Consider the following 51803-nt stretch of genomic DNA (forward strand, 5'->3'; position numbering starts at 1 on the left):
TAACGGTCCTAAGGTAGCGAAATTCCTTGTCGGGTAAGTTCCGACCTGCACGAATCGTGTAACGAGTTGTCCGCTGTCTCAACGAGGGGCTCAGTGAAATTGTAATAGCAGTGAAGATGCTGCTTACCCGCAGAAGGACGGAAAGACCCTATGCACCTTAACTGTAAGCTGTCACTGGTCGTTTGGTTTTCATGCTTAGCGTAAGTGGGAGGCTTTGAAGCGATACTTTCGGGTATCGCAGAGCCAACGATGAAACACCACCCTTGGGTATTGAACGATCTAACCGCAGTCCATGAATCTGGATGTGGGACCATGTCAGCCGGTCAGTTTTACTGGGGCGGTATCCTCCCAAAGAGTAACGGAGGAGCGCGAAGGTTGGCTCAGCGTGGTTGGCAATCACGTGTTGAGTGCATTGGCATAAGCCAGCCTAACTGTGAGACTTACAGGTCGAACAGATGCGAAAGCAGGCCAAAGTGATCCGGCGGTTTAATGTGGAATTGCCGTCGCTTAACGGACAAAAGGTACGCTAGGGATAACAGGCTGATTTCATCCAAGAGTTCATATCGACGATGAAGTTTGGCACCTCGATGTCGGCTCGTCGCATCCTGGGGCTGGAGAAGGTCCCAAGGGTCCGGCTGTTCGCCGGTTAAAGCGGCACGCGAGCTGGGTTCAGAACGTCGCGAGACAGTTCGGTCCTCTATCCTCTGTGGGCGCAGGAAAGTTGAGGGGTTTAATTCCTAGTACGAGAGGACCGGAATTAACGCACCTCTGGTGTTCCAGTTGTTCTGTCAAGAGCATCGCTGGGCAGCTATGTGCGGAAGGGATAAGCGCTGAAAGCATCTAAGTGCCAAGCCCATCCCAAGATAAGCTTTCCCTGAAGGATCGTGGAAGACTACCACGTTGATAGGCCGCGGGTGCAAGCGCAGTAATGTGTTCAGCTCAGTGGTACTAATCATCCGTTTGTCTTGCATTGCTCCATCTCAAATTAAAGCCTGGTTCCAAAGGCTCGATTCGAATTTTGTTTCTCCCTGTATGCAGTTGTCAGAGAACGTATCTCTGAAAAGTGTCGTCAGACCACGTTTCACCCATCATCGGATGACAGTGAGCCGCAGTCTGGTGACCATGGCACAGTGGTACCACCCGTTCCCATTCCGAACACGGAAGTGAAACGCTGTTGCGCCGATGATAGTATGGCGATAGGCCATGTGAAAGTAGGGCGTTGCCAGATTAAACAAAACCCCGCTTCTCAATGTGAGAAGCGGGGTTTTTTCTTGCTCCGAGATCACACATGTCGGTGTTTAGCCCATGTCGGAATCTCCTCTTCGGACAGAGCTGGTGAATACACACGCAGGAGAGTTCTCACCGAAACGAAACGTCACCGTGCGGGAAGGAACAGAGCCTGCTTCAGCAGGGCTCGCGAAGACTTCCCCACCAACCAACAAGTTCCATCAAAAGAAAAACCCGCCCCGACGATGAGCGCAGGGGCGGGCTTGAACGGACAGGTTGCTGGAAACAAGATCAGTTGCTGGCGACAGCATCGGAGCCACGCTCGCCAGTGCGGATGCGGATGGCGTCGAGCACGGCGCTCACGAAGACTTTGCCGTCGCCGATCTTGCCGGTGTTCGCGGCCTTGACGATGGCGTCCACCACAGTGTCAGCGCGGGCATCGTCCACGACGACTTCAATTTTGACCTTGGGGAGGAAATCGACGGTGTATTCACTGCCGCGGTAGATCTCAGTGTGGCCCTTCTGACGGCCGAAACCTTTGACTTCCACGACGGTCATCCCTTCGACTCCGACTTCGGAGAGGGCTTCCTTCACATCTTCAAGCTTGAACGGTTTGATGATCGCTTCGACTTTTTTCATGGTTAACGCAATTAGTAGTGTGGTTCACGAATTGCAACGATCAGAACCGTGGGATCTGAAATTCCCGGCCCAACCTTTTGCAAATCACTGCTTAAGCCGGAAGCGTGCCAACTCTCCAGGCCATTTTTTCACCCTGAGGCTGTCAAACCCTTGCGCCTTGGAGTGCAGCGTTGCAAAGGCCGGTGCCCGGCGTAGAACCTCCATCCATGTCCCGTTCCAACGTCCTCCTGGCATGCGTCTTCTCCTTCCTCGCCAGCGCCAACGCGCAAGACGGCACCGCCGTGGAACTGAAGCTGTACTGGCAACCCGGCCAGATCTACACCCAGGAATCGGACACTGACACGACCAATTTCCTCACCGCCCTGGGCAAGACCACCGACCAGAAACTCCGCCTGCACCAGACCACGCGCATCGCGGTGCAACAGTCAGCCCCAGGACAAACGGAGGCGAAGGTGACCATCGAGCACCTGCTGGGGGAGATGCATTACGAGGGGCAGAGCCATCTTTTCGATTCGAACAACCCGGAGGCCTCCCACCCGCTGCTGCGGCAGAGCTTTGGCAACAGCGCCGGGAAGAGCTTCACCCTGGTCTATGATGAGAAGGGGAACTTCATCGACGCCAAGGACACTGGCTCGATGGTCACCGGCGGTGTGGAGCCGGATCTGTCATCCATTGCCACCGCACGTCAGCTTGCGACACTCTACCGTCGTTCATTGGAGATGGGACTGCCCAAGATCCCGGTCCATCCCGGCGACAAGTGGATCTCCGATGAGGTGATCCCCTTTGCGCAGGCCGGCACGGTGCAGGTGAAGCTGAACGCGAAGTTTGACGGCGTCGTGGATCGCGAGGGCCACCAGCAGGCGCAGATCGCCTTTGAAGGCACAATGAAGTCGATGCGCGACAAGGACAGCACCGGCCGGGAGCTGCGGACGGAGCGCCCGGTCACCTTTGGCGACGATTCGAAGGTCAACGGCCACGTTTTCTTTGATCTGGACCGCCGGACCATCTCGCTCGCGGTCTTTTCCGCCACCATCCAGCTCAAGGTGGAAGGCAAGCCGATGCCCGTGCGCCAGCAGGTCACGACGAAGCTCGTTTCCATCAAGCCGGCCGTGCCGGTGAACTGATTCAGGCGGCCAGCAGGAAGTCGCGCCCTTCCTCCCAGCCCCGCACCTGGAGATGCGCGGCGATCGCCTCGCGCGCGCCGCGTGTGCCGACGCCGGCCACGATGAAGCTCCGCTCCCGCTCCGGCAGGTCATCCGCCAGGCGCACCACGCGTCCGTCGCGATGCTGGCCGCGCTTTGCCTCGTCCACATCGATGAAGCCGGTGATCAGCCCGGAAAGGCTGTCAAACCGCCGCCGGGTCACTCTTCCCGCGCCCCACAGCCAGATTTCGCGGCCGGCGGCATGCTGCTGCAGCCAGCGGCGCAGATGGAGGCCCTTCATCGCATAGAACGCATCCACCGAGTAGCGCCCGTCCGTGCGTGACAGCCGCTGCGGCGGATCATTCCACGTGAGCAATTCCGCGTCCACCTTCCCAAACCGAACACCCGCCTCCAGCCAGCGCAGCCACAGCTCGTAATCCTCTGGAAAGTCACCGTGGTGATAGCCGCCGTGCTGCGCGATCAACTCGCGACGAAACGTCACGCTCGGATGCGCGACGGGGGCTTCCACAAACCGGCGCAGGCTCATCGCCCCGTGATCCATGAGCGTGTTCACCCAGTCCACATGCGCCGCATAACCCGCCTCCGTGCCGCCAAACCGCACGCGGCAGGAAACGAGGCCGTGATCCCGCTTCTCCATCAGAAAGGCCCGCTGCAACTCCAGCCGGCGCGCGTCCATCACATCATCCGCGTCCATGCGGGCGACGAACTCACCGCGACACGCCTCACAACCGCGGTCGAGCGCCGTCGCGATGCCCAGCGCCGGCTGCCTCAGCAAGACGATTCGCGCATCCTGCGCCGCCAGCCGCTGCAACAGCGCCTCCGTGGCTGGTTGCGAGCCGTCATCGACGATCACCAGTTCCCAGCCCGCAAAGCTTTGCCCGCGCACGCTTTCCACCGCCGCAGCAACCGTCGCCGGCGCGTCGCGCACGGGCATGAGGACGGAAACGGAAGGCTGCATGCCGCACCTCTAAAAGGAAGCGCTTCCGGCGAAACCTCTTTTCGGACCGCTTTCGTCATCCAGACGCCACACCCAGCGCACGCGCCACCTCCGCGTTCGCAGGCCGCGTGAAGACCTCCTCCGCGCTTCCTGCTTGCTGCACTTTGCCGCCGTGCATCACCACGAGTTGATCGCCGAGCAGGCGGGCCTCGGCACGATCATGTGTGACGAGCATCACGGGAATGTCGAGCTCGCGAAGCTGCTGGCAGAGACCGGTGCGCAAGTCCTCGCGCAGGGCGGTGTCGAGCGCCGACAGCGGTTCGTCGAGCAACAGCAGACGTGGACGGCACACAACCGCACGTGCCAGCGCCACGCGCTGCTGCTGGCCGCCGGAAAGCTGTCGCGGGAACTGCTGCGCGACACCGCTGAGATCGTAACGCGTGATCACCGCCTCCACCCGCGCCTGGCGCTCGGCCTTGTCCAGCTTCGTGAGGCCGTACGCGATGTTCGCGGTCACATCGAGGTGCGGAAACAACGCGTAGTCTTGAAACACAAAGCCGATGCCGCGTTGCTGCGGTGTGAGACACACGCCGGCTTCCGCATCGAACCATGTTTCGCCGCCAAAATGGATCACGCCCCGCTCTGGGCGCTCCAATCCTGCCAGACACCGCAGCACCGTGGTCTTTCCGCAGCCCGAGGGGCCGAAGAGCACCGTCACGCTGTGCGCGCCGCCCGGCAGCCGCACGCCGCCATGAATGACCGCGCCGCCTTCGTAGTGCTTGATGAAATCGGCGGTCAGCGTCCTGGCCATGGGTGGAGAATTCGACGTTGAAGGGCGTAGGTGAGCGAAAGCACGGCAAAGGAGAAAAGCAGCATCGCCAGCGCGGTTTGATTCGCGGCGGAGTAGTTCAGCGCCTGCACCTCATCGTAGATGGAGACCGAGATCGTGCGTGTCACACCGGGCAGATTGCCGCCGACCATCAGCACCACGCCGAATTCGCCCATCGTGTGCGCAAAGCTCAGCACCACGCCCGCCAGGACGCCCGGCCAGGCCAGCGGCAGCACCACGCGACGGAACGTTCCAAAGCGTCCGACACCCAGGCACCACGACGCCTCCACCATTCGGCGATCCACCGTCGCAAACGCGCTCAGGAACGGCTGCACGGCAAATGGCAGGCTGTAGAGCACCGAGGCGACGAGCAACCCTTGGAACGAAAACGGCAGCCGCGCTCCGAACACGCTCTCATAAAAACGTCCCACCGGACTGTGCGGGCCGATCGCCATCAGCACGTAGAAGCCGAGCACTGTCGGCGGCAGCACCAGCGGCAGCGCCACGACGGCCTCCAGCAAAAAACGCCAGCGCCAGCGCGTGTTCACCAGCCACCACGCCAGCGGCAGGCCGAGCGCGATGAGAATGCAGGTCGTGCAGGCCGAAAGCCGCAGACTCAGGGTGATGGCCTGCCAGTCCATGTCACTTGGCGGGAAGCTTGAATCCGTGACGCTGCAAAACCTTGCCGCCGGCCTCGCCGAGAACGAAATCTCGGAACACTTGTGCCGCCGCGGCACTCGGCGTGCGCCTCACGATGACCATGCCCTGCTCAATGGCGGGAAACGCATCCGCAGGCACCTCCCACCAGCGGCCTTTGCCCTTCATCCTGTCTGAAACCGCATGCGAAAGCGCCAGAAAGCCGATGTCTGCGGCTCCGCTCTCCACGAACTGGGCAGTCTGCGAGATGTTTTCCCCCAGCACCAGCTTTGGCTCCGCCGGCTCGTAAACTTTGAGCGATTTCATCGCCGCCACTGCCGCCGTGCCATACGGAGCCAGCTTCGGATTCGCGATGGCGATCTTCTTCACCGCAGGATCGCTGAGCGCGGCGATGCCGAGCTTCTCCACGTCCAGCGGCGACGACTTCGGCACCCACAAAACGAGCCCGCCGACCGCATACGGCGACACCCGGTCATCCAGGGCGAGTCCCTCCTTCGCCAGTTTGTCCGGGTAATCCATGTCCGCGGCGAGGAACACATCGAAGGGCGCCTCATTCTGGATTTGCGCGAAGAAATGGCCCGACGAGCCATACGTCGCCTTCACCGTCACCTCCGGATGCGCGGCACTGAATTCCTTCAGCACGTCCTCCATCGCAAACTGCACGCTGGAGGCCACCGAGATCGTCAGCGTGGAGGATCCGGCCTCTCCCGTGGGATTAGACCCCGGTTTGCAGGCGGCGAGCACGCAGGCACACGTGAAGATGGAAAGGATGAGTCGTCGTTTCATCAGGATGGAGGCGGAATGATCAAATGGAGAGCATCTCGCCGGTGTGGCTCGCGTCGTAACCCGGCAGTTCATCGATCAGCCGCCGATGCGCACGGCTGCGCAGCAGGCGGATCAGCGCCTGGACGCGTGGATCACGCTCCATCGCCGCGGGAAAGCACAGATCGAGCGACTCATCGCGCACTGGCAGGAATCGCAGTCCGGCATCCTCGGCGCACAGCCGCACGCACACGCCCGCCTCCGCCCAGCCACCACGCACGGCCTCCACCACGGCCTGATGGCTCAGCATCACGCGCTTTGAATCACGCGGCTTGTCGAGAAGATCGTCCAGACATTCCCGCGCCGCCGATCCCTGCTCCCGCATCGCCCATTGGCGCACGTTCTTCGCGCAGGCCGACACGCTGCGTGTCGGAGCATCGCTCGGCAGCACAATGCCCTCCTGCCAGTCGGCGCTGCGCAGCAGGCGATAACCACCGCCAAGCTTCTCGCGTGCCGTCTCCGCATTGCGGTCCGGCTTCTCAACCGTCGACCGATGCAGCGCCGCCACATGCACCACGCCGCGTTTCAAAAGCTCCAGGGCCGTTCCACCCCCTCGCGAAAACGTCAGCAGCCGGAAACCTGACGCGGCGGCGTATTCAGCCGCCAGCAGTCCCGCCGCCGGGTCACAACCCGCCAGCACCAGCGTCTGCGCGGCATCCCAGTCGCCACGTTCATGCAGGACCTTGTCCCGGCAGATGCCGTCGTGTGCCCAGGCGCTTCCCGGCAGCGTCTCCACCGGATACAGCCACTTTTTCCCGCCCACTTCCGCCTCCCAGTAGCGATTGGCATCAAAACGCGGCTCCCAGGCCCAGGCGGAATCCTCTCCACGCTTCGATACGCCCGAGCTGAACAACTCCTCCACGCTGCACTCCAGCGCCTTCGCCACTGCCAGCGCCGCCGTGACCGACGGCGTGAGTCTTCCTGCCTCGATCGCGCTCACCGAGCTGCGCGGAATGCCCGACTGTGTCGCCAGCTCGTCCTGTGACCATTCTCTTGCTTTACGCCGCAGGGCAACCGGGTGGGGGCTGGATTTCAGGTCCGACATGATGCTGTCAGTAATGGTCCCGATGTTGCCGGTGTCAATTCACGTGATGGGCAGCCGCCAATCAACTGCGTGAGGAGTCCCGATGCCGGGTGCGCTATTTTACTTGATTGCTATGATCCTGTCCGTCTAAACCAGCATCCTGTCACTCCCGCGACTCGCCATGACTCACGCTCCCCGCCCTCTCCTTCCGTTGTTGTTCCTGCCCTTCTTCTCCCTCGCCGCCGCCGATCCGCAGCCTTTTGAGCTGGGTGAGGTCGTCATCACGGCCGACACCATCAGCGGCGCGGAGGCGATGACCACCCGCGTCACCGCCTCGGACATCCGCAAGTTTGAGCGGACCGACCTTTCCGAGGCGCTGCGGCTGAGCCCCGGCGTGTTTGGCAACAACAACGGCCCGCGCAACGAGTCCGGCGTGTATGTGCGCGGCTTTGACCTGCGCCAGACGCCTGTCTTCATCGACGGCATCCCGGTTTATGTGCCCTACGATGGTTATGTGGACCTGCGCCGCTTCTCGTCGGCGGACGTGGCGGAGATCAGCATCTCCAAAGGCTTCAGCTCCGCCACCTACGGCCCGAACACTCTCGGCGGGGCGATCAACATCGTCTCCCGCAAGCCGGAGAAGCCCTTCGAAGGCGATCTGCTCGGCGGCTGGATGCAGGAGGGCGGTTACATCGGCACGGCGAATCTCGGCTTCCGCAGCGAGCACTGGTATCTCCAGCTCGGCGGCTCCTTCACGGATGTGGACAGCTACCGCATGTCGAAGGACTTCGTGCCGACCGCGACGGAAAACGGTGGCACGCGGGACAATGCCTACCGCGAGGACTGGCGGGTGAGCGCCAAGCTCGGCTACATGCCGAACAAGACGGACGAATATGCGCTCGGCTACATCTGGCAGCGCGGTGAAAAGGGCAATCCCGTCTATGCCGGCAATCTGCCCGCCGCGCAGCAGCCCCGGCGCTTCTGGCGGTGGCCGCAGTGGGACAAGCAGACGATCTACTTCATCGGTCACACGCAGCTCGGTAAAGACACCTGGATCAAGGAGCGGCTCTATTATGATCGCTTCATCAACTCTCTCTTTGCCTACAACAATGCGGCCTACAACACGCAGAACCCTCCTGCAGGCTTCCAAAGCTACTACGATGACTACACGCTCGGTGGCAGTCTCGAGTTCGGCACGAAGCTGAGCGACAAAAACACGCTCAAAGCCGCGCTGCATGGCAAGTTTGACCGCCACACCGAGCACAACCAAGGTGCTCCCTACTACACCTTCGAGGATCGCGCCTACTCGCTCGGCATCGAGGACACGCACCAGTTCACCGAGCGCTTCAGCGTCACCCTCGGAGCCAGTTATGACCGTCGCGACGTGCTGGAGGCCGTGGACACGAACAACGGCAACGGCCTCGGCGGCGACAGCTTCTCCGCCTTCAATCCGCAGCTCGGCCTCTTCTACAAACTGCCGGAGCGTGGCACCTTTCACGCCACCGTCGCGCAGAAGAGCCGCTTCCCCACCATCAAAGATCGCTACTCCTATCGTCTCGGAGCCGCCATCCCGAATCCCAACCTCGAACCCGAACGCGCCGTTCATTACGACATCGGCTACGACGGCAAAGTGGCGAAACATTTGAGCATCCATGCCAGCCTCTTCGCCGCGATGATCGAAGACACCATCCAGCGCGTGGCCAACGTGCTCCCCGGCACCTTTCAGCTTCAAAACGTCGGCAAATCGCGAAACCTCGGCACGGAGCTCGGCTTCGACTACAAACCCTGCGATGCCCTCCAACTCGGCCTGAACTACACCTATCTCGACCGCAAAAACATCAGCCAGCCGCAGGTGAAGCTCATCGACACGCCACGTCACGCACTCTTCACCTACGCGGACATCCGCCCGGTGAAATGGCTCAGCATCATCCCCAGCGCCGAATACAGCAGCGCCCGCTGGGCTTTGACCACCGGCGCGGAGGTCGGAGCCTATGCCGTGATGAATTTGAAAGCCGTCGTGCGGCTCCCCGGCGAGACCACCCTCAGCTTCGGCGTGAACAACCTCGCCGATCGCAACTACGCCGTCACCGAAGGCTACTTCGAGGCCGGCCGCACGCTCTTCGCCAACCTCCAGCTCAAGTTTTGATCCATGCGCACGCTTTTTCTTCTCCTCGCCTGCTGCCTGCAAATCCATGCCGCCGACCTCGTCGTCCAGATCGGCACTGAAAAGCCGCTCACCGTTAAAATGAGCGATTTGGAGCTGCTGCCTCATCAAACCGTCAAAGCCGCTGACCATGGCGGCAAAGAGGCCACCTGGACCGGCGTGCCGCTTTATCAGGTGCTGCAATTCGCCGGCGTCAGCTTTGGCGACAGCCTGCGCGGTCCCGCGCTCGCTCAATACGTCGTCGTAACCGCCAATGATGGCTATAAAGCCGTCTTCGCCCTGCCGGAGCTCGACCCACGCAGCACTGACGATCCCGTGTTGCTGTGCGAATCGATGAACGATGCCGCTCTCCCTGCCGATCTCGGCCCTTTGCGGATGGTGTTGCCAAAGGAGAAGCGCCATTTTCGCTGGGTGCGGAACGTGGCGAAGATCGAAGTGCGAAAGGTCGAATGAGGCGGGAGGCGAAACTGTGCTGGCAATAGGACGGGGCTGCTTCAGCCTGAGACTTCATGCACGCCCGCCCGCCTGCTTTCCCGTTTTCAATGATCACCCTCCTCATGGCGTGGACCGCCTTCCATGCCCATGCAGAAACCGCCTTCAAACCCGCCGTCACACGCAGCACGGCGGCCAACCGCATCGCGGAGAGGCCGGATTACGCGCATGCGCTCGGCGGCGAATGGCGCTGGCTGGAGGCCGGCTTTGAATCGCGCACGCGATACGAGGTGCGCACGAACGACTACACCTCCGGTTTGCTAAGCGATGATGCGCTGGTGACGCGCAACCTGCTCTACCTCGGCGTGAAGACGGCGCTCGATCCGTTGCGGATGGTGGTGGAACTCCAGGATTCGCGCCACTTCTACAGCGATCGGCCCCAGAACCCGAACCTCTCGGACACGCTGGAGCCGTTGCAGGCTTATGCGCAGTTGTACTTTGAGGACGTGGTCGGCGCCGCGCCGCTGAGCCTCAGCTTTGGCCGCATGGCCTTCGACTGGGCCGACCGCCGTCTCATCTCCCGCAACCGCAACCGCAACACCATCAGCGCCTTCGACGGCATCCGCCTGCGAGTCGCCCACGAAAACGCGCCCTGGGAGATCGATGCGATCGCCATGCGGCCGGTGACGCGCAACATTCAGCATCTCGACCAGTCCAGCGACGACCTCAGGCTCTACGGCCTTGCCGGATACTGGCGCGGCTGGTCGCCGCACGTCGTGCTGGAGCCGTTCTGGCTCTGGCTGGATCAGCGCGAGGCCGCCATCACCGCCCAACGCAGGAACCTGCACACGCTCGGTCTGCACGCCTTTGGTCAATGGGGCGGGGGGGATGCCTGGGACTACGATCTCAGCCTCGCCGGGCAGTGGGGCTCGTCCGGCGGACTCACGCACCGCGCCATCGCCGCTCATGCCGAGGCTGGTCACACCTGGAGCGCCGCGTGGAAGCCGCGTCTCGCCCTCTGGCTGAACTACGCCAGCGGTGACAGCCGCCCCACGGACAGCAGCAGCCAGCGCTTCGATCCGCTCTACGGCGCCACCTACGCCTTCTATGGCTACACCAGCTTCTTCGCCTGGCAGAACATCATCAACCCCGCCCTGCGTCTCAGCTTTCAACCAGCGAAGACGCTCAAGTGCGAGGTCATGCATCGAGGCATCTGGCTGGCTGCCAGCAACGACGCCTGGGTTCGTGCCGCACGACGCGATGCCACGGGCGGCAGCGGCAGCTACGTCGGCCAGGAGCTCGATCTGCGCCTCGTCTGGCAGCTCAACACGCATTTCGACATCGACCTCGCCTACGCGCACTTCTTCCCCGGCACCTTCGTCCAAAACACCGGTGCCTCGCCCCCCGCGAACCTGATGCAGATCGCGGGAACGCTGCGGTTCTGAGCACGGGCGTGCGAGACATCGCTGATCAAAGGCGCATAACTTCTAAATTCCTACTTGCGGAGTGTATATTGGAAGTGAATGTATTGGGCATGAGACTTACCAAACGAGGAGAATACGCCCTTCGAACCCTGATCCGGCTCGGCATTGCTGACCGGCAGGGAGAGGGTGTCATTTCGGTCTCGACGCTCGCGGATCAGGAGCGGCTGCCGTTCAAGTTTCTGGAGGCGATCCTCTTTGAGCTGCGGCAGGCGGGTTATGTGGAAAGCCTGCGCGGCAAGCACGGCGGCGCACGGCTCGCGAAGCCGGCGAAGTCGATCAAGATGGGCGATGTCGTGCGGCTGATCGACGGCAAACTCGCGCCCATCGGCTGCGCCAGTGAGACAGAGTATGAAAAGTGTACCTGCCCCGACGAGGAGCACTGCGGGCTCAGGATGCTCATGATCGATGTGCGCAATGCCATCGCGAACATCCTCGACCGCTACACGCTCGACCACGTCGTCGAGGTCACGCTGCGAAAACAGGAGCAGCAGGCCGCCGCGACACGCAAAGCCGCCAAAAAGAAGACTTCCAAAACCCTCCACGCTGATCCCGCCGACGGCTTCCTCGCCGCGCTGCTCTCACCCGCCACCTGACGCGCCATGAGCCAGACCCTTGCCCCATCTTCCATCGAGCCCTGGCTCGAAATCGTCCGCCAGAAAGTCGCCGCCATGCGCTTCGGTTCCGTGCAGATCGTCGTCCATGAAGGACGCGTCACGCAGGTCGAGAGCACGGAAAAGACGCGCTTCGCCGCGGATGAAGCTCCCGCCCCACGCCGCGCCTCGCGGCCTTGATCCCTTTCCGCCTACTGCACCCGCAGGGGCCTCCGAAAACACTCTTGCTGACGCCGACCGGACCACCGGAAGCCGACGCCCGCAAGAACCATGCACCTCAACGCCAAGCACCTCAGAAAACGATCCGTCCCATTCCTCGCCACCCTCCTCCTGATCGCCGCACCGGCCTTTGCGGAGGACTATGAAGCTCCGAAGCTCTCGCGAGGCACCTTTTATCAAAATCCGCTCAGCTACAGCACCACGCGTGATCCTGATCCGCCGAAGTATGTGCGCAATGTGAGCGAGCTCGGCATCGACTCGCTGCTGAACGTGAACTGGCTCGATGTGGGCCTCGATTACCGCTTTCGCTACGAGTATCGCGATGACGACATCCGCCGGGCGCAGGCGGGCCTTGATGAGCCGTGGCTGCACCGCACGCGAGCCTACATCGGCATCAAGGAAATCGCTGATCCCTTCCGCTTTGCCGCAGAGTTGCAGGATTCGCGTCGCTACAACTCAAACTACCCGCGCGACAACCGCGATGTAAACGAGTTCGAGTTCATCCGGCTGTATGGCGAGCTGTACTTCAAGGATCTGCTCGGTCACGATGCCATCGGCAATCCGCGGCCGCTCAGCATCCGCTACGGCATTCATAACTTCGAGTTTCTCGACCGCCGTCTGCTCGGCAACAACCAGTGGCGCAACACCGCGAACACCTTCCAGGGCATTCACGCCAGCCTGGGGCAGGAGAGCAATGACTGGCAGATCGATCTGCTCGCAGTGCAGCCGCTGTATCGCAGCCAGTATCGCTGGGATCGGCCGGTGGAGCAGCAGTGGCTCTACGGCGTGATCGGTCACTGGCGGAAATGGCCGGAAATCGTCACGCTGGAGCCTTACTACCTCGCTTTGAGCCAGAGTGCGCATGCAGGAGTCGCGGAGCGATTCGTGCACTCGCCGGGGATTCGGGCTTACGGCATCGTGGGCAGCACAGGCTTCGATTACGACACGAGTTTCACCTATCAATTCGGTCGCAATGGCTCGCGTTCGATTCGTGCGTTCGCGTATGTTGGCGAAATCGGCTACACTTGGGCCACGAACCCGTGGAAGCCGCGTTTCAGCCTCTTTTACGGCCACGCCAGCGGCGATCGCGATCCGAATGACGCCAAGGACAACCGCTTCGAGCGCCTCTTCGGCTTCGGACGGCCGTGGTCGGCGAATGACTACATCGTGTATGAGAACATCAGCACGCCGAAGGCACGCGTGGAGTTCAAGCCGCGTCACGATCTGCGCGTCGATTTCGGCTACAGTTGGTATTGGCTCGCCAGTGACAAGGACCGCTTCGCCGGTGCCAACAACGTCCGCGACGTGACGGGCCGCAGCGGCGGCTATCTCGGCAGCGAGTTCGACATCCGCGCCCGCTACGCCTGGAGCCCGAAGACCGAGATCATCGTCGGCTACGCCCACTTCACGAACGGCGGCTTCATCGAAAACAACGTCCGCCGCGGCGACACCGACTTCGCCTACTTCGAATTCAACCACCGCTTCTTCTGATCTCCCACCTCTCACATCTCACTTCTGACATCTCACCACTCCATCACTCCAACTCTCCACCATTCCATCGCATCATGAAAACCGCCTTTACCCTCCTCACCACCGCCCTCCTCGCCCTCTCCGCCTCTGCCGCCGATTTCGAGCTGCTGAACGTCTCCTACGACCCCACGCGTGAACTTTACGCCGAGTTCAACAAAGCCTTCGCGAAGCACTACAAGGCCACCGCGGGCAAAAAAGTCAGCATTGACCAATCGAACGGCGGATCGGGCAAACAGGCTCGTGCGGTCATCGACGGCCTGGAGGCCGATGTCGTCACGCTGGCGCTTGCGGGCGATATTGACGTCATCGGCAAGGAAGCCGGTCTCATCGCTCCAGATTGGCAAAAACGCCTGCCAAACAGCAGCGCACCCTACACGAGCACGATCGTGTTTGTCGTGCGGAAGGACAATCCGAAGGGCATCCAGGACTGGGACGACCTCGTGAAGCCTGGCGTGAATGTCGTCACGCCGAATCCGAAGACCTCCGGCGGTGCGCGGTGGAATTACCTCGCCGCGTGGGCTTACGCACTGAAGAAATACGGCAGCGAGGCCAAAGCGAAGGACTTCATCGCTGCGTTGTTCAAGAACGTGCCCGTGCTCGATACCGGCGCTCGTGCCGCGACGACGACTTTTGCGCAGCGCGGCATCGGCGATGTGTTCCTCTCCTGGGAAAACGAGGCCTGGCTCATCCAGCGCGAGTTTCCCGGACAGACGAAAATCGTGATCCCCTCACTGAGCATCCTCGCCGAGCCCACCGTGGCCGTGGTGGACAAGAACGCCGAGAAAAAAGGCACCGCCGAGGTCGCGAAGGCCTATCTCGAATACCTCTACACGCCCGAGGCGCAGGACATCATCGGCAAGCACTACTACCGCCCGCGTGATGCCGCCGCCGCCGCGAAATACAGCGCCCGCTTCCCCAAGCTCACGCTCGTCACCATCGACGGCGACTTCGGCGGCTGGGGCAAGGCGCAGAAGAAGCACTTCGATGAAGGCGGCATCTTTGACCAGATCTACCAGCCGTAAGTAAAACGAATCTCCAGATTCGTTCGTCGTGCCGTCGTCCCCCCTTCAACCAACGAATTTGGAAATTCGTTTTACGATGTCCCGTCCACGTCATGTCCTGTCTGGCTTCAGGCTCTCCCTCGGCTTCACCGTCACCTACTTGAGCCTCCTCGTGCTCTTTCCGCTCTCCATGCTCGCGTGGAAGGCGGCGAGCGGCGGCTGGCCGCATGTCATCGAGACTCTCACGCACGAGCGCGTGATCGCGTCGTTGAAGCTCAGCTTCGGCACCGCCTTCGTCGCCGCGCTCGTGAATGGCGTCTTCGGCCTGCTCACGGCCTGGGCGTTGGAGCGCTATGCGTTTCCCGGCCGTCGATTGCTCGATGCCATGGTCGATCTGCCGTTTGCGCTGCCCACGGCCGTCGCGGGCATCGCGCTCGTCACGCTGTATGCGCCGAATGGCTGGATCGGCTCGTTCTTGGCCCAGCACGACATCAAGGCCGCGTATGCGCCGCTCGGCATCACCATCGCGCTCACGTTTGTCGGCTTTCCGTTTGTTGTGCGCACCTTGCAGCCCGTCATCGCCGATCTCTCGATGGATGTCGAAGAAGCCGCCGCCTGCCTCGGCGCGAACCGCTGGCAAACGCTCACCCGCGTCGTCTTTCCCGCGCTGCTGCCCTCCACGCTCGCCGGCATGACGCTCGCCTTCGGTCGTGCCGTCGGCGAATACGGCAGCGTCGTCTTCATCTCCGGCAATCTCCCTTTTAAGACCGAGATCGCCCCGCTGCTCATCACCATGCGCCTCGAAGAATACGACTACGCCGGAGCCGCGACGATCGGCGTAGTCATGCTGGCCGCTTCATTCGCCATTCTTCTCATCTCAAACCTTCTCACCAACTGGAGCCGGAGCCGCATGGGCCGCTAGCGTGGCAATGACGAAACCAGAATGGCGAATGACGAATGAATTCCGAATTCCCCAAGTCTCCCACCTTCGTCATTCACGCTTCGACATTCATTCGTCATTCCTCATTCGCCATTCGTCATTTTCCCCTCTCATGGCCGCCATCGTCCTCAACTACCCCAACCGCACCGCGAGACCGCGCAAAGCCACCTCCGAATCCCCATTCTCCCGCTGGCTCATCATCGGCATCGCCGTGGCTTTCATGGCGCTGATGTTCGTGCTGCCGCTGGTTGTCATTTTTCAGGAAGCGTTCCGAAAAGGCTGGGAAGGCTATGTCGAGGCCTTTGATGATCGGGCGACGACGCATGCCATCTGGCTCACGTTGCAAGTCGCGGCCATCACGGTGCCGTTGAACACGCTTTTTGGCCTCGCGGCGGCCTGGTGCGTCTCGCGCTTTCAATTTCGCGGGAAGCGACTGCTCACCGCGCTCATCGAACTGCCGCTGTGGGTCTCGCCGGTCATCGCGGGCATGATTTATGTGCTGCTGTTTGGAGCGCAGGGCCTCTTCGGGCCGTCGCTGAAGGAGCACGGCATCAAAATCATCTTCGCGCTGCCCGGCATCGTGCTCAGCACCATCTTCGTCACCTTTACCTTCGTCGCGCGAGTGCTCGCGCCGCAGATGGAGGCCCAGGGCCAGGCCGAGGAAGAGGCCGCGATGACGCTCGGCGCGAACGGCTGGCAGATGTTCTGGCGCGTGACGCTGCCGAAAATCAAATGGGGCCTGCTCTACGGCATCATCTTGTGCAACGCCCGCAGCATGGGCGAGTTCGGCGCGGTGTCCGTCGTCAGCGGCCACATCCGCAACAAGACCAACACCGTGCCGCTGCACATCGAGGTCCTTTACAACGAATACCAGTTTGTCCCCGCCTTCGCCGTCGCGTCCGTGCTCGCACTGCTCGCGCTGGTGACCCTGATTTTGAAAACTCTGACGACCACCCCACGAGGAGCAGCATGAGCATCCACATCCACCACATCTCCAAAACCTTCGGCAGCTTCAACGCTTTGAAGAACGTCGATCTCGAAGTCAAAACCGGCGAACTCGTCGCCCTGCTCGGCCCCAGCGGCAGCGGCAAGACCACGCTGCTGCGCATCATCGCCGGGCTCGAGTTCGCCGATGAAGGCGCGGGCAGCATCGAGTTTCACGGCAGCGATGTCACCAACCGCACCGCCTACGAGCGCAAAGCCGGCTTCGTGTTTCAAAACTACGCTCTCTTCAATCACATGACCGTCGCGGAGAACATCGCCTTCGGCCTCCGCGTCATGAAACGGCCCGAGCGGCCATCACGCGAGGACATCGACCGCAGCGTCACCGAATTGCTGCGCCGCATCGCCCTCGAAGGCTACGGCGACCGCTACCCCACGCAGCTCAGCGGCGGCCAGCGTCAACGCGTCGCCCTCGCCCGTGCCCTCGCCGTCGGCCCGCAGGTCCTGCTGCTCGATGAACCCTTCGGCGCTCTCGACGCCAAAGTGCGCAAAACCCTGCGCAAATGGCTCCGCCAGTTCCACGACGAGACGCGAGTCACCACGCTCTTCGTCACCCACGACCAGGACGAAGCCTTCGAACTCGCCGACCGCGTCGTCATCCTCCACGAAGGGCACATCCAGCAAGTCGGCTCCCCCCGACAACTCCGCGAGAACCCGAAAAACGAGTTCGTCGCCGACTTCCTCGACTGCGTGATGATTTGAGGCCGAAAGACTTATTCTTCTAGGAGTCCTAAACCGATAAAATTGTTTCGGTGAGCACGAAGTGGTTTGGATCGCAGCACACTTGAATCAATTTTGGCTTATGCGGCATTTGTTTGACGGCATTGATGACTTTCTGGCGAAAGTCATCTTTGATCTGGGCTCCAAGCCGAATCTCTTCAATGGCTTCTGCCTTAAAAGGCAAAAGTCGTGGATTGGATTCTAAATCACCAACACATAGCCGATACTCCTTTTCAAAATCCCACTCGGACGCTTTGCGTAAACTCACATGATCAGCAAGCATCGCTGGGTCTGTGCTTAAGGCATCCATCAGATCGAGTGGCTCTTCTGGGTTCATGTAGTTAACTTTCATCGCGGCAATGAACGGTCCGAAAGTGGATTTATAACCGACACAAATGCCCTGATGAGAATCAGCATAATAGGACCACATTCGGATCGAATCAGGCACCGCCGAAAAACAAACAACTCCGCTGTGCCGCCTACGAGAGTCGATGAAACTAGATAATGTTGCCACGGTGTTGCCTATAGCCGTCGCATCAAACTCAGCCGCCGCTGAAGCGGGCGTTCCCGTGCCATTTTTTACGCAGAAATTTATGAATGAACGCTTCAGCTTCTCTTCATCAATTTTTACGGGTGCGATGGCGCTCGAGTTGCGTATTCCTACTTGCAAGGTAGGATAACAAAGCCAATATCACTCCACCACGAAGCGACCACCTGACAGAACAGGGGAGCTTCAATCCAGCGAGACTAGGAGGTCAGCTCTCCCCCCTGCCGATCCCAACAGGAAGGTTTTCACTCTCAGCATCTCCGACACCTACCCGGCCACGGGTGGCGCGGCTCCCCCCACGTCACTCTCATGAAAAAAGCCCTCTTCGGAGGCCTCGGCATCGTTGTCGCGGCCTTCAGCCCCCCTCTTCTTGCTCAAACCAACGGCACCTGGACCAATGCCACCTCAAACTCCGCCTGGAGCACCACTTCTAACTGGTCCGGCGGCCTCGTCGCCGATGGCGTGGATGCCATCGCAGACTTCAGCACGCTCGACATCGCCGCGAATCGCACGGTGAACCTCGGCGCGAGCCGCAGCATCGGCACACTGATCTTTGGCGATGCCACCACGGCCTCCAACAACTGGGCGCTCGCCAATGGCAGCGGCGGCCCATGGACGCTCACGCTCGCCACGAGCAGCGGAGCACCCGTGATCCAGGTCGTGAACCAAACGACCACGATCACCGCCTTGCTCGGCGACACGCAGGGCTTCACGAAAAGCGGCGCAGGTGCCCTCACGCTCAACAACGCATCGAACACGCTCAGCGGCGGCATTTCGCTCGCCGCAGGCACGCTGAACTTCACCAGCGGCTCGCTCGGCACGAATCTCGTCACCTTCACCGCGAATGCCACGCTCGGCTGGAGCGCGGGCAACACGCAGGATGTCTCCGCACAGGTGAAAGTGGAGGACGGCGTCACCGCCACGGTCGCCACCGGCGCGAACAGCGTCATTTTTGGCAACAGCATCCAAACCGGCACGAATGGCAACGCCTCGATCACCAAGACCGGCGCGGGCACACTGACTTTCACCGCCGTGCAAAGCTACACGGGCAACACCCGCATCAATGGTGGCCGAATCGTGCTCAGCAGCGCTGATCGGCTCGTAGCGACGAGCTCGCTGATTTTGGGTCAGGGCGCTGGAAGTGGCATTTTGCAGCTCGGTGATGCTTCGACGGCGTCCACGCAAACTTTGGACTCCATCACGATCACGGGCAGCGGCACCGCCAATGCCATCGTAGGCGGAAATGCGGCTAATTCGGCACTCACGATCAACAACAGCGCTGCCGTCGTTTTCGCCGGACAGCTCGGTGGAGCCGGAACGAATGAAAACAACCTCACGCTGACCAAACTCGGTGCCGCTGCCCTCACGCTGAGCAATGCCGCGAATAGCTTCACCGGCGATGTGAGCATCACCGGCGGTGCTTTGATCATCACGCGATCCACCGCACTCGGCACCGGCCAGAAAACAATCACCATCAGCGGCACGGTGAACGCGCCGACTTTGCGCCTCGATGGCAGCGGCGGCGATCTGAGCCTCGCGGCCGATCACAGCCTCATCACGAGCAATGACAACGTAAACAACCCCGCACTGCTCAACGTGGCCGGCAACAACAGCATCGCCGGAAGCATCTCGCTCACGACCGGCGGCTTTGGCACTGCAAACACACGCATCAAGGTCAACGCGGGCACTTTGAGCCTCAGCGGAGCCATTTCACCTCACGCGAGTGCTTCAGGGCCGGTCACGGTCATCTTTGATGCCGCCAGCGGCACGAGCGGCAGCACCACCGGCCAACTCAGTGACAACGGCAGCCTCGTGCTCAACGTCACGAAGGCCAGCGCAGGCGTTTGGAGCCTCTCCGGCACCAACAGCTACACCGGAACGACCACGATCAACGCTGGCTCGCTGCGCATCGACAGCCTCGCGGCACTTGGCAATGCCACGAGCGCCCTTCTCATCGGCTCGGCGACTTCCGGCACCCTCGAATACACCGGCAGCAGCGCTACCACACTCACACGTGGCATCACCGTGAATGGAGCAGGTGGTGCGACGATTTCCAACACCGGCGGTGCCACGCTCACGCTTTCCGGCACGCAGGCACGCGGCGCACGGCCGCTGACTTATACTGGCGGCAGTTTCGTCGTCAGCGGACGCATCACCGGCACCTCCACCACGAGCCCGCTCATCATCGACAGCGCCACCGTGCGTCTCACGCACAACAACAACAGCTACGTCAGCCCCACCGTCGTGCAAAACGGCGGCACGCTCATCGCGGCGAACACCACCGCGACCAGTTCCGCCACAGGCACCGGCAGTGTCACCATCGACGCCACCAGCACGCTCACCGGCACCGGTTTCATCAATGCGGGCACCGACAACTCGATCTTCATCAACGGCCAGCTCATCGTCGGCGATCCCGCCGTCTCCGCCGCCGCGAATCTCGATCTCACCACCTCCGGCACCGGCAGCACGATCCTCGGCAGCACCAGCATCCTGCGTCTCGATCTTTTCAGCGGTGCCGGCCTAGGCGACAACTCCGCCAACGCCAGCGCGGCGGATCAACTGCGTCTGCTAGGTGCCCTCGACATCCAATCCGGCGCTCTCCTCCGCCTCGGCAATCCCAACAACCTCACCACCTGGGCCGATGGCGACACCTTCAAGCTCTTCGACTGGAGCGGCCTCACCAGCGTGAGCGGCACCTTCGGCATCGACGTCACTGATTTGAACCTCCCCGGCGGAGCCAGCCTCGATGTGAGCAACCTCTTCACGCTCGGCACCGTGATCATCGTCGTGCCCGAGCCCGGCCGCGTGGCACTCCTCATGCTCGGACTCGGCTCGACGCTGCTGCGTCGCCACCGCCCTCTTTGACCCATGTTTCTCGTTTTGATCCTCATCTGCGCCTCCGCGCTCGCGATCTCCTTCCTCTGCTCGCTCACTGAAGCCGTGCTGCTGAGCCTCAATCCTCTCAGCCTGCGACTTCAGGCGAAAAAGAACGGCACTGATCACATCGCCTCGCGCTGGCTGGCGATGAAAAATCAATTCGAGAGGCCGGTGTCGTCCATTTTGGTCTTCAACACGCTCGCCGGCACCGGCTGCGCCACGCTGGCAGGCGCGGTGTTTGTGCAGGTCTTCGGCGAAGGCTGGCTGTGGCTGTTTTCGATCATCATCAGCGTTTTGGTGCTTTTTGGTGGCGAACTCGCCCCGAAGATCCTCGGCGTGCATCACGCGGAAGCCCTCGCGCCGCGCCTCATCGGCCCGCTGACTTGGATGGTGCGACTTTGCCTGCCGCTGGCCGTCATCATGGAAAAATTCTGCGCCCGCCTGAAGCGCGGCACGGCCACCACCAAAACGCAGAGCGACCACATCATGGACATCATCACGCTCGTGCAGGCCGCGAAAGCCGAGCAGCTCATCCACAACCGCGAGGAGCTCATCATGATCCACGCCGCCACGCTCAGTGCCCGCCGCGTAAAGACCGCCCTCGTGCCGCGCGAGGCCGTGCGAGTCTTCGATGCTCGTCTCAGCCTCCTCGAAAACATCACCGCGCTCGGTCCCAAGCTGCATCGCAGCTATCCCGTGAGCCCCGATGGCACGCTCGACCATCTCACCGGTTACATCCGCGTCCGCGAGCTCTTCGTCCAAAACCTCACCACGCCCGGCTCCGACTGGCGCCCCCTCATCCGCCCCGTCCTCCACATCGACGAGAAAGCCTCGCTCACCCAATTGCTGACCCTCTTCCTCGAAAAACAAGAGATCGCCGCCCTCGTCGATGACCCGCAAAATCAAATCACCGGCTGGATCACGATGGACGACGTCATGAAAGTGCTCATGGGCGCGAGGGTGTGAGCTTCATCTCAACCCGGATGACGCGCCCATTGATCGGCAGTCACAATAAGTCACATGTCATGAGTAACCTGCTCCGCTGACAAACATTCATGTCGTGGTCAATCCTTGAGCATCAACTTCGTACGCATGAGAATGCCGCCACGATGACGTGGCGGCGTTGGTCGGTATGATAAAACCAAGGGAAAATGATCACTCCCCGGCAGGATCGCCGCCGGTTTCCGCCGGCAATGATTTGCCCTTGAGCCAGACGTATTCCTTCCACGCGCCCTCGTAGAGTCGCACGTGCGGATAACCGGCCACATGCTTGAGGTAAAACATGAGCAGGCTGCCCTCACGCGAGGTGCCGCAGTAGGCGATGATGTTTTTGTCGGGCGTGATGCCGGCTTTTTCGAGGTCCGCCTTCACCTCGGCGAAGGGCTTGAACTTGTGCGTGTTGTCCTTCTCCACCAGACGGGCCCAATGGAAGCTGATCGCGCCGGGGATGTGGCCTTTGCGCAGCCACACGTCGTCCTCACCGCGGAACTCGTTGATGGGACGCGCGTCGATAAGGAGGTTGCCGGGCTTGCCGACGTGTGCCTGCACGTCGTCGATGTTCGCGGCGACGCCGGGGTTGCCTTTCTCGGGCAAATGACCGGGTGGATTGCCGAAGTAGTCCTGGATGGCCGTGAGACCCTGCTTCGTCCACTCAGCGAGGCCGCCATCGACGATCTTGATGTTCTCCACGCCGACCTTCTCCAGCACATAGACGACCATCGTGGTGCTGAGGATCTCATCGTTCGGCAAAACATCACCGGTGGCATAGACGAGGTGCAGGCGGTCCTTGTCCACGCCGGCGCGGGTGAGCAGCGCCTGGGTGAGATCATCCGGCAAATACTGCACGGGCACGGCATGATCCGTGCCGCGCAGCGTGTCGAACTCCAGATGATGCGCGGTGGGCAAATGGCCGCGGAAGTAGTCTTTGTAGCCGCCACGCGTGTCGAGCACGATGGGGCGCTGCGAGGCGTCGGGGTTCTCGATGAGCTTTTTGGCGTCGGCGGGCGAGATGAGGCCGATTTCGGCCTGCGCAGCGGTGGCGATGAGGAGGAGGGTGAGGATGGATTTCATTCGGTGGTTGGAGTGATGGAGTTTTGGAGTGATGGTTTAGAAGGTGAAGACGAAGTTGATCTTCGCGATGAGGCTGACGCGGTCGCGGTCGGGGAAGTTGGCCCAGGTTTCGAGGACGATGTGCTTGCTGAGGTCATACTTGGCACCGACGGCGGTGATGAGGCCGCGCTGATCACGCGACTGCACGAGGTCGGCGTTGAGGTTGAGATTGCGGTCGAAGACTTTGAAGGTGCGGTCGATGCCGGCGAGAAAGCTGCTGCCATTGGTTTGATAGCCGTAGCCTGCATGCAGACGCGCAAAACCGAAGTCATGTGCGAGCATCGCGTAGCTGAAGGGATCGCCCGCGCGGTCGATGTCGGTCAATGCGATGCCTGCGATGCCGACGGCGAACATGCCGTGCTCCCACGGCGAGAAGCGGGCCTTTGTCTGGAAGAAGAGCGGGCCGCTGACGCCGGTGCCGAGCGGGCTGTCGAGGCCCCATTCGACATGCACGGGCTCGAAGTCCCAGCCGGTTTTAAAGCCCATCCAGTGGCCGGATTTGCCGGGCTCGGCCGTGCCGAACTGGTTCGCGCCGCCGAAGCTGCTGAAATACTGCACGGCGACGGTGCGATGCGGCACGGTATCAGCGGTGGGGATGTTATTGAGGCCGGTCGGCGTGCCGAAGGCGGAGGAGACGACCACGAATGCGGCCACGATGAGTGCGTGTGTTGGTTTTCTCATGGGGAGATGGTTTTGAAGAGCAGCGCCGCGATGAGCGCTGAAACGGGAAGCGTGATGACCCACGCGGCGAGCACCGGGATGACGGTTTTCCATTTCGCCTGTCGCGTGCTGATGCCGATGCCGAGCAAGGCACCGACGCTGACATGCGTGGTGGAAACGGGCAGGCCATGCAGGCTCGCGGTGGTCACGAGCAGTGCGGTGGCGAGATTCGCGGCGAAGCCCTGGCCGGGATGCATGCCGGTGATCTTGTGCGCGAGTGTCTCCGCGACCTGTTTGGCACTGATGAGGCCGCCGAGCGCCATCGCGATGGCGATGAGGATCATGCCCGCACTGCCTTGCAGCAGGCCGATGCCGAGCAGCAGCGCGGCCATCTTCGGCGTGTCATTCAAACCGCGTGCAAAGCACACCGCGCCCGCGCTGAGGAAGTGCGCCGCGTCGAGGAAGCGCGAACGTGTCGCCGATGGTCGCAGCACGAGCTGCAACACGCCGCCGAGCAGCACCGCGAGCACCGGGCTGAGCAGCAGCGGCTTCACAAAGGCCTCCCATAGCTTCGCCGCGTTCACATCGCCCACGAACCAGCCTGCGCCGAGCAAAGCGCCGGTGAGCATGTGCGTGGTCGAAACCGGAAAACCAAGCCGCGTGGCCAAAAATCCCGTCAAACCGGCCCCACCGGCCACCGCGAGCAAAAACGCGGGTTGGGCGATCAAGGCATCCGGCACGAGTCCTTTGCCCGAAAACGCTTTCAGCATCGAACTCGCGAAAAACATCGCCACCACGCATCCCGCCGCCGTGGTGACCGCCGCCCAGTTCACCGCTGTGCGGTAACTCGTCGTCCCGCTGCCAAACAGCGACGCCACGCCTTTGAAATTGGCGTTCGCCCCGTTCGCGTAGGCGACGACCAACACGGCGATGATGACGAGAGTGATCATGGTTCTTTATTTGTCCAAATGAGCAAATATCAGGTTAAAACTCCGTGAGCATGATTTCATGAGGGAAGAGCACTCAGCAGCAGCCGCTGCCAGGTTTGCAGCCGCCTTTGACTTCCATCACCACTTCGCCGTCGCGATGCGTCGGCGTCGGTTTGCCAGGGCGGAAGTGCTCTTCGTGGTCGAGCGTGGCTTTGAGGCCGAAGAATTGCGATGCCGTCGCTTCGACGCCGGCTTTCACCGCTTCCATGAGCGACGCGGGATCGGCCTCGGCACGCAGATTGATGATGAGCTGGCCGCCGGTGGTCGGTTCGTCGAGTTCCATGCCGAGTTCGGCGATGTAGTCGCTGCGCACGAGATTGATGCTCGCCAGTTCGCCCGCGATGCCGTCGTCGGGACTGAAGGTCATCTTGAAATGCGCGATCTCGGCACCTGCGACCTGCAAACGGCCCTGCACGTTCGTGGCGAGCTGTTTGAGGAAGGCGTTCGCATCGAACTCATCGTCTGATTTGAGCGACACGGTGGCGTTCAGCCAGCCGAGCAGCGCCTCGCCCTCGGCATAGACTTCGTAATCGACGGCCATCGGATTCCGCCGCGCCTGCTCGCCGCTCATGAGCGTGCTGAAGAGCTCGTCGAGGCCGGTTTCCTGCCGTGGCGACGCGGTGACGATCTTCGCCAGCGGGAATTCCTTCGCCAAAACGGCCCGCAGTTGCTCGCGCTGCGATTCATCGAGCAGATCGCTTTTGCTGATGACGATCACATCGGCCTCTTCGAGCTGTTTTTTGAAGATGTAAGCCACTTTGGACGAGAACGTGCCGCCTTCATCGAGTCCGAAGACACGTCGCGCCCGCACGGGATCGACCAGCACCGCCAGCGGCGCGATGGTGAAGGCATCGCCATACATGCGGCGCAGCGGATACGTCACCGTCGCGACGAGATCGGTGCAGCTCCCCACCGGCTCCGCGATGAACACATCCGGCTTCGTGGCATCATTCAACCGCGCCGCAGCATCCACGAGCGTGTTGAAGCGACAGCAGAAGCATCCGCCCGCGATTTCCTCCGTCGCATAGCCCTGGCCGCGCAGCAGCTTCGTGTCCACGAGCCCTCCAGCCTGATCATTCGTGATGAGCCCGACTTTGAGGCCCTGATCGCTGAGATGCTTCGCGAGACGGCCGACGGTGGTCGTTTTGCCGGCTCCGAGGAAGCCTCCGATCATGATGTAGCGTGCGCGTTGGGACATTGAGGGCGGGTTTATTTGCCAGAGGCGGCAAATAAACAAGTGCCAAGCACGCATCTTGCAGAAAAATCCTCCGCGCTGTATTTCCGAGCCATGCCCGCCCGAAAATCCTTCGACTGCCTCAGCGCCATGCGTGCGCTCGGCGAGCCGACCCGCCTGCGCCTCGTGCGCCAGCTCATCGGCGGCGCGAAACCCGTGACGGAGCTGTGTGAAGCACTCCGCGTCACGCCTTACAACGTTTCCAAGCATCTCCGCGTGCTCAAAGAAGCCGGTCTGCTCGAAGTCGAGAAGCAAGGCCAGCAGCGCATCTACGCCCTCGCCACCGCCTTCCGCGAGAAGCTCTCGAACAACGCCAAGACCCTCGATCTCGGCTGCTGCCAGTTTCATTTCGACAAGCTGCCGGAATAGCCGCGATTTGACGAAAGCACCCTGGTGCCCGGTCGTTCTCATCGCCCCATGTTCCGCGTCGTCTTTCTTCTCTCCGTCTTCTGCTCCTCGCTCTGCGCAGCGTCGAAACCCAACGTCCTGCTCATCTGCGTGGATGATTTGAAGCCAGTGCTTGGCTGCTATGGCGACAAGATCGTCAAATCGCCCCACATCGACCGCCTCGCGCAGCGCGGCGTGTTGTTTGAGAAAGCGTTTTGCAATCAGGCCGTCTGCTCGCCGTCGCGCAATGCCCTGCTGACGGGTCTGCGCTCGCAAACACTCGGCATTTACGACCTCGCCACGAACTTCCGCAAAAGCGTGCCGGATGCCGTCACGTTGCCGCAGCATTTCAAGATGAATGGTTATCGTGTCGAAGGCCTCGGCAAAATCTTCCACGTCGGCCACGGCAATGTGAACGACGAGGCGTCGTGGAGCGTGCCGCATTTCAGCCCAAAGACGATCAGCTACGTGCTCAAAGAAAACAACCCGCCGGAATCAACCCGCGAGCAGGCGTTGTTTGAGAACAAAAAGGAGGCCTGGAAGCTGCCACGTGGCGCACCCACAGAGGCTGCGGACGTTCCCGACAACAAGTATGGCGACGGCATGATCGCCGACGAGGCGATCAAACGCCTCGAAGCCGCCAAGGCCAAACCTGACGAGCCCTTTTTCCTCGCCGTGGGCTTTTTGAAGCCGCATCTGCCTTTCGTGGCACCGAAGAAGTACTGGGATCTCTACGATCCGTCCGTTTTCAAGCTTCCGGAACTGCAAACGCCACCCGAAGGTGCGCCTGAGTTTGCGCCCAGCTCGTGGGGTGAGCTGCGGCAATACAAAGACATGCCGGAAAAAGGTCCGGTGACGACGGAGCAGGCCATCCACCTCATCCACGGCTATTATGCGGCCACGAGCTACATGGATACGCAGCTCGGCAAGGTGCTGGATGCGCTTGATGCGAATGGCTTCGCCGAAAACACGATCATCGTGCTCTGGGGCGATCACGGCTGGCATCTCGGTGACCACGGCATGTGGTGCAAGCACACGAACTACGAGCAGGCCGCGCGCATTCCGGTCATCGTGGCCGCTCCGGGCATCAAAGGCGGCCAGAACACGCAAGCGCTCATCGAATCGTGCGACATCTATCCCACGCTCGCCGAATTGACCGCCCTTCCTGCACCCAAACAAGGCGATGGCCGCAGTTTCGCCTCTGTTTTGAAGGATCCGAGCTCCAGCGTGCGCGATCATGCGATCCACGTCTATCCGCGCGGCCAGGGCCTGATCGGCCGTGCCGTCCGCACGCAGCGTCATCGTCTTGTCGAATGGAAAAAGCCCGGCGAACCTGCGGGTTCGGCCATCCTCGAACTCTACGACTACGAAGCCGATCCTGCTGAGACGAAGAACCTCGCAGCCTCGCAGCCCGAGGTCGTCGCCGAACTGCGCAAACTCCTCGCCACCCATCCCGAGGCAAAGCCGCAGATCAGCAACAAGCCCGAGCCAAAAAAAGCCGAGGCCAAAAAACCCGCACAGGATCGCGGCAAGATGTTCGATCAGCGCGACAAGAACAAAGACGGCCAGCTCACCAAGGAAGAGTTTCTCCTCAACCAGCCCGACCCCGATGAAGCGCCGAAGCGCTTTCCCAAATTCGACGCCGACAACAACGGCACGCTGAGCCGTGAGGAATTCATCAAAGGTGGGAAGAAATGATCAATTCCCCTTCATCTGATCTCGCCGGCCATCCGCATACGCGGTGAAGACGGCTTTGATCTCATCGCGGACGCGGCGGAAGACGGTCATGATTTCCTCTTCGCTGCCAGTGGCGTGGGCGGGATCGTCGAAGGGCCAGTGGTGGCGGTTGAGCTGGCCGGGATACATCGGGCAGGCTTGATCCGCGTTGCCGCAGACGGTGATGACGGTCTCCACATCGCGAGAAAGAAAGTCGTTCATGTGCTTGCTCGTGTGCGTGGAGATGTCGATGCCGATTTCAGCCATCGCCTTGATGCCGAGCGGATGCACATAGCCTGCGGGCTTCGATCCCGCGCTGGCGACTTCGAGGATGTCACCCGCGACCTGGCGCAGGATGCCTTCGGCAAGATGAGAACGGCAGGAGTTGCCGGTGCAGAGGATGAGGACGAGCGGTTTGGGCGGAGTCATGGAGAAGTGGAGTGTTGGTGAGAAGCGCCGCAGCAGCCGCACTCGCTGACGCCGAGACAGCACGGCACGGCGGCCAAAGCGCCGAGCACGGTGGCGGTGAGATAGATCCAAAGATGCTCGAAATGGCCGGAGACGAGCGCGGGAGCGAGTGAGCGGGCGGGATTCATCGACGCACCGCAGATCGGGCCTGCGAACATCGCCTCCAGCGCGATGACGCCACCGATGGCGATGCCTGCGGTGATGCCTTTTTCCTTCGCGCCGGTCGAAACACGCAAAATGACCAGCATGAGGATGGCAGTGAGGATGAACTCCAAAATGGAGCTCTGCGTCGCAGTGCCGCTGGGAAGCGTCGCACCGAGTTTTTCGTGCGCGGGGAACAAAAGTCGCCAAACACCGCTCGCAGCGACTGCGCCGACGATTTGGGCCAAAACATAGCCAGGAACGTCTTTCCACGCGAAACGGCCTGCGACGGCAAAACCGAGTGTGACGGCCGGATTGAGATGAGCGCCGCTGACATCGCCGAAGGTGTAGATCATTGCCATCACGACGAGACCAAAGGTGAGCGCGATGCCCGCGTGACCGATCACGCCGCCGCTGACGTCATTGATGATGATTGCTCCCGTGCCTGCGAAGACGAGCGTGAAGGTGCCGAGAAGCTCTGCGAGGTGCTTTTTCATGATCAGCAGCATTTTGAACCGGGCGTGCAGCAGCTCGCGGGTTGTGGAGCCGGAGCGCATTCGCCTGGCAGGCAAATGCCGCGAGCAAGGCAGTCGGTGTGCTTCCAGCCGCAGCGGAAAGCGAGCGTGCCGTCGATGATCGTGGCGCTTTCGATGGGGAACTGCGCTACGACGCCGTCTTCGAATTCGATTTCGATGGGGACCTCGTGATGCGGCAGTACATCGCCCGCTTTGTCGAAGATGGCGGCCAGTTTGCCAGCGACGAGTCGATGATCGACATCGTCGTGCACCCAGGTTTGCAGCAAACAAGTCTCCAGCGTGCGACGCGTGCCGCCGCAGTCGATGAAGCGCTTCGTGACGTGGCCGACCTCGGTGATGTGAAAGTGCGCGGGGATCAATCCGCCGTCCGGCAGCACGAAGGCGAGCGGTTTGTCCGCGTGCGAGCGGAGTTGGGTGATGAATTCAGCGATGGTCATGGGAAATCAGCAGCAGGTGGTTTTTTTGCCGCCGCAGGCCAGCCGGTCCACGCAGCGGAGAAAGTCGCCGAGGCAGTCGCAGGCGAGCGAGTAGTAAATGTTGAGGCCACGCTTCTCGCAGTTCAGCACGCCGGCCTCGCGCATGAGCGTGAGATGCTTCGAAACCGTGGACATGTCCGCACCAACGAGGTCCTTCAGGTCGCACACGCACATCTCGCCCTTCATGAGCGCCTCGGCGATGAGCAGGCGCGAAGGATGCCCCAGCGCCTTGATCACGGCGGCACGGTCTTCGAGCTTTTTTTTCAGGGCGGGCATCTATTTGGCGAAATAGCCAAATAAAGCGGGCGGGCAACAAGTTTCGCTCAGTGACGTCGCTTTACTTGCTCACGAACCGCACGAGCCTGCCCTCATGAAAACCATTCAGGTCTTCGATCCGCCGATGTGCTGCTCCACCGGCATCTGCGGGCCAAACATTGATCCCGATCTCGTGAACTTCGCCGCGATGCTCTCGCAGCTCGCGAACATGGGCGTGAAGATTGAGCGCCAGAACCTCGGCCAGCAGCCGATGGCCTTCGCGAAGCATCCGGTGGTGAAGGAGTTGCTGCAAAAAGAGGGCACCGGCGTGCTGCCGCTCATTTTTCTCGATGGCGCGATCTACCAGAAGGGCCGCTATCTGAATCACGATGAGCGCCCGGTCTTCTTCCGCGCCGCGCTGGGCCAGGAGGAGCACGCGTCATGAATCTGCCGTGCTACCAGCCAGATCCGGCCGCCACGACGCGCTTCCTCTTTTTCACCGGCAAAGGCGGCGTGGGCAAAACGTCGCTGTCATGCGCCACGGCACTGAAGCTCGCTGAATCCGGCAAACGCGTGCTGCTCGTGAGCACGGACCCGGCTTCAAATCTCGATGAAGTGCTCGAAACGAAGCTCACGAACGCGCCCACGCCCATCGCTAGTGCGCCGGGCCTCGAGGCGTTGAACATCAATCCCGTCGAAGCCGCCGCGGCGTATCGCGAGCGCTTGATCGGACCGATGCGCGATTTGCTGCCGGAGGCGGCGTTGCGCAGCATGGAGGAGCAGCTTTCCGGATCGTGCACGGTCGAGATCGCGGCGTTTGACGAGTTCGCCGGGCTCATCGGCGATCCCGAGGCGGCGAAGACTTACGACCATGTCATCTTCGACACCGCACCCACGGGTCACACGCTGCGGCTCATGAGCCTCGCGAAGGCTTGGGACCAGTTTTTGGATCAAAACACCAGCGGCACCTCCTGTCTCGGCCCATTGGCTGGTTTGGAAAAACAACGCGTCATCTACGAGGCCACGGTGAACACGCTCGCCGATGCGCACGCGACCACGCTCGTGCTCGTGAGCCGTCCGCAACTTTCCGCGCTGCGCGAAGCCGAACGCACCTCGAAGGAACTGCGAGCCCTCGGCGTGGCGAATCAATGCCTCGTCATCAACGGCGTCTTCGCGACGCATTGCCCAAGCGATCCCGTCGCCCAGGCCATGCAAAAGCGCGGTGAGGCCGCGTTGAGTGCCGCGCAGGCCTTCATCGACAGCATGCCGGCCTTCATTGTGCCGCTGCGCTCGATCAACATCCTCGGCATCGGCGGCGTGCGAGCTTTGCTGACCGAAGAAACCGCCAACGAGACGCGCACTCATTTGGACGAATGGACTGCACCACCGATGCAAAGCCTCGCCAGCCTCGTCGATGAAATCGAGCGCCAAGGGCACGGCGTCATCATGACGATGGGCAAGGGCGGTGTTGGCAAAACGACCGTCGCGGCGGCGATTGCCGTGTTGCTCGCGAAACGCGGTCACCGCGTGCATCTCAGCACCACCGATCCCGCCGCGCACATCGCGCAAACGCTCGCCGGGCAGGTGGAAGGCCTCACGACGAGCAAAATCGATCCCGCCGCCGAAACAGCCGCCTACACCGCTGAGGTGATGAGTCATCAAGGCACGCAAATGGACGACGCGGGCCGCGCTTTGCTCGAAGAAGACCTGCGCTCGCCCTGCACGGAGGAGATCGCCGTCTTCCGCGCATTTGCTCGTGAAGTCGGACAAGGCACCACGCGCTTCGTCGTGCTCGACACCGCGCCCACCGGCCACACGCTGCTGCTGCTCGACGCCAGCGAGGCTTATCATCGCGAACTCGAGCGCCAGGCCCGCAGCACGCAGCCGGAGGAGGTTCTGCATTTGCTTGAGCGTCTGCGCGATCCGGCCTTCACGCACCTTTTGCTCATTACCCTGCCCGAGGCCACGCCCGTGCACGAGGCCGCCGCGCTTCAGGAGGATTTGCGCCGCGCCCACATCGAGCCGCACGCGTGGGTCATCAATCAAAGCCTGCTCCACAGCGGCTCGTGCGATCCCTTGCTGCAACGCCGCGAGCACGCCGAGCATCGCTACATCCAGGAAGTCGTCGAAAAACAAGCCACCCGCACCGCCTGGCTCCCCTGGCAGGCCGAGGAGCCCGTGGGGCCTGAGGAGCTCCTGCATCTCGCCACCGTCACGCCGCCTCCATCCCGCCCGTGCGATACGCCGATGGCGACACGCCCACCTGCCGGCGAAACCACGCCGTGAAGTGCGACGCATGCCGAAAACCCAGCTCGAACGCGATTTCCTTCAGCGTGCCATTTCCTGCGAGCACCCGCTCCCGCGCCGCATCGAGCCGTCGCTTCTCCAAATAGCGGCGCAAGCTGGTGCCGAGGTGCTGTTGCAGCAGTTGATCCGCCCGGCGCAGGCCCAAACCGAAGCCTGGTGGCAAACTCGGCGTCGTTTGATCGAGCGGACGCGTGTCCAGCCACGCGATGAGCTGTTCCACGCGGCCTCGACGCCCTTTCGCCGCCACGCGCGGCTCTGGCTCGATGCCGTTTTGATGCAGCACCGCGCTCCAAACCGCGAACCACTCCAAAAATGCCGCCTCACGCGCCGACCACGTCGCGAGTGAGTGTGTCGCAGGCTTCACTGCCTCACGAAAGGTCACCGCTTTGCGACCGCGATGCACGCGGCGGAAGAGTTCGAGCGTCGCGGTGCGCAACGCGGCCGATTTCGCGGCGAAATTCAGCCCGCGACGAAACACCGGCCGTTCATCCGGCCACTGGCAGCGAAAACCGACCGACAGCAGTCGCGTCCCCGGCGCAAACCAATGCTGCCGCGTCCCCGGTGCCGAAAAAAACGCCTCGCCACGCTTCACCGCGATCTCTTTCCCATCCGCCCGAATCCGTCCGCTGCCCTGCTCGATGAAGAACACGCCCGCCGGCACCGGAATCTCCGCCGACCACACCCCGCACACCGGCACCGCCCCACGATACACCCACAGCCACTCCCAGCGCAGGCTGCGCCAAGCATCGGCAGTGAATTCAGGTGGTCGGGGCATGAGACAGATCAAAACGCTCATTCGACGCTGATGAAACCATATTTGATAGGCAGTAGAATGGGGGCAGTAGAATTACTTTGAAGAGGGTTCAGTCAGGACATGGGTAACACCTTTGGTTCAGGACAAAAATTCTACTGCCCCCATTCTACTGCCTACCTCTTGGTAACATGACAAAACCCCATGATTCGGAGTAGAGCGTCAGATCCCCGGCATCCTGCAATCCACCCACGCCCCGCATAAGCGATTTCCATCCGGCATAACACAGCGCAGTTGCCCGCCTCACCGCATCTGCTTTGCTGCCCAGATGAAGCCCAACCTTCTGCTTTCCGTGTATTTCGTGTGTTCCGTGGTCCATTCCTTGGCCGAGGAGCCTCGCAACATCAGCGGCATCTACCCATCGCTCGCCATGTTCAACAACGAGGGCGAGTGCGGCACGGGCGCGGTGGTGCCTTGGGCGGACCGCTTGTGGGTCATCACGTATGGGCCGCATCTGCCGTTCGGATCGAGCGACAAGCTCTACGAAATCACGCCGGACCTGAAGCAAATCGTGCGCCCCGAAAGCGTCGGCGGGACACCGGCGAACCGCATGATCCACGACGAATCGAAGCAGCTTTTCATCGGGCCGTATGTCATCGACGTAGAACGCAAAGTGCGCGTCATCCCGCCGAGCATCATGCCAGGCCGTCTCACCGGCAATGCGCGGCACCTGACCGATCCCGCAGGCAAAATCTACTACGCCACGATGGAGGAAGGCCTCTACGAGGTCGATGTGAAATCGCTCGCCGTGAAAAACTTCATCCGCGACGGCAACGGCATCAAAAAAGACTTCAAGGTCGAGACGCCGCTCTCAAAGCTCGACTCCCAACTGCCCGGCTACCACGGCAAAGGCCTGTATTCCTCCCAAGGCCGTCTCATCTACGCCAACAACGGCGACCGCGACAAGCGCGTGCTCACCGATCCCACCACGCCCAGCGGCGCCCTCGGCGAATGGACCGGCAGCGGCGACTGGCAGCTCGTGCGTCGCAATCAATTCACCGAAGTCACCGGCCCCGGCGGCATTCACGGCAGCGATCCCAACGCGCCTGTGTGGAGCATCGGTTGGGATGCGAAGTCGCTCATCCTCATGGTGCTCGATGGCGGCAAATGGCAGTCGTTTCGCCTCCCCAAAGTCAGCCACAGCTACGACGGCGCGCACGGTTGGAACACTGAATGGCCGCGCATTCGCGACATCGGCGAAGAAAACCTGCTCATGACCATGCACGGCGCGTTCTGGAGCTTCCCGAAGACCTTTTCCGCATCAAACACGAACGGCATCCGCGCCCGCAGCGCCTACTTGAAGGTCATCGGTGACTTCACACGCTGGAACGACGGCCTCGTCTTCGGCTGCGATGACTCCGCGAAGTCGGAATTCCTCAACAAACGCAGAGTCAAAGGCGGCATCGACAGCATCGGTCAATCGCAGAGCAACCTTTGGTTCACCAGCCCCGACACGCCCGGCAAACTCGGCCCCGCGCACGCCAGCGGCGCGGTGTGGCTGCATGAGAGCGTGAAGAAGGGGCAGAAGGCTGATCTGTTTCTTGTAGCGGGCTGGAAGCACCGCAGCCTCTGGGTCGTCAATCATGCCACCGGCGAATCCGCGCGCACGGACATCATGAGTGATGATGACTGGCTGCGAACCGAGGCAGGGGCCGACTCCAAAGATTTGAGTGTCGTCATCACGCTCTCAAACGGCGAATCCCGCACCACCGAGCCCGATGCCATTTTCGACGGCATCGCCCGAATCGGCGATGAAAACGCCCAAACCGGCCTTTTCCGCCCTCGCGGCGAAAACAAGCGCACGCTGAGTTTCGCCACGAAAGACGGCTACTACGAGATGGGAGCCGATTTGGCCCTCAAACGCGTCGAGGATGCCAAAGCGAAGGCCTTTGTCGAAAAAGCCGTCGCGCTGCCGAAGAACGTCATCACGCTCGATGAGGCCAGCGTGCTCGTCGTCGATGATCGCGGCCGTCGCTGGCGTCTGCCGCGTGCCTCGAAAGCCTACGATGCCGCCACCAACGCCGGCGAGCTGCGCATCTGCCGCGAGGTCGCCACCGAGCGCGACATGCTCAGCGCCTGCGGCACCTTCTTTGAACTGCCCGCCGAAAACGCCGATGGTTTCGCGAAGATCCGCCCCATTTGCTCGCACAATCTGCGCGTCACCGACTTCGGCGGCTACCGCGGCCTCTTCATCATGAGCGGCATCAAACCCGACGCCAAAGCCAGCGACCACATCCTCCGCAGCGACGACGGCAAAGCCGCCCTCTGGGCCGGAGCCATCGACGACCTCTGGAAGCTCGGCAAACCCCGCGGCGAAGGCGGCCCGTGGAAGGCCACGAAGGTCAAAGCCGGTCAAAAGAGCGATCCTTACCTCATGTGGGCCTACGACCAGCGCACGCTCACGCTCAGCCACGATCAAAACGAGCCCGTGAGCTTCCACATCGAGCTCGACCTCACCGGCACCGGTCTCTGGGTCACCCACAAACACCACGAAGTCTCCCCCGGCGAAGAAACCGCCCTCACCTTCGACCCCGCCATCCAAGCCCGCTGGCTCCGCGTCACCGCCGACAAAGCCTGCGCCGCGACGGCGTGGCTGAAGTATGAGTGATTTTCTGCCATTGGCGCAGTCAAGGATCAGGGCAACCCTGAAAAAATATTCATCGCGCCGGGCGGGACCGGTGTCACAGTCACGGCCATGCCAGCCGCCTTTGGACAGATGCTCACGGAAGCCCGCGAATCACGCGGCCTGTCCATCGAGGACGCCTCGTTCGAGACGCGCATCCCCGTGGCGAGGCTGCGGCTGCTGGAGTCGGGGAATCTGGCCGCGTTTGGCAGCATGACCTACGCGCGCTCCTTCATCCGCCGCTACAGCGAGTACCTGGAGGTGGATGCAGCAGACATGCTGGAGGATCTGCCCGCCGGTGTGCTGGGCGGTGAGCGGGATTATCGTTACCTCACCCAGTCGCACGGGCCGTGGCTGCGTGAGCATGGCACCACGGCGGTGAGTGCGGTGAAGGCCACCGGAGGTTTGAATGTCATCAAATCGCCGCTGCCGGCCGCGATTGCCGTGTTTGTGCTCATCCTGGCCGGGACGGCCATGTGGGGGAAGCACATGGCTGACATCCATCGCCTGGAGCAGGCGCAACCGGCGGAGACCGAGTCCACAAGCCCCTCCAAGTCGAATCCCGCCATGGACGGCAGCGCGGCGGGCACCGTGGCATTGAAGGCGAAGGCACCGGTGACGAAGCAGATTGATTTCCCGGTGTCCGTGCGTAAGGCCATGCCCGTTGACTGACATGACTGGATCGCAAACACCGACTCAAGCAAAGCACGGCTGGATCGAGCCGCTCGTCTGGAGCCTCGTCTTCGTGGCCGGCATCGTGATTGCCGCCGTGGTGAACACCACCGCGCGCGAGATCATCCTGCAGGGGGTCGGTTATCTCTTCGCGTTCTTTTCCACGCCGTTCGTGCTGGAGGCCAGCGTGGCCTTCATCGGCCTGTGTGCCGTGTTGATCATCAACAGCCGCCGCATCGCGAAGGAAGGCGACGGCTGGGTGATGATGGAGGTGAAGAATGCCGAGACGGAGGCGGACAAGACCGCTGACGAGTCGAAACCGGACGCGTGAGCCGGCCGTGCTGAATCCGGCTGGCTTTGCGGGCGTCTTTGTTTCAACGTCGCCGCCCCGCAATGTCCACCGCCTCCCCGCCATCCCCGATCATGCCCGCGTCCGGTGGACCGCGGCTCATGACGGCGGGCAAATACCTCCGGCCGGGTGATGACAGGTCCTTTTTCATGCGTGGCATCAGCTACGGGCCGTTCAAGCCGAACAGCCGTGACGAGCCTTTCCCCGAGGACGCCCGTCTGTCCGCCGATCTGCGGCACATCACGGCTCTCGGCTTCAACACGGTGCGGATTTACGATCTTCCCACGGCCACGTTGCTGCGGGAGGTGGCGGCGCTCGGGCTTCGTTTGATCGTCGGTGTGCCCTGGATGGAACATGTGGATTTCCTGTCTGACCGGGCCTTGCGATGCGAAATCCATACACGCATCACCGACGCGGCGAGGCAACTGCGCGATCATGCCTGCGTCGCGGCGATCCTGGTCGGCAATGAGATCGAAAAGACGCTGGTGCGCTGGATGGGGCCGCGACGGGTGCGTGATTTCATCGAGAGCCTGATCGAATCCGCACGACGTGAGGCGCCGCGGACACTCATCAGCTACGCCACTTATCCCTCCACCGAGTATCTGGTGCCGCGCAACGCCGACTTCCTGGCGGTGAATGTTTACCTGGAGGAGAGGGAGGCGTTCACGGCCTGCCTTTCACGCCTGCAAAACCTCGCCGGGAACAAGCCGCTCATCATCACCGAGTTCGGGATCGATGTGAACGCGCACGGGGAGCAGCGGCAGGCGGAGGTCATGCGCTGGCAGCACGATTGTCTGCTGCGAAACGGCTGCGCAGGCGGCGTCTGGTTCGCCTACACCGATGAATGGCATCGCGGCGGGAGTGATGTCACCGGCTGGAGCTTTGGCATCACCGATCAGGAACGGCACGAACGGCCCGCCTGTGCGGTGGCACCCGATCTGGGCGACAAGCTGGCACCGCCGCCGAACCCGCCACGCATCTCTGTGGTCGTCTGCACGCGCAATGGCGACCACACGCTGCCCGCCTGCCTCGAATCCTTGATGGCGCAAAACTATCCCGACTACGAGGTGATCGTGATCGACGATGGCTCGCGGGACGCCACGGCGGAGCTCACCCGGCGTTTTGCTTTGGTGCGCTACCGGCATCAGGAGCATGCGGGACTGAGCGTCGCCCGGAATCTCGGCGCGGATCTCGCCAGCGGCTCCATCATTGCCTACACTGACGACGACTGCATGGCGCATCCGGACTGGCTGCTGCATCTGAGTCATGCGTTTCAGGAACCGGGTGTGGTGGCCGCCGGCGGGCCGAACATCCCGCCGCCGCCACGCAATCGTGTGGAACGGGTGGTGGCAGCGGCTCCGGGAGCGCCCGCACACGTGCTGCTGAGCGACACGGAGGCGGAGCATCTGCCCGGTTGCAACCTGGCCATCCGCAAGGACGCGCTCAGCCGCATCGGCGGTTTCCGTGCGGAATTCACCGCCGCCGGTGATGATGTGGACGTGTGCTGGCGCCTGCGTGAGCAAGGCCTGCTGCGTTTTGTCCCCGGGGCCATGGTCTGGCATCACCGCCGTTTCACGGTGAAGGCTTATTTGAACCAGCAACGCGGCTACGGTCATGCCGAGGCATTGCTGATGAAGGCGCATCCTGGAAGGTTCGGCCCGCTCGGCGGCGCCCGCTGGCGCGGCGGCATCTATGGTGACCGTCTTCCCGCCGACCGTCCGGTCGAAGGCAGCATCTTCCACGGTCCCTTCGGCCTGGGCGCCTTCCAGACGATCTACGCCACACCTGCCTTCCGCTGGTGGGAGTGGCTGACCGGCCTGCTGTGGATCGCCGTGATGCTCGCGGCCTTCTTCGCCCGTCAGCCGTGGGCCGGCGTGGCCGCGCTGGGGTTTGCCATGTGGGCCGCGTGGCGTGTCAGCCGGCACAATGCGAACACGGCCGGCCTCCATGAGACGCCGGACCGTCTGCTGCTGTGGATGCTGTGCTGGGTGCAGCCGGTGGTGCGCGAGTGGGCGCGGCTGCGTGGCATGGTGAAACTCGGCGCACGGCCGAGCTGGAAGCCCGTGCTGCCAGAGATCGTGCCGCCTGAACTGCCGCACAAGCATGCCATCCGGCTCGGCACGCTGGCCTTCTGGAGCGAGACGGGCGTGGCACGCGAGGCCTGGCTCGATGAGATGCGGCGCAGCCTCAAGACCTCCCATGTCATCTTCCGGCAGGATGACGGCTGGCGCTGGTTTGACATCGAACTGTGGCCGAATCACGAGCTGTCGCGCGCGTTTGTCACTGTCACCGAATATCACGGCGGCGGGCGTTGCCTCACCTGCGTCCGCCTCATGCTGCGGGTGCGGCGTGGGCTCGGGTGGAATGTGCTGTTGTGGTTCATCGTGGCCACGATCCTGATGGCGGCAGGATTGCAGACCGTCATGCTGCTGGGCATCGCTGCCGTGCTGGCCGTCGCAGTGCTCATTCCGCTCGGAGCCTGGATGATCCGCCGCGAGATGCGGAAGCTTGCCCGCGACGCGGCCAAGGCGGCCGGTTTGAGCGAGATGCGTTAGAACGTGTTGGACGACCTGGATGGTCATATGCGCCAACGGCGCATGACTCCTCAGCCCAGGATGAAATCCTGGGGACCGCGTCCACCCGACACCGCGTCTGGAAGCCAGCCCTGCAAGGGCGGCACTCGACACCGTGCTCCCGCTGTCATCATCCATCCGAACGATCCCCCTGAGTCGAGTCCCGCCCTTGCAGGGCTTCACCCCAAGCGCAAGAGCGGTCGTTTCTTCCAAACCCAGGGCTCCGCCCATGGGCTGAGGAATGCCGCGCCGTTGGCGCTGCCCTTCTGCAACAGGCTGTGAGAGACAGTTTCAAACACCGCCTAGCGTTTCAACACACGCGCGGCCCCCAGCCACAGCAGCACGGGCACAAAGCAGCTCAAAACGATCGCCCACGCGGGCTCGCTCTGGCCCAGATCACCAATCGCGGCAAACACGAAGCCCGTGGGCACCGATCCACACGCCAAGGCCGGCAGAAACACGCGCCTGCGCATGCGTGACAGCCCCGCCAGACAGGCCACCGCCTCCGGCAGCACCGGCATCCAGCGCGACAGCGCCACCAGCCAGCCGCCGTGGCGTTCGAACACCTCTTCGCCCCGGCGCAGGCCTTCCTCGCCTGCGATCCATCGCGCCGCCGGCCGTCCCACCCAGTAACATGCCGCATACGCCACCATTCCCGACAGCATCGATCCGGCGGCGCAGATCAGGCCGCCGGTCCACCAGCCGTACTTCCAGCCCAGCGCCGACATCACCACCGTGGATGGCACGGGCAGCACGATGTCTGCGATCAAGAGAATGATCCCCGCCGCCCACGCCCAGCTTCCGTAGCCTTCCATCCACTGCCGTGTGCCTTCCAGGCTCAGCGTCGCATCAAAACGCGCGCCCCAGATGACAAACGGCACGATGATACCCGTCAGGATGATGACGATCAGGTAGATGAGCGAGCGGTTGCCTCGGGTCATGCCTCCCAAGTCGGCCAGCAAGCCGCTCAAGGCAAGGGCGGTCGCGGCTCCCCAACCCGCTGTCTGCAAAACGCGAACACGGCACAAGTTCGTCCATGGCCCTTCGTATTCTCTCGCCATGAAGCGCCTGTTTTTGCCTCTCGCCCTCGTTTTCAGCCTCACTGCCTCCGCGGAGGACTGGCCGCAGTTCATGTTCAATGCCGCGCACAGCGGCAATGCGGCGCAAATCGACCTCGATGTCGAGAAACTCGGCCTGCAAGGCGCGGTGGCGATGACGGATGGTATTTACACGTCGCCAGTGGTCGCGAGCGGCAAGGTGTATGTGGTCGATGGATCGGGCTGCGCGGCTTGTTTTGATGCGAAGACGCTCAAGGAACTCTGGCGCTTCCAAAGCAAGGGCGGGAAGCAAAACGTCAACAACGTCAGTTCGCCTGCCATCGCGGGAAAATGGCTGCATTTCGGCACCACGGCGGGTTTTTACTACGTGCTGGATCGCGACAGCGGCGCCGTGGTGGCCGAGATCGACTGCGGCGAGCCGATTTTCAGCACGCCAGTCGTCGCGAAGGATCGCGTGTATGTCGCCACGCTCGGGGCGCAGGTGCTGGCGATGACGTTTGAAGGCAAACAGCTCTGGAAGTGGGATTTCGTGAAGGAAGTCGTCGGCTTCGATGGCAATCGCTGGAGCGGCGAGTCCTGGGCCGCGTTTTGCGAGAAACGCATGCTCGCCACGCTCAAACCGGGCACCAAGCCGACCTCCAGCGATGGTCGCGTGACGTGGAAGGACCACTTCGTGTGCTCGCGGGACATTTGTTTGATCAAAGGCAACATTGTCGTCATTCCCGCTGGTGGTCGCACGCTCTTCCTTGAAGACACCGGCACCGCACCGAAGCTCAAAGCCACCGGCGAGATCCCCGAGTGGTCCGGCAAGGAATTCCCCGCCACCTTCGGCCAAAGCGCGGATGACGACGGCAACGTCTATGTCCAATGGCATCGCCGCGACAACGCCGGTCGCGTGGACATCATGCGCCTCGAAGGCGACACGCTCAAAACCGGCGACTTCGTCCCTGGAACGGACACGAACATCCGCATGGATGGCCTGCTGAGCTTTTCGCCCGTGGCGATTCGTGGGAAGGATGTGTTTCGTGTGAAGCCGGAGACGGATCGCGGGCTCATTCGGCACAACATGAGCACGAAGGAGATGAAGACGCTCAGTGGAGTTGGAGCCATCGCGCCGCCGGTGCTAACGAAGCGGCATGTGATCTTTGGCGGGCTGGATGGTCGCGTGCATGTGATTGATCTTCAATCAGGTCAACAAGGTCAATTAGGTCAACCAGGCGCGATCAAAGGTAGTGATACCATCAAGACGGGTGCCATCAGCGCCCCTGCCGCCATTTCCGACGGCAGACTATATGTGGCCGATGAAGGAGGCCGCCTCTTGGCTTTCAGCTCCACCCCATCACAGCTCCCAGCTGCCGATCCAAGACCGGAGACGCTTTCAACCATCCGCTCCCCGCTCACCGGCAAGCTCGCCGACGCCAAACACGACTGGTACACGAACTACGGCAACTTCGCTGGCCAGAACTCAAACAACCAGGACCTCAAGCCGCCGCTGCGCATGCGTTGGGCACGGCGTCTCGAAGGCACGGTGAAGCATCTGCCGGTTTGTGGTGGCGGGCGCATCTACACGCACACGGCGGAGGGTCAGATCATCGCGTGCGAGCAGGACACGGGGCGTTTGCTTTGGCGGAAGTGGTATCCGGACGTGTATCTGAGCTTCACGTCGCCGCTTTACATCGACGGCAAGCTGCTGGTGCCGCAGGCGGGCATGAAGAAGTCGTTTGTGCGCTGTCTTGATGCTGCGACGGGCAATCTGCTGTGGGAAGCGCCGTTCACCGGCAGTCCGAGTTGGAGCCGGCAGTTCCCGCCGGTCGTTGCGGGCAAGGTGGCGATCTATGCGAGCGGTAGCGGCGACTACGCGCCGCAAGGCAGCGAGAAGCCGTACACCTTTGGCGGGCCGCCCGTGGTGCCTGCGGATGGCAGCGAAGTGATGAGCTTCATCTATTCGAACGACAACCCGTACTACCCGAAGAACCATCATCCGCGCCTCTGGGCCTGGGATTTGGACACGGGCAAGGTCGTTTGGGAGAAGGACTTCTTCGAGTTCGGGCGCGGCGGCAATGACTGCGGCATCTGCATTCTCGATGGCAAGCTCTACTACAGCGTCTTTTTCGGCTACGATGCCGAGACGAAGCGGCGTCGCGGCCTGCCGGTCGAAAACAACGGCCTAACCTGCTGCATTGATCCCGCGACCGGCAAAGTGCTGTGGCAGACGAATGAATACTACGTCACCTCGAAGTGCACGCTCAGCGCCCGCGATGGAAAGCTCTACATCGGCGGCTACAACCGCGCGAAGCTCGGCACCGAGGACCGTCATGTGTGGTGTCTCGATTCCAATACCGGCAAACTCGTCTGGACGAGCGACGCAGTGACCTCCGCGCTGAATGTGGTGAGCGTGGGTGAGAAGTTCATGTTCTCCAACGCCCTGCGCGGCAAAGGCAATGTCTTCGATGCCGCCACCGGTAAGGTCATTTACAGCATCCAGACCAACTACGCCTGCTGCCGCTTCACGATGAGCGAACCGTATGTCCTCGGCGCGAACATGGACATGATCGACCTCTCGCAAGACGGCAAACTCGTGTCCACCGGCCCCGCCATCGACTCCCGCGAGTGCCTCGGTGCCGTGGTGAGCAACGGGCGCATCTTTTACACCTCGCAGGCGAGCGGATTCGTCGTGTCGCAGACGTATGGGCCGGAGTCGAAGGACCTGCCGCCAGCTTGGGAAGTGCGGTAAGACTGCTGCGCCATCGTCCTGGAGGCCCTCCTCACGGCTTCCAGTCTTCTGGCAGGTTCAGCGACCACACCTCGCTCGAAAGCGGCCGCGCATGGCCTCCCGCGATCCACAGTTTGTCCTGAAAGACGAACACCGAGTGCTCGTGCCTCGCTTTCCAGCAGTTCTTCGTCTCAAGGCGTTGCCAGTTCTTCCCATCGGCGCTGTGCCACACATCACCAAAGTTGTCCTTCTCCTTCGACCAGCCGCCCTGGACCCAGATTCGCCCGCGATACACCGCAGCGCTGAACCACAAACGCGGTTCCCATGGCGCGGCCTGTGTCTCGCAGGTCCAGGTCACGCCATCGCTCGATGACCACACGTCATTCTTCGCGTGATAGGCCGGCGTATAGTTCCCGCCGCCGAAAACATAGATCTTCTCGTTCAAAACGACCGCCTGGTGATACGCGCGCGGCGACCACGCGGCGCTCGCGGTCTCCTGTTTCCACGTTTTGCCATCCGCAGACGACCACACGTCGTTTTTGAGGCTCGAGTCATCTCCGAAGTAGTAATTCTCCGTGCCGCCGAGCAGCCACATGCGCCCCCGATGCTCCACCAGCCCAGCGGCGAGGCGCGGCGTCCATCCCGCGTTCGCGGTGACCTGTTCCCACGTCACGCCATCGCCCGAAGACCACACTTGATGGCTCGCAGAGTGCCCGGGCAGCCTGCCTTTGTGCCAGCCGCCCATGATCCACATCTTGTCGGCAAAGGTGAGGTTCATTGGCAGATCACTGTGCAGCCATGGGGCGCTCTTCTCGACCTGCTTCCACTCTTTGCCATCAGCCGACGCCCACACGTCACGCGGTGGCTCGGCATAGGACTGAAACCAGCCGCCGCCGATCCAGAGTTGGTCACGAAATACCCACTCAGCCTGCGAGTCCCGCGCCTGCCAGGGAGCCACGGCATCAAGCACCCAGTCGGGAGCCTTGTCCTGGGCCCGACACGTGAATGCAATCGCCAGGAGGCATGCGACAAGACGCTTCATGGATCAAAACAGTTCGCGGATCGCCTTTCCGCCGTCGGACAACGGCACTGCAACGCCGTTGGGTCGTTCGAGACGCTGGGTGTCGGGGAAGCCTAGTTTGCGGTAGATCGTCTCGGCATAATCATACGGCGTGTAGAGTGCGTCCGTCACATCGCCACCTTCGCGATCCGTGGCACCGATGACCGCCCCGCCGGGGCAGCCGGCTCCTGCGAACGCAATCGACATCGCACGCGCCCAATGATCGCGTCCACCGTTTTTGTTCATGCGCGGAGTGCGGCCCATTTCAGTGACGAAGCAGACGAGCGTCTGCTCCAGCAGGCCGCGTTGATGCATGTCCTCGATGAGCGCGCTGAATGAACGATCCAGGCTTGGCATCATCACGGGATGCGGCAGCCCATAGCGTTCTTGATTGCTGTTCCCCTGCGGTCCGCCGCATGGGCCGTTGTTGTAGATGCCTTCGTGGTGGTCCCAGTTCAGGAACACTCCGCCGGGCTGGCCGTAGCCGGGACGCTTCACATGCTCCGGCGGCTGGATGCAGGTCACGGTGACAAAACGCACGCCGGACTCAATCAAACGACGTCCGAGCAGGTAGCAGTTGCCCCGGTGATCGCGGCCGTAGCGGTCGCGTGTCGCATTGGACTCGCGTGAGAGGTCAAACGCCTGCTTCGCCTCCTCGCTGGTGAGCAGATCGAGCGCGTGCTGCGTGTTTCCCTTCATCACCTGCCCCGCCGTCGATTCCGCCACCGCCCCGACATCGAGTGACTCGAGCAAACGATGCCGCTCCAGCAGGCGCTCTCGTTGCAGGCCCTTCTGCAGTTCCAGCGAGCGCACTTTCCACTGTGGATCGCTGAGGTCTTCGCCCAGGCTTTTGGTGCCCAGCTTCCACGGAGCGCGGCTGGCGGGCAGGAATCCGGTGCTGGTGATCGCGTTTGGCATGTTGATACCGGGGCAAAAAATGTACCCCGGCATTTCAGGCCGCTCCGTGCCCATGAGTTCCGTCACCACGCAGCCGATGTCGGGAAAGTCGAAGGCGTTCGTATTGCGCCAGCCTTTGAAGAACTCCTGGCAGCACTCCTTGTGTCCCGCCGTCGGTGCGGAGGTCATGCTGCGCACCACTGCGAGCCGATGCGCCTGCTTCGCCGTCAGCGGCATCAGTTCCGAGAAATGCGTTCCCGGCACGCTCGTCGGGATCGGCTTGAAAGGCGACCGGTGATCCAGCAGAGCATCCGGCTTCGGATCAAACGAGTCCATCTGGCTGATGCCGCCCTCCTCATAAATCACCAGCACGCGTTTCGCCTGTCCTGCCATCGCGGCCTTCGACGAACTGCTGGCCCGTGCCTGCATCGCCAGCCATTCAGGAGCGCTGAAGCCAAGCACGCCCGCCGACAACGACTTCAGCAACCGCCGCCGTTCGGGGCTGGCAGCCCTCGTTTCACGCTGTTTGAGCCACAGATTCATCGGCGAGGAGTTACACCGTGAGAAGGCCGCTTGTTTCAAGATGAGGCAGTTCTCACGCCAGCGCTTTCGTCACCACGCGCCGTTCCTCGACGCCGGTGAGCCGCTGATCGAGGCCCTGATGATGAAAACTCAGTCGCGTGTGATCCACGCCCATGAGATGCAGGATCGTCGCGTGCAGATCGCTCACATGCACGCGATCCACGACCGCTTTGAAACCGAGTTCGTCTGTCGCGCCGATGGCCTGGCCGCCTTTCACACCCGCGCCGGCCATCCACATCGAAAAGCCATGCCAGTCGTGATCGCGGCCCGGCTTGCCCACGCCCTCACTGGTAGGCGTGCGGCCGAATTCACCGCCCCACACGAGCAGCGTCTCGTCCCACAGGCCGGTGCGCTTCAGATCGGCAATCAGCGCCGCGATGGGCTGGTCCGTCTCGCCCGCGTGCAGCGTGTGGTTCTTGATGCAGTCGTTGTGGCCGTCCCATGTGTCCTCGATGTGCCCGCCGCCGGAGTAGAGCTGGATGTAGCGCACGCCATTCTCGATGAGCCGACGCGTGATGAGGCACTTGCGGCCAAAGTCGGCCGTGAGCGGATGATTCAGGCCATACATCTCGCGCGTGGCGGCGGATTCGCGGTCGAGATCGACCACGACCATCGCCTCCGTCTGCATGCGATAGGCGAGTTCATACGATTCGATGCGCGCATTGAGTTCCGACTGCTCGGGATGCCGCGCGAGATGCTCTTCATTCAATGCTTTGAGCAAATCCAGGCTTCGCCGCTGCGTGCGGTCGCTCGTGCCCGGCGGCGTGGCGAGATCAAGCAAGGGCGAGCCACCGCTGCGAAACAACGTGCCCTGAAACGCCGCCGGCATGTAGCCCGCCGACCAGTTCGACGCGCTGCCGATCGGGCCGCCACGCGGATCGGTCATCACGACATAGCCAGGCAGGTTTTGATTCGTCGATCCCAGCCCGTAGCTCAACCACGAGCCGAGGCTCGGCTTGCCGATGAAGATGCTGCCGGTGTTCATCTGCAAACAACCCGACGCATGCGCCGCCGTGTCCGCATGCATCGAGCGGATCACGCACAAGTCGTCCGCATGCATCGCCGTGCGCGGAAACAGGCTGCTGATCGGCAAGCCACACTGCCCATGCTGCGTGAACTCAAACGGCGACGCCATCAGATGCCCCACCGCCCGCCCGTTCGATCCGACCTTTGCATCGCCCGTGTAGGGCTTGCCGTGAAACTTCTTCAGCATCGACTTCGGATCAAACGTGTCCACCTGTGACGGCCCGCCGTTCATGAACAAGAACACACAATGCTTCGCCTTCGCCGGAAAATGCCCCCACCTCTCCGTCAACGGCCCCGCCATCAAATCCGCCAACGCCAGACCGGCGAAGCCACCGGTGGCCCTCAGGAGAAACTCCCGGCGCTCGAGGCCGCACGGCGTTGGATTGGGAATGAAGCGGCTCATGGACATAGATGACCGGTTAACCATATGTGGGCTGCTCTTCACTCTGAACCTGAATTTCATGAGACAGCGTGTCGATGAAGTGTCCGGCTAGTTCATCGGTTCCATATCTGCGACTATCGTCTTCCGAAACCCAGATGACGTGTTTTGCGAAATCAAATGCAGGCTTGAAATCGAGAGTGCTGATCACGCCCCCTTGCTCATTGAAATGAGGCCGTGAGCTCAACACAACACGCATCCTCAAAACAGCTTCGTCGGCGTAGTTGCCTCCAAGGCCAATAAGCCTGACATCGGAAGTCAGGCGGTATGGGGCGCTGACGTCCATGCCGAATGGCCCAAGCAGCCGACATTGAAACTTAACCACTTCAGACTGCTCGGAGATCTCGTTCAAAGTCTTCTGAAGCACTTGGAACAACCGCTGCAACGCATCCTTGATCAGGTTAACGCCCTCTTCGTTGTGTAATAGAGTGAATGAGGTTTTCTTCTCCTTTAAAGATTGATCCAGCAGTTTGAATTTCTGGGCAGCGGTTCCAACGATCGTTAATTGCCTTTTCCGTTCGGACACATCAACAGCCAATCGGATTTCCTCGACGACTCTCGCGAGGCCTTCGTCTGCCGATACAGAAAGCCGTCCTCCGAGAATGGGAGAATACCCAGCTACATCTTCCGGGCTGAGTCCCTTCCGAACTGGTAGTATCACTTTCCTTGATGTTCCTTCGAGCGCGAACAGCCCATCCAATTCGGCTTTGGGCCACTTCTTCGAAAAGAAAGCTTGGCTAAGCACGACAACTCCGAAATCGCAAGATCTCAAGCCTTCGTCGATCTTTTGAAGGAGGCTGTCGCCGAGTGAAAGCTGATATGGCGCATACCAAACATCGAAAACTTTACCCAATTCGTTCGCCAGGGGCTCCACGAAGTCTTTTTGATCCTCTGAGGCATGTGAGATGAATAGCAGCATGGTCGCAAATTAATCGTAGGAGGTCACTCAGGATAAACAAACTCGTTCAAATTGAGAATCACGCGGCAGAGCTGTTCGAGTGACTCGTTTTGCAAAAACGTCCGCATCTTCGTCATCTCATCGTTTGATGGCTCCCGACATAGCGCAAGTCGCCACGCGAGGGTGATCTGTTTCGTGGCATCGTCGCCCGCTTCGCGTTTCAGACGGGCGGCGAAGTGCTTGGCCTGTTCGTTTACGAAGTCGCCATTGAAGAGCGTGAGGGCTTGTGGAGCGACGGTGGTGACCTGGCGTTGGGGGCAACTGCTCACGGTGTCGGCGAGGTCGAGCGTTTCGAGCATCGGCACGACGAGGCCGCGCTTGATGAAGGTGTAGATGCTGCGGCGCGAGGCCTCGCGCGCGTCGGAGGCCTTCCAGATCTTGTCTTTGTCGGTGTTTGCCTCCAGCGCAGCAGCAGGAATGGAGGGACGCATCGCCGGGCCAAAGCGCTTCGGATTGAGCTGGCCGCTGACGGCGAGGATCGAGTCGCGGATCGCCTCGGCCTCCAGACGTCGGTAGCGGTAGAGAGAAGGGCTAAGAGCGTAGGGCAAAGAGTCCGAAGCGCTCCTTGATGACGCGACAGCGGGATTGGACTCTCCGCCCTTTGCCCTTTGCCCTACGCTGCTGCTCTGCCACGCCCGGCTGGTCAGAATGAGGCGGTGCAGTTTCTTTAATGACCACTTCGCGTCATGCACGAACCAATGCGCCAGCCAGTCGAGCAGCTCAGGATGCGAGGGTGCCGCGCCCATGAGGCCGAAGTCGTTCGCGGTGCTCACGAGGCCCTGGCCGAAGTGCTGCTGCCACACGCGATTGACGATCACGCGTGCGGTGAGCGGGTTTTTCTCGCTCGCTATCCACTGCGCGAGGCCGAGGCGAGATTTCTGCGCGAGTCTTTCATTCAAGATGGACGGCGAGGCAGGCTCGACACGATCTCCCAACCGCGAGGGCGAGCCACGCAGCAGCACGTGCGTGAGCGGCGGGGTGCCTTCGACCTGTTTCCAGGTGTAAACCTCCGTGTCGTCGATCTTCACCGTCAGTTCCGTGCGTCCTTGGCGCGGGCGTTCGAGCGGATTGAAGACGGCGACGAGGCTGTAGTAGTCGCGCTGGCTCAGCGGCTCGAATTTGTGATCGTGGCAGCGTGCGCAGCCGATGGTGAGGCCGAGAAAGGCCTGCCCGGTCGTGCTCACGATGTCATCGAGCTGGTCGTAGCGATCCGTGGGCGGGTCCGCCGGCTCATCGTCCCAGTGCCCGAGCCGCAGAAAGCCGGTGGCGATGTGGGACTCCAGTGATTTGTCCGGCAACTCATCTCCGGCGATCTGCTCTATGACGAACCGATCAAAAGGTTTGTCCTTGTTGAGCGCTTCGATGACGTAGTCGCGGTAGCGCCACACGAACGGCTTCTCCGCATCGCGCTCGTAGCCGTTGGTGTCGGCATAGCGCACAACATCAAGCCAGTGCCGCGCCCAGCGCTCGCCGTATTCGGAGCGGGTGAGGATGTCGTCGATCACACGAACGAAAGCAGCGTCTGACGAGAAACGCGCCTGCTCTTCCAGAGCCGGTGGCAACCCGATGAGATCGAGAAACACACGTCGTAACAACGCATTCGGCGCCGCATGAGGTGCGGCCGCCTTTTCACCAAAGACAAACGCATCAATCGGATGCGCATGCGCTGACTTCGGCAGCTCAGGACGCTTCACCGGCCGAAACGCCCAGTGCTCGGATGGCTTCTTTGGAATGACTTCATCGCTCGGATAGGGCGCACCGGCCGCAATCCACTGCTGCAATGCGCCTATCTGCAACGGCGTGAGCCGCGCGCCTTCCGGTGGCATGCGCTCGGCTTCGTCGTGCGAGTTCACACGCTTCAGCAGCTCCTGATGCACGTCCTTCGAGATCAATGCGCCCGCATCGAGCCGAAGATCGCCTTTTTGCTTCACGGTGCCGTGGCAGGACACGCAGCGCTCTTTCAGCAGCGGCTTGATGTCCCTGGCGTAATCGACCGCCGCCAGCGGCGCTGGCGCGATGAACATGACAAAGAGATGTGCGACGCGATTCATGCAGATCCCAGAATCTGGGCCCCAATGTCCAAATCGACGTGGTCGCTCCACGCGGCGAGCATTTTCGTGAACCACGGCCCCGTTTTGCCATCGGCGATGGGCGTGGTGTTGATCCGCGTCACTGGTGCCATGCAGTAAGGCGTGGTCGTGAGCCAGGCTTCGTCGGCATTCACCACGTCGTAGGGCTGAAAATCGCGCTCGATGAACTCCATGCCGATCTTCGGCGCGAGTTCGCGCACGGTTTGCAGGCTCACGCCGCCGAGAATGTTCCGTGGTGAGGGCGAGATGATCGTTTTGCCCTTCACGATGACGAAATTCGAGCCTGCGCATTCGGTGACGTTGCCATCAAGGTCGAGCAGCAGCGTGATCGCACGCGGATCGACGGCCTGTGACTGCTTGTCGGCCAGCCACCAGTGCAGACGGCTGCGATTCTTCATCTTCGGCTCAATGCACTGCGGTGGAATGTGCCGGATCGACGGCGTGACGACATGCGCGCCTTCGGTGAACAGATGCCGCCACATCTCGAAGCGCAGCGGGAAGCTGTGGATGCAAATCGTGGGCTTCAGCGGCCCAGCCGAGCCTGCGCTGCCTGCATAGAGCGCATTTTCGCCCGGCGTGACGAAATGCACGATGCCGAGGTCCTCATCCGGGCCGAGCAATTTGCAGTTCGCCTCCGCGAGGTCGTTTGTCCGCGCCAGCATCTCCTCCGGCGTGAGCGGAATCATGATGCCAGAAAACTTCAGCGAGCGATACAACCTCGCCACATGCTCCTCTGCGCGAAACGGCCGATGCCGAAACGTGCGCGTCATCTCCGTCAGCGTTGCGCCGAGCACGATGCCGAGATCGTAGATGTTCAGCTTCGCCTGCGAGGCAGGCAGAAAGCGGTCATTCAGATAGACGATGGGTTCGCTCATGGGCTTGGCGGATTGGGTTTGGACCAGAGAATCCGCGCCACAAACGTCGCGCCCTCGGCACCACGGGCTTTGGAGTCCTTCATGAACATGCCTTCGCATACCGTCACCCAGGATTCGTGATCGTTGATGCGGGCGCAGCCAAAGTTGCCCAACTCCGCACCGCGCTCGGGCACCACGACCTTTTCGCTCGCGCGGACGATTTGAAGCTTCTCGGGATCGACACGGGCCATGAAGAGCGGCGCACGATGGCGGACGATATGGTCATTGTTCGCGCCGCGACGGGTATAGACGAGAAAAAGGCCGTCGCGATGCGCCAGCCAGTGCTGCTGCGTGTTGTAGCTGCCCAGTTCCGCGCCGTCGTCGAAGGTCCATGGTTTGGGCTCCGCGAAATGCAGTCCGTCATCGCTCACGCTGACGTAGCCACGCTCGTCGTTGCGCAGCGTGAGGTAGTAGCGACCGCCAAACGCGATCAAGGACGGCTCATAAAGCCCACGCGCCACGTCGAGGCGCAAAACATCGCCGTTTCGCTCATAGACGAGCTTTTCGCCGTCGAAGCGGCATTCGGCCACGGTCGTGCTGAAGCGATCTTTGGCGCTTTTGCCGATGTAGAGCGGCACGAGCAGCTTTCCGTCGTTTTTGACGACCCACTGCGCACAGGCGTTGCGGGCGAAGTTGAACTCATCATTCGCCGGCAGCTCCAAAACTTGCCACGGCGTCCATTTCGACGTTTTCGGGTCGAAGACGGCATACACGGTTTGGTGCGCTCGCTTCACGTCGTCGAGTTGCTTGCCCTTCGGGCTGTAGCGAACTCGGCAGCCGATGGCGAGAAGCTTACCGGTCTTATCATGCCAGCCCGGCGTCACATCCGCCACGCTGAGCGTCACACCATCCGTCTGCGGCTGCCAATCGATCTCCGGCGGCAGCGTTGGGCCGCTCCACGCGCCGTCCACGCCATCGCGCCGCATGAAATGCAG

At 61.8% G+C, this 51803-nt stretch carries 44 protein-coding genes, 2 rRNA genes and 2 pseudogenes; 24 read left to right on the forward strand and 24 right to left on the reverse strand.

Annotated elements, in window-relative coordinates:
• Both IAE77_RS19695 and rrf read left to right on the forward strand, forming a co-directional pair.
• Positions 1-973 (forward strand): 23S ribosomal RNA (locus IAE77_RS19695); the annotation flags it as partial.
• Positions 974-1112: 139 nt separating this feature from the next.
• Positions 1113-1228: ribosomal RNA gene (gene rrf, locus IAE77_RS19700) — 5S ribosomal RNA — on the forward strand.
• A gap of 290 nt (positions 1229-1518) precedes the next feature.
• On the opposite strand, the gene IAE77_RS19705 is transcribed toward rrf, so the two are convergent.
• Positions 1519-1866: a P-II family nitrogen regulator gene (locus tag IAE77_RS19705; protein ID WP_294230362.1), complete on the reverse strand. Its 348-nt coding sequence runs from the start codon at positions 1864-1866 to the stop codon at positions 1519-1521.
• Positions 1867-2072: 206 nt separating this feature from the next.
• Here IAE77_RS19705 and IAE77_RS19710 point away from each other — a divergent pair, with 206 nt between their 5' ends.
• Complete coding sequence (locus tag IAE77_RS19710) at positions 2073-2990, forward strand: hypothetical protein (RefSeq protein ID WP_294230365.1); 918 nt, start codon at positions 2073-2075, stop codon at positions 2988-2990.
• Position 2991: 1 nt separating this feature from the next.
• On the opposite strand, the gene IAE77_RS19715 is transcribed toward IAE77_RS19710, so the two are convergent.
• From IAE77_RS19715 to IAE77_RS19735, 5 genes are read right to left on the reverse strand one after another with little or no spacing between them, the layout of a single operon-like run.
• The gene (locus IAE77_RS19715) at positions 2992-3987 is read right to left on the reverse strand and encodes a glycosyltransferase (protein WP_294230367.1); all 996 of its coding nucleotides are present in this window, start codon (positions 3985-3987) and stop codon (positions 2992-2994) included.
• A gap of 55 nt (positions 3988-4042) precedes the next feature.
• Entirely contained in the window at positions 4043-4777 is a 735-nt protein-coding gene (locus IAE77_RS19720) for an ABC transporter ATP-binding protein (protein WP_294230370.1), read from the reverse strand.
• Positions 4762-5436: a molybdate ABC transporter permease subunit gene (gene modB / locus IAE77_RS19725; protein ID WP_294230373.1), complete on the reverse strand. Its 675-nt coding sequence runs from the start codon at positions 5434-5436 to the stop codon at positions 4762-4764. The genes IAE77_RS19720 and modB overlap by 16 nt, the downstream gene beginning before the upstream one ends.
• A gap of 1 nt (position 5437) precedes the next feature.
• Entirely contained in the window at positions 5438-6238 is an 801-nt protein-coding gene (gene modA / locus IAE77_RS19730) for a molybdate ABC transporter substrate-binding protein (protein ID WP_294230376.1), read from the reverse strand.
• A 19-nt stretch (positions 6239-6257) separates the two neighbouring features.
• Positions 6258-7319, reverse strand: a complete 1062-nt coding sequence (locus tag IAE77_RS19735; RefSeq protein WP_294230378.1) for a substrate-binding domain-containing protein — start codon at positions 7317-7319, stop codon at positions 6258-6260.
• A 160-nt stretch (positions 7320-7479) separates the two neighbouring features.
• Between IAE77_RS19735 and IAE77_RS19740 the strand changes: the two genes are divergently transcribed.
• The 10 genes and pseudogenes from IAE77_RS19740 to cysA form a co-directional block, all read left to right on the forward strand.
• Positions 7480-9444, forward strand: coding sequence for a TonB-dependent receptor (locus IAE77_RS19740; protein ID WP_294230384.1), 1965 nt, complete (start codon positions 7480-7482; stop codon positions 9442-9444).
• A 3-nt stretch (positions 9445-9447) separates the two neighbouring features.
• Complete coding sequence (locus tag IAE77_RS19745; RefSeq protein WP_294230387.1) at positions 9448-9915, forward strand: molybdopterin-dependent oxidoreductase; 468 nt, start codon at positions 9448-9450, stop codon at positions 9913-9915.
• An 89-nt stretch (positions 9916-10004) separates the two neighbouring features.
• Positions 10005-11339 (forward strand): alginate export family protein, encoded by a 1335-nt coding sequence (locus IAE77_RS19750; protein ID WP_294230391.1) that lies wholly within the window; start codon positions 10005-10007, stop codon positions 11337-11339.
• Positions 11340-11428: 89 nt separating this feature from the next.
• Positions 11429-11971 carry an Rrf2 family transcriptional regulator gene (locus IAE77_RS19755; protein ID WP_294230394.1) on the forward strand — a complete coding sequence of 181 codons (543 nt, stop codon included), beginning with the start codon at positions 11429-11431 and terminating at the stop codon, positions 11969-11971.
• Between the two features lie 6 nt (positions 11972-11977).
• The gene (locus IAE77_RS19760; RefSeq protein WP_294230397.1) at positions 11978-12169 is read left to right on the forward strand and encodes a YezD family protein; all 192 of its coding nucleotides are present in this window, start codon (positions 11978-11980) and stop codon (positions 12167-12169) included.
• A gap of 90 nt (positions 12170-12259) precedes the next feature.
• Entirely contained in the window at positions 12260-13699 is a 1440-nt protein-coding gene (locus IAE77_RS19765) for an alginate export family protein (RefSeq protein WP_294230399.1), read from the forward strand.
• A 74-nt stretch (positions 13700-13773) separates the two neighbouring features.
• Positions 13774-14760, forward strand: coding sequence for a sulfate ABC transporter substrate-binding protein (locus IAE77_RS19770; RefSeq protein WP_294230401.1), 987 nt, complete (start codon positions 13774-13776; stop codon positions 14758-14760).
• A 76-nt stretch (positions 14761-14836) separates the two neighbouring features.
• A complete protein-coding gene (gene cysT, locus IAE77_RS19775) occupies positions 14837-15661 on the forward strand; it encodes a sulfate ABC transporter permease subunit CysT (protein ID WP_294230404.1) in 825 nt (274 codons plus the stop codon).
• A 130-nt stretch (positions 15662-15791) separates the two neighbouring features.
• Entirely contained in the window at positions 15792-16652 is an 861-nt protein-coding gene (cysW, locus tag IAE77_RS19780) for a sulfate ABC transporter permease subunit CysW (protein ID WP_294230407.1), read from the forward strand.
• Positions 16649-17365: pseudogene (gene cysA, locus IAE77_RS19785) on the forward strand (sulfate ABC transporter ATP-binding protein); the annotation flags it as partial. The gene cysW and the pseudogene cysA, both read left to right, overlap by 4 nt.
• Positions 17366-17411: 46 nt before the next feature.
• Here cysA and IAE77_RS19790 read toward each other — a convergent pair.
• Positions 17412-18071: a DUF2971 domain-containing protein gene (locus IAE77_RS19790; protein ID WP_294230416.1), complete on the reverse strand. Its 660-nt coding sequence runs from the start codon at positions 18069-18071 to the stop codon at positions 17412-17414.
• 186 nt (positions 18072-18257) lie between these two features.
• Here IAE77_RS19790 and IAE77_RS19795 point away from each other — a divergent pair, with 186 nt between their 5' ends.
• Both IAE77_RS19795 and IAE77_RS19800 read left to right on the forward strand, forming a co-directional pair.
• Positions 18258-20813 carry an autotransporter-associated beta strand repeat-containing protein gene (locus IAE77_RS19795; RefSeq protein WP_294230418.1) on the forward strand — a complete coding sequence of 852 codons (2556 nt, stop codon included), beginning with the start codon at positions 18258-18260 and terminating at the stop codon, positions 20811-20813.
• A gap of 3 nt (positions 20814-20816) precedes the next feature.
• Positions 20817-21791 (forward strand): CNNM domain-containing protein, encoded by a 975-nt coding sequence (locus tag IAE77_RS19800; protein ID WP_294230421.1) that lies wholly within the window; start codon positions 20817-20819, stop codon positions 21789-21791.
• Between the two features lie 189 nt (positions 21792-21980).
• Here IAE77_RS19800 and IAE77_RS19805 read toward each other — a convergent pair whose 3' ends face one another.
• The 4 genes from IAE77_RS19805 to IAE77_RS19820 all read right to left on the reverse strand — a co-directional run bounded on the left by IAE77_RS19805 (position 21981) and on the right by IAE77_RS19820 (position 25781).
• Entirely contained in the window at positions 21981-22895 is a 915-nt protein-coding gene (locus IAE77_RS19805) for a rhodanese-like domain-containing protein (RefSeq protein WP_294230424.1), read from the reverse strand.
• A 36-nt stretch (positions 22896-22931) separates the two neighbouring features.
• Entirely contained in the window at positions 22932-23615 is a 684-nt protein-coding gene (locus IAE77_RS19810; protein ID WP_294230427.1) for a hypothetical protein, read from the reverse strand.
• The gene (locus IAE77_RS19815; protein ID WP_294230430.1) at positions 23612-24544 is read right to left on the reverse strand and encodes an inorganic phosphate transporter; all 933 of its coding nucleotides are present in this window, start codon (positions 24542-24544) and stop codon (positions 23612-23614) included. Before IAE77_RS19815 ends, IAE77_RS19810 begins: the two co-directional genes overlap by 4 nt.
• Positions 24545-24617: 73 nt before the next feature.
• Positions 24618-25781 carry a GTP-binding protein gene (locus tag IAE77_RS19820; RefSeq protein ID WP_294230433.1) on the reverse strand — a complete coding sequence of 388 codons (1164 nt, stop codon included), beginning with the start codon at positions 25779-25781 and terminating at the stop codon, positions 24618-24620.
• A 90-nt stretch (positions 25782-25871) separates the two neighbouring features.
• On the opposite strand from IAE77_RS19820, the gene IAE77_RS19825 reads away from it, so the two are divergent.
• Entirely contained in the window at positions 25872-26186 is a 315-nt protein-coding gene (locus IAE77_RS19825; RefSeq protein WP_294230434.1) for a metalloregulator ArsR/SmtB family transcription factor, read from the forward strand.
• 48 nt (positions 26187-26234) lie between these two features.
• A complete protein-coding gene (locus tag IAE77_RS19830) occupies positions 26235-27902 on the forward strand; it encodes a sulfatase-like hydrolase/transferase (RefSeq protein WP_294230437.1) in 1668 nt (555 codons plus the stop codon).
• Here the strand turns inward: IAE77_RS19830 and IAE77_RS19835 are convergent, their stop codons facing one another.
• The 4 genes from IAE77_RS19835 to IAE77_RS19850 are packed head-to-tail and all read right to left on the reverse strand — an operon-like array spanning position 27903 to position 29817.
• Positions 27903-28349: an arsenate reductase ArsC gene (locus IAE77_RS19835; RefSeq protein ID WP_294230439.1), complete on the reverse strand. Its 447-nt coding sequence runs from the start codon at positions 28347-28349 to the stop codon at positions 27903-27905. It lies immediately after the preceding gene.
• Positions 28346-29026: an aquaporin gene (locus IAE77_RS19840; protein ID WP_294230441.1), complete on the reverse strand. Its 681-nt coding sequence runs from the start codon at positions 29024-29026 to the stop codon at positions 28346-28348. Before IAE77_RS19840 ends, IAE77_RS19835 begins: the two co-directional genes overlap by 4 nt.
• Positions 29027-29028: 2 nt before the next feature.
• Positions 29029-29502 (reverse strand): DUF6428 family protein, encoded by a 474-nt coding sequence (locus IAE77_RS19845; RefSeq protein ID WP_294230444.1) that lies wholly within the window; start codon positions 29500-29502, stop codon positions 29029-29031.
• 6 nt (positions 29503-29508) lie between these two features.
• The gene (locus tag IAE77_RS19850) at positions 29509-29817 is read right to left on the reverse strand and encodes a metalloregulator ArsR/SmtB family transcription factor (protein ID WP_294230446.1); all 309 of its coding nucleotides are present in this window, start codon (positions 29815-29817) and stop codon (positions 29509-29511) included.
• Between the two features lie 94 nt (positions 29818-29911).
• Here IAE77_RS19850 and arsD point away from each other — a divergent pair, with 94 nt between their 5' ends.
• Together arsD and arsA are read left to right on the forward strand one after the other, a co-directional pair.
• Positions 29912-30241, forward strand: coding sequence for an arsenite efflux transporter metallochaperone ArsD (arsD, locus tag IAE77_RS19855; protein ID WP_294230449.1), 330 nt, complete (start codon positions 29912-29914; stop codon positions 30239-30241).
• A complete protein-coding gene (gene arsA / locus IAE77_RS19860) occupies positions 30238-32082 on the forward strand; it encodes an arsenical pump-driving ATPase (RefSeq protein ID WP_294230452.1) in 1845 nt (614 codons plus the stop codon). Before arsD ends, arsA begins: the two co-directional genes overlap by 4 nt.
• Here arsA and IAE77_RS19865 read toward each other — a convergent pair.
• Positions 32009-32878, reverse strand: coding sequence for a helix-turn-helix domain-containing protein (locus IAE77_RS19865; RefSeq protein WP_294230456.1), 870 nt, complete (start codon positions 32876-32878; stop codon positions 32009-32011). The two genes, arsA and IAE77_RS19865, sit on opposite strands and share 74 nt — an antisense overlap.
• Before the next feature lie 304 nt (positions 32879-33182).
• On the opposite strand from IAE77_RS19865, the gene IAE77_RS19870 reads away from it, so the two are divergent.
• The 4 genes from IAE77_RS19870 to IAE77_RS19885 all read left to right on the forward strand — a co-directional run bounded on the left by IAE77_RS19870 (position 33183) and on the right by IAE77_RS19885 (position 39113).
• A complete protein-coding gene (locus IAE77_RS19870) occupies positions 33183-35522 on the forward strand; it encodes a hypothetical protein (RefSeq protein ID WP_294230459.1) in 2340 nt (779 codons plus the stop codon).
• 87 nt (positions 35523-35609) lie between these two features.
• Positions 35610-36209, forward strand: a complete 600-nt coding sequence (locus IAE77_RS19875) for a helix-turn-helix domain-containing protein (RefSeq protein WP_294230462.1) — start codon at positions 35610-35612, stop codon at positions 36207-36209.
• Position 36210: 1 nt separating this feature from the next.
• Positions 36211-36540 (forward strand): hypothetical protein, encoded by a 330-nt coding sequence (locus tag IAE77_RS19880; RefSeq protein ID WP_294230464.1) that lies wholly within the window; start codon positions 36211-36213, stop codon positions 36538-36540.
• 92 nt (positions 36541-36632) lie between these two features.
• The gene (locus IAE77_RS19885) at positions 36633-39113 is read left to right on the forward strand and encodes a glycosyltransferase (RefSeq protein WP_294230466.1); all 2481 of its coding nucleotides are present in this window, start codon (positions 36633-36635) and stop codon (positions 39111-39113) included.
• Positions 39114-39433: 320 nt separating this feature from the next.
• Here the strand turns inward: IAE77_RS19885 and IAE77_RS19890 are convergent, their stop codons facing one another.
• Positions 39434-40072, reverse strand: coding sequence for a VTT domain-containing protein (locus IAE77_RS19890; protein WP_294230469.1), 639 nt, complete (start codon positions 40070-40072; stop codon positions 39434-39436).
• 118 nt (positions 40073-40190) lie between these two features.
• Between IAE77_RS19890 and IAE77_RS19895 the strand changes: the two genes are divergently transcribed.
• On the forward strand, positions 40191-42923 hold the full coding sequence (locus IAE77_RS19895; protein WP_294230472.1) for a PQQ-binding-like beta-propeller repeat protein: 2733 nt from the start codon (positions 40191-40193) through the stop codon (positions 42921-42923).
• Positions 42924-42954: 31 nt separating this feature from the next.
• On the opposite strand, the gene IAE77_RS19900 is transcribed toward IAE77_RS19895, so the two are convergent.
• The 7 genes and pseudogenes from IAE77_RS19900 to IAE77_RS19930 form a co-directional block, all read right to left on the reverse strand.
• Positions 42955-43944: a hypothetical protein gene (locus IAE77_RS19900; protein ID WP_294230475.1), complete on the reverse strand. Its 990-nt coding sequence runs from the start codon at positions 43942-43944 to the stop codon at positions 42955-42957.
• A gap of 3 nt (positions 43945-43947) precedes the next feature.
• Positions 43948-45402 carry a DUF1501 domain-containing protein gene (locus IAE77_RS19905; RefSeq protein ID WP_294230478.1) on the reverse strand — a complete coding sequence of 485 codons (1455 nt, stop codon included), beginning with the start codon at positions 45400-45402 and terminating at the stop codon, positions 43948-43950.
• A gap of 52 nt (positions 45403-45454) precedes the next feature.
• Positions 45455-46870, reverse strand: coding sequence for a DUF1501 domain-containing protein (locus IAE77_RS19910; protein ID WP_294230481.1), 1416 nt, complete (start codon positions 46868-46870; stop codon positions 45455-45457).
• Between the two features lie 16 nt (positions 46871-46886).
• On the reverse strand, positions 46887-47825 hold the full coding sequence (locus IAE77_RS19915) for a toll/interleukin-1 receptor domain-containing protein (RefSeq protein WP_294230484.1): 939 nt from the start codon (positions 47823-47825) through the stop codon (positions 46887-46889).
• Between the two features lie 23 nt (positions 47826-47848).
• Entirely contained in the window at positions 47849-49915 is a 2067-nt protein-coding gene (locus IAE77_RS19920) for a PSD1 and planctomycete cytochrome C domain-containing protein (protein WP_294230487.1), read from the reverse strand.
• Entirely contained in the window at positions 49912-50829 is a 918-nt protein-coding gene (locus IAE77_RS19925) for an aminotransferase class IV (RefSeq protein ID WP_294230490.1), read from the reverse strand. The genes IAE77_RS19920 and IAE77_RS19925 overlap by 4 nt, the downstream gene beginning before the upstream one ends.
• Positions 50826-51803 (reverse strand): annotated as a pseudogene (locus IAE77_RS19930) (lysophospholipase); the annotation flags it as partial. The gene IAE77_RS19925 and the pseudogene IAE77_RS19930, both read right to left, overlap by 4 nt.

The organism is Prosthecobacter sp. (assembly GCF_014879935.1).
Lineage (GTDB): Bacteria > Verrucomicrobiota > Verrucomicrobiia > Verrucomicrobiales > Verrucomicrobiaceae > Prosthecobacter.

Bases quoted from the DNA above. Each gene is read 5' to 3' on its own strand.
- IAE77_RS19705 (WP_294230362.1), bottom strand. From the start codon at position 1,866: ATGAAAAAAGTCGAAGCGATCATCAAACCGTTCAAGCTTGAAGATGTG.
- IAE77_RS19710 (WP_294230365.1), top strand. From the start codon at position 2,073: ATGTCCCGTTCCAACGTCCTCCTGGCATGCGTCTTCTCCTTCCTCGCC.
- IAE77_RS19715 (WP_294230367.1), bottom strand. From the start codon at position 3,987: ATGCAGCCTTCCGTTTCCGTCCTCATGCCCGTGCGCGACGCGCCGGCG.
- IAE77_RS19720 (WP_294230370.1), bottom strand. From the start codon at position 4,777: ATGGCCAGGACGCTGACCGCCGATTTCATCAAGCACTACGAAGGCGGC.
- modB (WP_294230373.1), bottom strand. From the start codon at position 5,436: ATGGACTGGCAGGCCATCACCCTGAGTCTGCGGCTTTCGGCCTGCACG.
- modA (WP_294230376.1), bottom strand. From the start codon at position 6,238: ATGAAACGACGACTCATCCTTTCCATCTTCACGTGTGCCTGCGTGCTC.
- IAE77_RS19735 (WP_294230378.1), bottom strand. From the start codon at position 7,319: ATGTCGGACCTGAAATCCAGCCCCCACCCGGTTGCCCTGCGGCGTAAA.
- IAE77_RS19740 (WP_294230384.1), top strand. From the start codon at position 7,480: ATGACTCACGCTCCCCGCCCTCTCCTTCCGTTGTTGTTCCTGCCCTTC.
- IAE77_RS19745 (WP_294230387.1), top strand. From the start codon at position 9,448: ATGCGCACGCTTTTTCTTCTCCTCGCCTGCTGCCTGCAAATCCATGCC.
- IAE77_RS19750 (WP_294230391.1), top strand. From the start codon at position 10,005: ATGATCACCCTCCTCATGGCGTGGACCGCCTTCCATGCCCATGCAGAA.
- IAE77_RS19755 (WP_294230394.1), top strand. From the start codon at position 11,429: ATGAGACTTACCAAACGAGGAGAATACGCCCTTCGAACCCTGATCCGG.
- IAE77_RS19760 (WP_294230397.1), top strand. From the start codon at position 11,978: ATGAGCCAGACCCTTGCCCCATCTTCCATCGAGCCCTGGCTCGAAATC.
- IAE77_RS19765 (WP_294230399.1), top strand. From the start codon at position 12,260: ATGCACCTCAACGCCAAGCACCTCAGAAAACGATCCGTCCCATTCCTC.
- IAE77_RS19770 (WP_294230401.1), top strand. From the start codon at position 13,774: ATGAAAACCGCCTTTACCCTCCTCACCACCGCCCTCCTCGCCCTCTCC.
- cysT (WP_294230404.1), top strand. From the start codon at position 14,837: ATGTCCCGTCCACGTCATGTCCTGTCTGGCTTCAGGCTCTCCCTCGGC.
- cysW (WP_294230407.1), top strand. From the start codon at position 15,792: ATGGCCGCCATCGTCCTCAACTACCCCAACCGCACCGCGAGACCGCGC.
- IAE77_RS19795 (WP_294230418.1), top strand. From the start codon at position 18,258: ATGAAAAAAGCCCTCTTCGGAGGCCTCGGCATCGTTGTCGCGGCCTTC.
- IAE77_RS19800 (WP_294230421.1), top strand. From the start codon at position 20,817: ATGTTTCTCGTTTTGATCCTCATCTGCGCCTCCGCGCTCGCGATCTCC.
- IAE77_RS19805 (WP_294230424.1), bottom strand. From the start codon at position 22,895: ATGAAATCCATCCTCACCCTCCTCCTCATCGCCACCGCTGCGCAGGCC.
- IAE77_RS19810 (WP_294230427.1), bottom strand. From the start codon at position 23,615: ATGAGAAAACCAACACACGCACTCATCGTGGCCGCATTCGTGGTCGTC.
- IAE77_RS19815 (WP_294230430.1), bottom strand. From the start codon at position 24,544: ATGATCACTCTCGTCATCATCGCCGTGTTGGTCGTCGCCTACGCGAAC.
- IAE77_RS19820 (WP_294230433.1), bottom strand. From the start codon at position 25,781: ATGTCCCAACGCGCACGCTACATCATGATCGGAGGCTTCCTCGGAGCC.
- IAE77_RS19825 (WP_294230434.1), top strand. From the start codon at position 25,872: ATGCCCGCCCGAAAATCCTTCGACTGCCTCAGCGCCATGCGTGCGCTC.
- IAE77_RS19830 (WP_294230437.1), top strand. From the start codon at position 26,235: ATGTTCCGCGTCGTCTTTCTTCTCTCCGTCTTCTGCTCCTCGCTCTGC.
- IAE77_RS19835 (WP_294230439.1), bottom strand. From the start codon at position 28,349: ATGACTCCGCCCAAACCGCTCGTCCTCATCCTCTGCACCGGCAACTCC.
- IAE77_RS19840 (WP_294230441.1), bottom strand. From the start codon at position 29,026: ATGAAAAAGCACCTCGCAGAGCTTCTCGGCACCTTCACGCTCGTCTTC.
- IAE77_RS19845 (WP_294230444.1), bottom strand. From the start codon at position 29,502: ATGACCATCGCTGAATTCATCACCCAACTCCGCTCGCACGCGGACAAA.
- IAE77_RS19850 (WP_294230446.1), bottom strand. From the start codon at position 29,817: ATGCCCGCCCTGAAAAAAAAGCTCGAAGACCGTGCCGCCGTGATCAAG.
- arsD (WP_294230449.1), top strand. From the start codon at position 29,912: ATGAAAACCATTCAGGTCTTCGATCCGCCGATGTGCTGCTCCACCGGC.
- arsA (WP_294230452.1), top strand. From the start codon at position 30,238: ATGAATCTGCCGTGCTACCAGCCAGATCCGGCCGCCACGACGCGCTTC.
- IAE77_RS19865 (WP_294230456.1), bottom strand. From the start codon at position 32,878: ATGCCCCGACCACCTGAATTCACTGCCGATGCTTGGCGCAGCCTGCGC.
- IAE77_RS19870 (WP_294230459.1), top strand. From the start codon at position 33,183: ATGAAGCCCAACCTTCTGCTTTCCGTGTATTTCGTGTGTTCCGTGGTC.
- IAE77_RS19875 (WP_294230462.1), top strand. From the start codon at position 35,610: ATGCCAGCCGCCTTTGGACAGATGCTCACGGAAGCCCGCGAATCACGC.
- IAE77_RS19880 (WP_294230464.1), top strand. From the start codon at position 36,211: ATGACTGGATCGCAAACACCGACTCAAGCAAAGCACGGCTGGATCGAG.
- IAE77_RS19885 (WP_294230466.1), top strand. From the start codon at position 36,633: ATGCCCGCGTCCGGTGGACCGCGGCTCATGACGGCGGGCAAATACCTC.
- IAE77_RS19890 (WP_294230469.1), bottom strand. From the start codon at position 40,072: ATGACCCGAGGCAACCGCTCGCTCATCTACCTGATCGTCATCATCCTG.
- IAE77_RS19895 (WP_294230472.1), top strand. From the start codon at position 40,191: ATGAAGCGCCTGTTTTTGCCTCTCGCCCTCGTTTTCAGCCTCACTGCC.
- IAE77_RS19900 (WP_294230475.1), bottom strand. From the start codon at position 43,944: ATGAAGCGTCTTGTCGCATGCCTCCTGGCGATTGCATTCACGTGTCGG.
- IAE77_RS19905 (WP_294230478.1), bottom strand. From the start codon at position 45,402: ATGAATCTGTGGCTCAAACAGCGTGAAACGAGGGCTGCCAGCCCCGAA.
- IAE77_RS19910 (WP_294230481.1), bottom strand. From the start codon at position 46,870: ATGAGCCGCTTCATTCCCAATCCAACGCCGTGCGGCCTCGAGCGCCGG.
- IAE77_RS19915 (WP_294230484.1), bottom strand. From the start codon at position 47,825: ATGCTGCTATTCATCTCACATGCCTCAGAGGATCAAAAAGACTTCGTG.
- IAE77_RS19920 (WP_294230487.1), bottom strand. From the start codon at position 49,915: ATGAATCGCGTCGCACATCTCTTTGTCATGTTCATCGCGCCAGCGCCG.
- IAE77_RS19925 (WP_294230490.1), bottom strand. From the start codon at position 50,829: ATGAGCGAACCCATCGTCTATCTGAATGACCGCTTTCTGCCTGCCTCG.